Below are 56,597 nucleotides of genomic sequence, written 5' to 3' on the forward strand. Positions count from 1 at the left end.
ACAGGGCCAGCAGGTGCGTGTGCGACCACAACGGGGTGGTGTTGAGTTCTGGCTCGAAGATCGGCTGATCTTCGGCGTCCATGAAGGTCACCGAGACGGCGCCCACTTCAAGGAAAGCGTCTTCGTAGGTTTCGGCTTGTTCTGGGCTGATGGCGAGACGGACTTGCAGCCAAGGCATGGCGGGCACCTTTGAAAAATATTGATTGCAGCCTAGCGGGCTGCGAGAAGCGCGCAAGTTTACGCGAGCGCGGGGCTTTTGTGGGAGTGAGGTAGCTCCGAACGCAGCAGCGATGTTGCAACGCGCACCTGTAGCAGCTGGCGAAGCCTGCGTTCGGCTGCGAAGCAGTCGTCATTCCGGCAATGCGGTGTTTCAGAAACACGGTGCAATCAGGTTTTGCGACTGCTTCGCAGCCGAACGCAGGCTTCGCCAGCTGCTACAGGGCTGTTGCAATGCCCAGAAACAACAAAGCCGCCCGAAGGCGGCTTTGTTGATCGGGTCGAAGCTTAGTGCTTCTCGCCAGCCAGCTTGTGCTCGAGGTAGTGAATGTTCACGCCCCCTTTGCAGAAGCCTTCATCACGGACCAGGTCGCGGTGCAGCGGGATGTTGGTCTTGATCCCGTCGACAACGATTTCGTCCAGCGCATTGCGCATCCGCGCCATGGCTTCGTCACGGGTTGCGCCGTAGGTGATCAGCTTGCCGATCAACGAATCGTAGTTCGGCGGAACGGCATAACCACTGTACAGGTGCGAATCGACGCGAACGCCATTGCCGCCTGGTGCGTGGAAGTGCTTGACCGTGCCTGGGCTAGGCATGAACGTTTTCGGGTCTTCGGCGTTGATTCGGCATTCCAGGGCGTGACCGCGGATCACCACGTCGTCCTGGGTGTACGACAACTTGTTGCCAGCGGCGATGCTGAGCATCTCCTTGACGATGTCGATGCCGGTGACCATTTCCGAAACCGGGTGTTCTACCTGGACACGAGTGTTCATCTCGATGAAGTAGAAGTGGCCGTTCTCGTAAAGGAACTCGAAGGTGCCGGCGCCACGGTAGCCGATGTCGATGCAGGCCTTGACGCAGCGAGCGAGGACTTCCTGGCGTGCTTTCTCGTCGATGCCCGGTGCCGGCGCCTCTTCGAGAACCTTCTGGTGACGACGTTGCAGCGAGCAGTCGCGGTCGCCCAGATGGATGGCGTGGCCCTGGCCGTCGGAAAGCACCTGGACTTCCACGTGACGTGGGTTGGTCAGGAATTTTTCCAGATAGACCATCGGGTTGCCGAACGCCGCGCCAGCTTCGGTGCGGGTCAGTTTTGCGAAAGAAATCAGGTCTTCTTCTTTATGCACAACGCGCATGCCGCGACCACCACCGCCGCCAGCGGCCTTGATGATCACCGGGTAACCGACTTCGCGACCAATGCGCAGAGCAGTTTCTTCGTCTTCAGGCAGTGGGCCATCGGAACCCGGAACGGTTGGAACGCCCGCAGCGATCATGGCGTGCTTGGCCGATACCTTGTCGCCCATCAGGCGAATGGTGTCGGCTTTCGGGCCAATGAAGGCGAAGCCGGAGTTCTCGACCTGTTCAGCAAAATCAGCGTTTTCCGCAAGGAAACCGTAGCCCGGGTGAATGGCGGTAGCGCCAGTCACTTCGGCCGCGGCGATGATTGCCGGAATGTGCAGGTAAGAGTGCGCGGCAGAGGCCGGACCGATGCAGACGGATTCGTCTGCCAGGCCCAGGTGCATCAGTTCTTTGTCAGCCTTGGAGTAAACGGCGACAGTCTTGATGCCCATCTCTTTGCAGGCCCGCAGGATCCGCAGGGCAATCTCACCGCGGTTGGCGATCAGAACTTTTTCCAACTTCGCAGTCATCAAAGTTTCTCCGCGGTTCAAACGATGGTGAACAGCGGTTGGTCGTACTCAACCGGCTGGCCGTCTTCGACGAGGATGGATTCGATCACACCGCTGGTTTCAGCTTCGATGTGGTTCATCATCTTCATGGCTTCGACGATGCACAGGGTGTCGCCTTTCTTCACGGTCTGGCCAACTTCAACGAACGAAGGCGAGGATGGCGAAGATTTGCGATAGAAGGTGCCGACCATCGGCGAACGGGCAACGGTGCCGTTCAGGACGGGTGCGGCCGGTGCTGCCGGAGCAGCGGCTGCGGCAACCGGAGCCGCAGCGGCAGGCGCGGCAGCCGGAGCGTGCATTGGAGCAGGTGCGTAGTACTGCTGAGCCGGCGTCTTGCTGTGACGGCTGATACGTACGGACTCTTCGCCTTCCTTGATCTCGAGCTCGTCGATGCCGGACTCTTCCAGCAGTTCGATCAGTTTCTTAACTTTACGGATATCCATGAATCATCAACTCCCAAGGGTCGGTCAGGGGCGTTTAACGCTTGTAGTTCAAGTCGTTGCCTGTGTTTCAAGCTGTTCTAGTGCAGCCTCCAGGGCCAGTCGATAACCGCTGGCGCCAAGGCCGCAGATCACTCCCACCGCTACGTCGGAGAAGTAAGAGTGATGGCGGAAAGGTTCGCGTTTGTGCACGTTAGACAAATGCACTTCGATGAATGGGATGCTCACCGCCAGCAGCGCGTCACGTAATGCGACACTTGTATGCGTAAAAGCTGCTGGATTGATCAGAATGAAGTCCACACCTTCGCCGCGGGCAGCGTGGATGCGGTCGATCAATTCGTACTCGGCGTTGCTTTGCAGGTGCAGCAGATGATGGCCGGCTTCACGGGCGCGGCGTTCCAGGTCCTGGTTGATCTGCGCCAGTGTCGTAGCGCCGTAGGTGCCCGGTTCACGGGTGCCGAGCAAGTTCAGGTTGGGGCCGTGCAGCACCAATAGGGTCGCCATCTGCTGTTCCTTGTTATCTGTGTGCAAGTGTCAGAACCCGGCGACTATGCCGCAAAGCCTTTGTGACTGTCCAGTTCTATGCAATAGCCAGCACGATAGCCGATGTTTGCGCGAAATATGTGACCGGCTGATTAAATCCGGTCATTTGCCTTCGCAACACGTTCGGCGAAGTCCTTGGCATTGATCTCGCCGATCACTCGCACATCGGCACGTTCAACCCCGTCCTTGCCGAAAAACATCAAGGCCGGAGGGCCGAACAGTTTGTATCGGTCGAGCAGGGCGCGTTGTTCGGCATTGCTGGCGGTGATATCGAAACGAACCAGTCGATAACCTTGCAGGCGTTCCATGACGTTGGCGTCGTTGAGCACTTCGCGTTCGATGACTTTGCAGCTGATGCACCAGTCGGCATACCAGTCGAGCAGCAGGGGAGTGCCGGAGGATTTGGCGTCGGCGAGCGTGCGATCCAGTTCTGCGGGCGTACTGATTGTTTGCCAGCCATCGGTGAGCTGCGGTTGGCTGCTACTGGCCGCGACGGGCGTTCGAGCGAGGGGGTTCAACAGGTCGCCCTGGCCGCTGAAGGCGCCGTACCAGCAGGCCATGGCATAAAACAGCAGAAACAGGCCGAGCAGTTGTGCCAGGCGTTTTCGAGGGGGTTTGTAGACGAACTCCAGCGCGCCAAGAAACAGGCCGACCCCGGCCCACAGCAAGCCCACCAGGACCAGCGTCATCGGCCCGGGGATCACGCGGCTCAGCAGGCCAATGGCAGTACCCAGCAGCAGGACACCGATGATGTTTTTGACCATGACCATCCACGGGCCGCTTTTCGGCAGCAGGGCGGCGCCACCGGTCGCCACCAGGATCAGCGGCAGGCCCATGCCCAGGCCGAGTACAAACAGTTTCAGTGCGCCCCCCAGTGCATCGCCACTGGCGCTGATGTACAGCAAGGCACCGGCCAATGGCGCAGACACGCAAGGCGAAACGATCAGGCTCGATACCGTCCCGAGTACTGCCGCGCCCCACAGCGAACCGCCTTGAGTGCGGCCGGCAATGCGATGCAGGTGATTGTTGATGAACTGCGGCAGTTTCAGTTCGAAGATGCCGAACATCGCCAGCGCAAATATGGCAAAAAACGTTGCGAACGGCACCAGCACCCAGGCCGATTGCAGCCGTGCCTGGAGATTGAGCTGCGCACCGAACATGCCCATCAAGGCGCCGAGCAGGGCAAAGCAGACGGCCATTGGCAGCACATAGGCCAGCGACAGATTGAAACCCCGCAGCCCGCCGACCTGATCGCGCAACACCACGCCGGAAAGGATCGGCAACATCGGCAGCACGCACGGCGTGAAGGTCAAGCCCAGGCCGGCGAGGAAGAACAGGGCGAGTTCGCGCCAGCTCCAGTTTTGCACCGTTGCCTGCGTGCCAATGCCATCAATGCTCAATCGCTCGGTTTCTGGCGGATAGCACAGGCCTTTATCGGCGCACCCCTGATAAGTCACGGCCAGGGTGAAAGCGCGCGGATCGGTGCGCGGCAGCTCGACCTCGATAATTCCGTGATAGACCTCGACATCGCCGAAGAACTCGTCGTGCTTCTGCTCGCCCTTGGGCAGTTGTGCAGCGCCCAGGCTTATCTCGGCTGGATCAGCGTGAAACTGGAAACGATGGCGATAGAGGTAATACCCCTCGGTGGCGACGAGTCGCAGCTTGATCGATTGCGCTGTGCTGTCTACCAGGCTCAGCTGAAAGGCTTCGCGCACCGGCAGGAAGTCGGCGCTGTTGTTGATCGAGCCCAGGGTGGAACTGGGCCTTGTGTCCAGCAACCCGGCGGCGGTGGCCGGCAGGGCGAGCACTAAAAGCAGCAGGCAGAGCAAGCGGCGCATGACAATCTCGCGTATCGGAATTGGGGGCATGATAGCGGACGGCGAGCCAGCGTGCAGGGCGGGGCGTTCGGTGGTGGTTGTGCCGACGCCATCGCGAGCAAGCTCGCTCCCACAGGGGAATGCATATCCCTGTGGGAGCGAGCTTGCTCGCGATGGCGGTCTGTCAGACCCGGAAGGCCTGAACGGCCGTACGCAGCCGCCCGCCCAGCACCAACAGGTTCTCCCCTTGCTCGCGCCCTTCACCAATGCGCAGCAAGTTATCCCCGCCCAATTGGTGAATTCGCTCACTGTGGTTGCGAATCTCGCTGACGGCGCCGCTCTGCTGAGCGGTGACATCGGCGATGCGCTCGGCGGTGTCGGCAATGGTCTGGATGGCCCCGACGATTTTATCCAGTGCACCGTCGGCCGCTTGCGCCTGATTGGCCGTGGCTTCGGCGTGTTCGACCTGGGCGCGCATGCCTTCCACCGATTGGCGCGCGGCGGTTTGCAGGCCGGCAATCAGCGTTTGAATTTCGGCTGTGGCCCCGGCGGTGCGTTGCGCCAGCGAGCGAACCTCTTCAGCCACTACCGCAAACCCGCGACCCAATTCCCCGGCGCGGGCCGCTTCGATGGCGGCGTTCAGGGCCAGCAGGTTGGTCTGGTCGGCAATCGAGCGGATCACCGTCAACACACCGCCGATGGTCGCCGACTCTTCCGCCAGGTGCTCGATCATTTGCGCGTTGCCCTGCACTTCACCCACCAGCGCGTGCAGGCCCGTCAGGCTAAGCCCGATGACTTTTTGCCCATGCTCGACCGCCAGGCCGGCATTGCGACTGGCGTCGGCCGCTTGGCTGGCATCGCCGGCGACTTGTTGAATGGTCGCCTCCAGTTCGCCGAGGGAATCGCGGATCAGCGCCGTGTCGCCGGCCTGATGCTCGGCGCCGCTGTGCAGGTCGCTACTCAAATCGGCCAGGGTTCGGCTGCTGCCAGCGACCTGCTCGGCGTTGAGGCGAATGGTCCCGACCAGGTCCACCAGGTAGGCGCGCAAGCGATTGAGCGACGCTTGAATGTCATGCAGTTCGCGATTGGTATTGCCCAGTTCGATGTCGCGGCTGAAGTCGCCTTCTGCCCAGGTGGACAGCGCCGGCGCCAGGTTCGTCAGGGTTCGGGCCAGGCGTCGTTGCAGGGTGTCGATGAGCAAGGCGATCAACAGGATGAGTCCGATCATCACACCCTGCATCAACCTCACTTCGCTCTGGATCTGCCCGTGCTGGGCGCGGACCACCGGTTCGAGCCCGGCAATGGCTTGCTGCACGGCGGCGATTTTCAAGTGAGTGGCGGCACTGAGGTCAGTACGTTTCTGAATCTGGTCGCGCGTGCGCGCCAGCTCGGCCGGGTAGCGCGTCAGCAAGCTGTTGAGTTCACGCTTGAGGCCGACACCGGCATCTTCGGCGGCGGTTTTTTCGTTGTTTTCCAGGCCCATCATCGACGCGAAATCATCGGTGTTCGATTCGCTTTTGGCGGTGACGCCGAGCAGCGGCAGGGTGCCCAGCAGCTCCGCTTGCGCACGGATGTTGGCCACTTCGCGCTCGACGTCCGCAGCCAGTTCGCTGCGGCCACTGCTGACCAGTTTGTCCCGGGCCAGAGACAGTTTGCCCAAGTGTTGAGCGGCGGCGAGCAGCGGCGTCAGGTAGGCTGCGTCAGCGCTGGCGTATTGGCTGAGCTGGTCGAGGCTGGCGCCCAGTTCGCGTTCGGCTTGCAGCAACAATGCTTGCGGGTCACCCGCGAGTTTGCCGGCGGCCAACAGGTCGGTTTTGCTGAATTCATCCAGGCCCGACAAGCTCGGGCGCAAGGTGTCGGCCAGCGCCGGGGGCAGTTCACCGAGCTCCTTTTGCAAGGCATCAATGGCCTGGCTGGCGCTACTAAGGCGCAGGGCATCGCCACTGCCAAGGTAGTCCTCGATGTTGCGCGCAACTTCATTCTGAAATTGCTGGGACAGGCCGAGGTAACGCTCCATCAAAAGATAGGGGCGCTCCAGGGCCTTTTGCGACCACCACAGTGTGGCGCCAAGGGCCACGCACACGGCGACTAAAAGGAGGGTGTTGAGATTGGTCAGCAACTTCAGGCGCATAGCAGGTCTACCAGCGGCAGAATGGTAAGCGCCTGAATTTATTGCGTTTGTGTTACAGGGTTATGACCGAATCGGTAGATTCCGATGAAAAAGTGGCACTTTGCTGTGACGTTCGCGCCGCCTGGACACGGTTGCGTCCGGCGTCCTTGGCGCGGTACAGCGCCTCGTCTGCCTGGCTGGCCATCATCAGGCTGTCGGAGTGTTCGCACAGCTCCACCACGCCCGCGCTGAACGTGCACCACAGATCCTGTGGTTGGGCCGGGTAGTGGATTTCGGCAAAGCGCTGACGAATTTCATCCAACACTGTGTAAGCGGATTCGAGATCGGTGTCCGGCATGACGATCGCAAACTCTTCACCGCCGTAACGGCCGATGAAATCAGTCTTGCGCAACCGTTGCTTGAGGAACAGCGCCAGGCTTTTGATCACCCGGTCGCCCATGGGGTGGCCGTGGCTGTCGTTGACTCGCTTGAAGTGGTCGATGTCGAGCATCGCAAAGCTCAACGGCTTGCTCTCGCGGCGAGAGCGGAAGCTGCAGTCTTCGAGCAATTGCAAAATGTGCGTGTGGTTGTACAAGCCGGTCAGGCTGTCGCGGACCATTCGGGCTTTCAGATTGCGCGCCCGTGCTGCGCGGTTGCGTACAGTGGTGATCAGGTGGCGCGGCTTGATCGGTTTGGTCAGGAAGTCATCGCCGCCTTCGCTCATGGCATCGAGCTGCTTGTCCAGATCGTCTTCGGCCGACAGGTAAATGATCGGGACGCTGACGTAACGGTCGTTGTGTCGGATCACCTTGGCCAGCTCGGTACCGGTGCAGGTCGGCATGTACATGTCGAGGATGATCAGGTCAGGCTGGAAGTCCGACAGTTCGGCCATGGCCTGAATCGGATCAATCAGTGTGCGTGTGACGATCCCGGCGCTGTTCAACAGGCGTTCGGTGTGCAGGGCCTGGGCGCGCGAATCGTCGATGATCAGCACTTTATAAGGTTCGTACTGGGCGACGCAGGTCAGGACTTCGATTTTCTCCAGTAGGCTCGAAGCCTCCAGCGTGCCGGTGAGAAACTCCTGGCCACCGGCGCGCACGGCGGCGAGGCGGGTCGGGGTGTCGGTTTCGTGCAGGCTGAAGAACAACAGCGGCAGCCGATGATCGAGACCTTCCTGGGCTTCGGCCGCCAGTTTCAGGCCAATGCCGGGGCCACTGAAGTCCACGTCCATGACGATCGCCGCCGGCAAGCGCTCGACCATCGAGGAGCGAAACGCTGCAACGCTGTCCAGGGACTGGGCGCTGAGTCCGAAAAATTCCAGTTGCTTGGCCAGGCGCTCGGCGCGGTCGTGATCCTGCAGCATTACGTAGATGGGCTTGCGCAAGGGCGGCAGGAAGGTTTGTTCGAACTGATCGCCATGGCGCAGGCCGGTGCGCGACAGACGCTGCATCAAGCGATTGAGGTCGGTGATCAGACCGCTGCTCAGGCGTCCGCGATTGGCGTCGACAGCTTCCAGCGACTGGCCGATATGGCGCGCCAGTTGAGTGTGTTCCGGTTGTTCGAAGCGCTCGGCAAAGCGCAGCAGGCGAAGGTTGGCTTCGCTCAGTTCCGACAGGTCGGTAATGGACCACTCGCTGCGTTGCAGGCGCTGCCAGATCTCAAGAATTTGACGTGCCTGATGAATTACCCGCTGGGCAAAGTGGTGCTTGAGGCGCTCACGGCTGGGGTCTTCTGGCTCGGTCATATCCTGACTACTAGTTAGGGTAAATGCTGAGATCGACTGGTGGCTCTATGCTAGCACCTCTTTCCAATTGGATGAGTGTCGTACGTCAATAATCTGTATTGCGACGTCATTCAGTTTGTGACCGGTCAGTCGGATCGGCTCATGTAGCAGCCTGCGTTCGGCTGCGCAGCAGTCGTGAAATCAGTCGATGTGGTGTTTCAGAAAGACCTCGCACTCAAGGTTTACGACTGCTGCGCAGCCGAACGCAGGCTTCGCCAGCTGCTACAAGGTATGTGCTTCCTTTATAGTGGCGCCTCGACGATGCAATCCTGGCTCACCGCAGCGCGCCGATTAATACGCGGCAAAACGAGGCACGATGGCGTAGGGTTGTGGTCGAACCGATGAACTCAAGTGATTGAAAGGATATCGCCATGCTGGACTGGAAGAACCGCGCGGGCAGCGCGCCTGAACGTGCCGCTGAACCGAAGTCGGCCACCCGCAGTTATTTCGGCGGCCTGCTGTTCAGCCGGGCGCTGGCCACGCTGGTCGGTCTTTACCTGCTGGTTACCATTGCGCTGGGTTGGTATTGGAGCGAGGAGCCTGCACTGTTCCCGGTTCAGCAAACGGCCCAGGTTGCCGCCGAGAAAGAAGGCAAGCAGATGGTGGTCGGCTACACCACGGTGGAAACCCTCAAGACCGTCGCCGGTACGTTGCTGACCAAGCCGGGTGGCTATATTTCCAACGACCGTTTCCCGCCGGGCCTGTGGATGGACAACATGCCAAGCTGGGAATATGGCGTGCTGGTCCAGGTTCGCGACCTGAGCCGTGCACTGCGTAAAGACTTCGCCCGTTCCCAGTCGCAATCGGCCGAAGACGCCGACCTGGCCAAGGCCGAACCTCGTTTCAACTTCGACAACAAGAGCTGGGTGCTGCCTTCCAGTGAGTCCGAGTATCAGGAAGGCATCAATTCCCTGAGCCGCTATCAGGCGCGTTTGTCCGATCCTAACCAGAAAAGCGCACTGTTCTATGCCCGCGCCGACAACCTGAACAACTGGCTCGGTGACGTCGGTACCCGCCTGGGTTCGCTGTCGCAACGCCTGTCGGCCAGCGTTGGCCGGGTCAAACTCAACACTTCGTTGAAAACCGAAGTCCTCGCGCCAGGGCAAGTGCCACAGGTTGACGAAGAAATCGTCGAAACCCCGTGGATGCAGATCGACAACGTGTTCTACGAAGCTCGCGGCCAGGCCTGGGCGCTCTCGCACTTGTTGCGCGCCATCGAAGTCGACTTCGCCGACGTATTGGCCAAGAAAAACGCCACGGTCAGCGTGCGCCAGATCATTCGGGAGCTGGAGGCGTCGCAAGAGCCGGTCTGGAGCCCGATGATCCTCAATGGCAGCGGCTTCGGCGTGCTGGCCAACCACTCGCTGGTCATGGCCAATTACATCTCCCGGGCCAACGCCGCCGTGATCGATTTGCGTCAATTGCTCAATCAGGGCTGAGTCATGGTCGATAGTTCAAAAGAGGCCGCCCATCGCGCGGCCTCGGATGCCGAACAGATCGCCTGGGTCGACGAGCAGGACAACCTGCTCGGCGCCCTGGTCCGGTCAGACTTGCGCGAGCGCGGGCTGATCGGGCGCGGTACCTACATCATGCTGTTCAATTCGGCGGGTGAACTTTGCGTGCACCGCCGAACCTTGAGCAAAGCCATTTATCCGGGGTATTGGGATGTGGCGGCAGGGGGCATGGTGCTCGCCAGCGAAACCTACGCCGAGTCGGCCGCCCGCGAACTCGAAGAAGAACTGGGTGTCAGTGGCGTGGAGCTGACTGCCCACGATCACTTCTTCTTTGAGGACACCGGTAACCGCCTCTGGTGTTCGGCGTTTTCGGCGGTGTGGGACGGTCCGTTGATCCTGCAGCCGGAAGAGGTGCTTGAAGCGCGCTTTATCCCCATCGATCAGGTGATGCTGGAAATCGAGCAAAAGCCTTATTGCCCGGACTCTTTGGCGGCGTTGAAGCGCTATTTGAAGGCTCAGCAAAGCGACGTCGCAAACAAGGCATAAATTGGCGCTGATTGGCTCTTAGCAAGTCGGCTTTTTGCCGTTACACTGCGCGACCTTTTGTAAGAGCAGAGCTTGCTCGCGAAGGACGAGTGAGCGACACGTGCTGTCTGATGCCGCGCGTTATCGTTGACGTGCATCGCGAGCAAGCTCTGCTCCTATAAGTCTGTACCGTTTCAGTAGCGCTGCCCCTGCCTGAGTGGGGCTTCGCGGTCGATAGCACTTCCCAAGTGCTGCGACCAGTCTTTGTCCTCCCAAGAGGATTGCCGGTGGCCAAAAAAGCCGCATCCTTCGCCGCCCTTGGTGGCTTGGTATTTTCCACCGACGCAGGTCGTCATTGCCCGGAATGCAGTAAACCGGTGGACGCCTGCATCTGCAAACAGACCGTTATCCCGGCCGGCGACGGCATCGCTCGCGTGCGTCGCGAAAGCAAGGGCCGTGGCGGCAAGACGGTGACGACCATCACCGGCGTGCCGTTGGCCGAAGACGCGCTCAAGGAGCTGGCCACCACGTTGAAGAAACGTTGCGGGACCGGCGGGGCGTTGAAAGACGGGATCATCGAAATCCAGGGCGATCATGTCGAGCTACTCTTGGGCGAACTGATCAAACTCGGTTTCAAAGCGAAGAAGTCCGGCGGCTAGCAGCCTCTGTGAAAACCACCCTCGGCTTGATCCGGTCCTGACACCAGGCCTGGCGTCGTCTACATGGTTTTCACAGAGCCTGTTCTGACTGGTTTCTAAACTCAAACCTGAATGTGCGGTCTATCGCCCTTGCATGCAGGCTAATCGTCATTTTCATTCTTTAGACTGCGCCGGCCTGAACCCAGGCGACGCTCTATGACTTCTTTATAGGGGACTTCAATGTCCGTACGACGCACACGCAAAGACGATGGCAGCCAATGGACAGTTGCGGACAGCCGCAGTGTTTACGGGATTCGCCATTGGGGGGCCGGGTATTTCGCGATCAATGACGCCGGTCGCGTCGAAGTTCGTCCGAACGGTCCGACCAGTTCGCCTATTGATCTGTTCGAGCAAGTCGACCAACTGCGCCAAAGCGGTTTGTCCTTGCCATTGCTGGTGCGTTTCCCGGATATCCTGCAAGACCGCGTGCGTCAGCTGACTGGCGCCTTCGATGCGAATATCGAGCGTCTGGAATACCAGAGCAAGTACACCGCGCTGTACCCGATCAAGGTGAACCAGCAAGAAGCGGTCATCGAAAACATCATCGCCACCCAGGACGTCTCCATCGGTCTGGAAGCCGGCTCCAAGCCAGAGTTGCTGGCCGTGCTGGCGCTGGCGCCGAAGGGCGGCACCATCGTCTGCAATGGCTACAAGGACCGCGAGTTCATTCGTCTGGCGCTGATGGGCCAGAAACTGGGTCACAACGTCTTTATCGTGATCGAGAAAGAATCCGAAGTCGGCCTGGTGATCGAAGAAGCGGCATCGCTCAAGGTCAAGCCTCAGGTCGGCCTGCGCGTTCGCCTGTCGTCCCTGGCCTCGTCCAAGTGGGCTGACACCGGTGGCGAGAAATCCAAATTCGGTCTGTCGGCGGCGCAATTGCTGTCGGTGGTCGAGCGTTTCCGCGCGGCGGGCCTGGATCAGGGCATTCGCCTGCTGCACTTCCACATGGGCTCGCAGATCGCCAACCTGGCGGACTACCAGCACGGTTTCAAGGAAGCGATTCGTTACTACGGCGAACTGCGCAACCTTGGCCTGCCGGTGGATCACATCGACGTTGGCGGCGGCTTGGGCGTGGACTACGACGGTACGCACTCGCGTAACGCCAGTTCGATCAACTACGACATGGACGATTACGCCGGTGTCGTGGTCGGGATGCTCAAGGAATTCTGCGACGCGCAGAGCCTGCCGCACCCGAACATTTTCTCCGAAAGCGGCCGTTCCCTGACCGCGCACCACGCCATGCTGGTGGTGCAAGTGACCGACGTCGAGAAACACAACGATGACGTGCCGAAGATCGACAACAAGGAAGAACTGCCGGAAACCGTGCAGTGGCTGGTTGATCTGCTGGGTCCGACCGACATCGAGATGGTCACCGAAACCTACTGGCGCGCCACGCACTACATGAGCGACGTGGCCACCCAGTACGCCGATGGCAAGCTGACCCTGGCGCAAAAAGCCCTGGCCGAGCAGTGCTACTTCGCCGTGTGCCGTCGCCTGCACAACTCGTTGAAGGCGCGTCAGCGTTCGCACCGTCAGGTGCTCGACGAACTCAACGACAAACTGGCCGACAAGTACATCTGCAACTTCTCGGTGTTCCAGAGCCTGCCGGACACCTGGGCCATCGGCCAGGTCCTGCCGATCCTGCCGCTGCACCGTCTCGACGAAGAGCCGCTGCGCCGCGCCGTGCTGCAAGACCTGACCTGCGACTCCGACGGCAAGATCAAGCAATACGTCGACGAGCAGAGCATCGAAACCAGCCTGCCGGTGCATGCGCTGAACGACGGTGAAGACTACCTGCTGGGTATCTTCCTGGTCGGCGCTTACCAGGAAATCCTGGGTGACATGCACAACCTGTTCGGTGACACCGACTCGGTGAACATTTACCAGAACGCCGATGGCAGCGTGTACCACGCCGGTATCGAAACCCATGACACCATCGAAGACATGCTGCGTTACGTGCACTTGTCGCCGGAAGAGTTGATGACCCACTACCGCGACAAGTGCGCCAGTGCCCGCATCACCGCTGCCGAGCGCACCCAGTTCCTCGACGCTCTGCGCCTGGGCCTGACCCGTTCGTCTTACCTGTCTTCGTAAGGTAAGGCACTGCTCTCATCGGGTTGTCTGAAAATGTTCCGCATGCTGCGGAAATTTCAGATGACCTGGTGCGACGCTTCTTTTTTCTTAAGCGAAATGACTCACAACCACATCTATCCACGTGATGTGGTCTTCTTTTCGCGTAGGTCATTTCCTAAGTTGTACTTCGCCTCTCTACTCGGCCATGTCTCTCGGCGAGAATCCCCGGCCGCCCCTCCTGTAGAGAATCGCCGATGTTCGATCCAGTCAACGAGCCGCCATTTCGTCTGGATGTAGAGGGTCTGCCAGATCCCTTTGAGGTCTTGGCCTTTACCGGCAGTGAAGCGATCAGCGAGCCCTTTGAGTTCAATGTCGATCTGTTGGTCGATGATCCGGCTTTGGACTTGGCCAGCCTGATGTATCGCCCGGTTTTTTTGCATTTCGGACCTGCGGGGAACGGGATTCACGGGCAGTTGCATGAACTGGTCCAGGGTGGACATGACGCCACCGCCAGGCATTGTCGTGTGCGTCTGCGGCCGAAACTGGCCTGCCTGGCCCAGCGGTTCAGCCAGCGTATGTTCAGTAACCGTTCGGTACCACAGATCCTCGCTCAGGTGCTCAAGGAGCATGGCATTGCCGGCACGGATCGGCGTTTTGAGGTGAGTGGCGATTACCCCCCGCGTGATTTCTGTACGCAGTATCAGGAATCAGACCTGCAATTTTTCCAGCGGCTGTGCGCGCAGGAGCGCCTGCATTACCACTTCGAGCATCACAGGCGCGGTCACTGCCTGGTCATTAGAGACGGGGCAGGGCGCGTTCGGTGTGACGCAACGATGGCCTTTACGCCCGACACCGGACACTCGGGTGTGCATCAGTTCACCCTTCACGACCGAACACAGGCCAGCGATGGTCATTCGAACCTCGCGACGCTGCGCAGCGGCCAGCGTGTCCGGCTGTCCGGCCACCCGTATGCCGACGGGAGTCGTCTCTGGTGGCTGACCCATGTCGAGCATCACGCGGGACAAGCCCCTGCGTTGACGTATGGCAACCAAATCCGTGCGGTGGCCGCAGAGTTGTCTCCTATACCGCAGAGTTCGGCCGTTGGCCCCAGGATGCATGGCCTGCAACGGGCCTGGGTGGTCGAGGTCGATGAGCCGCAACCCGAAGCGTCCAGACCCGTTGCCGTGCAATTTGACTGGCTCTATCAGGGCGAAGGCGCGGCCCCCAGCCACTGCTGGTTGTCGATTTCACCTGAATTGAGCTATGCGCCCGTCAAGTCGTTGACTGAGGGCGTGGAAGTGCTCGTGAGCTTTATCGAAGGCGATCCGGATCAACCGTTGATTACCGGATTTCTCCCCGGTCCTTCCGCCGCCCCGGTCCCGGCCGAGCGACAACCCACTGCGGTGGTCGATGACGCCGTGTCGGCCGATGGATTGTTGCGTTTGTTGCGGTCCAGTGAACCGTTGGTGTTGCTGTGCCTGTTGCCCGGCGGGGGCAGTTTTCTTCATTGCACGCAAACCCTTTGCACGTGCCGGGCCGCGACACAGCTTGGCCGGAGCGGTGCGGCATGATTGCCGTCCAGGCTCCCGACGTCACCCCGCAATGGCTGTTGCTCGATGTGCCGGGCGAGCCCGGGGCCGCAGAGGCGCTGCGGGAGCAGTTTGCCCAGGTCCGGCAGTTCTGGCTGTTCAACCACTGCGAATGGCAGCCGTTGAGGGAGCACGGCCCGGTGTTGATCGACCTCAAGGGACACTCGGCACTGACCGAACGTTGTCAGCGTGAACCCCACCTCTGGAACGGGTTGTGGCTGGCCAGTGACGCGTCACCGTCGCAGTTGCTCGAACATTTGCAACGCATGCTCACCGTCACCGTTGGCCTGCATCACCGCGCCTTGCTGAGCTACTACAACCCCCAGACGGCCAGCTATTTTTTCGATGCGTGCGATGCCCGGGAGTTGAGTCGCTGGCTCGGTCCGATCAGCCGGTTACGCTGGTTCGGTGGAACCTGGGCTGATCGGGCAATTGGCTGTCAGGGCTGGCAGCAGTTGTTCAATCCGGGGCTTGCCGTCGAGCCGCTGGGCATAGAGGAAGCCCTCAGTGCACGTCAGCGTGACTCATTGCAAACCTGCCTGCTGGAACAGCACGCCTGGCGCTGGAGCCAATCCACCGGGAGCGATTACACCGACCTGTGGTCCCAACTGCTGGAGGGGTTGGCGCTGGGTTTCAGCGAGCGGCCGGTGCTCGATGGATGGTTATGGTTACGCTTGCAATACCCCGGCGCTGTACCTGAACTGCCGCTGCCGGGGATCACTCAGCAGGAACGTCTCGATAGACTGCGCAATCTGTGGCAGGGCGATCAACCCTGAAGCCCCGGCCCCTATCATCCGGTGAACCAGCCATCGTTCTTGCGCAAGTACCAGGCAAAAGTACCCAGGGTCAGGCTGCGTAATAACATGAACAGCAAAAAGGTGATCCACAGCCCATGGTTGCCCAAGCCTTGCAGGGCCCAGGCGAAGGGCAGCAGCAGGATCACGGTCAACAGCATGCCGTTGCGCATTTCCCGGGCGCGAGTGGCGCCAATGAACAGCCCGTCGAGCAAGTAACTCCACACCGCGATCAACGGCAGCGCGGCGAGGTAGGGCAGGTAGATGAAGGCGGTGTCACGCACACTCTGAATGTCGGTCTGCATCTGGATAAACAAATGCCCGGCGAATGCAAACAGCACGGCAAAGCCCAGGCTCGCCAGCAATGACCAACCGCAGGCGACCACCAATGAACGCCGCAATGCCTCTCGATCACGCGCCCCGATGGCGTGCCCGCACAGGGCTTCAACGGCATGCGCCAAACCGTCCAGTGCGTGCGCCGTCAGCAGCAAGCCGTTAAGCAGCAGCGCGTTTGCGGCAACGGTGGCATCGCCGAGGCGAGCACCCTGTACGGTGATCAGGAAAAACACCGATTGCAGCGCCAGGCTACGGATGAAAATGTCGCGATTGACCGCCAGCAATGGCCGCCAACTCTGCCACAGCGCCAGCGCGGCCCAAACGATGTGACCGGGGTAGGCACGCAAGGCTTTGCGCGTCAGCAGCAGGCCGATCAGCGCACCGGTCCATTCGGCAATCACCGAGGCCCGCGCCGCACCGACCACCCCCCATTCCAGACCGAGGACAAACCACAGGTTCAGTGCGATGTTCACCAGGTTGGTGCTCAGCAAAATCGCCAGCGGTGCCCGGGCATTCTGGGTGCCCAGGAACCAGCCCACCAAGGCATAACTGGCCAGTGCCGCCGGCAGGCCGAACAAACGTGTGTGGAAAAATTCGCGGGTCAGTTGATTCAGTTCTGCCGACGGCTGCATGAAGTGCAGCGCGACGCCGCTCAAAGGAACGCCCGCAGCACCCAGCACAATCGACAGGCCCAAGGCCAACAACAGGCCTTGCAGCAAAATCTGCCGCAAAGCCGCACCATCCCCGCGTCCGGCGGCCTGCGCCGCGAAGCCGGTTGAGCCCATGCGCAGAAAACCCATGGCCCAGGCCAGGAAGGTATACAAGCTGGACCCGACCGCGACGGCGCCCAGCTGATGAGCGTGGGGCAGGTGGCCGATGACCGTACTGTCGACCAATGCCACCAGCGGTACGGAAATATTCGACAGGATCATCGGCGCAGCCAGCGCCCAGACCCGACGATGGGTCGGGCGGTCGCGCCAGTCGGTAATCAGGTTGGACATGCAGGCTCCTTGGCGAAGCCGGCATTGTAGCGACAGTTGGTGATGATCGTTCCCTCGCTCTGCGTGGGAACGATCAGCAACAGGTGGGGTTAGTGAATGATCCAGCTCAACAACCAAAGCCCCAGCAGTAACCAGATAATCCCCATGATGACCGACGCATTCATAAACGCCCGAATCGCCGACCACAACAACATCAACCCCACAATCAGCGCCACGATGCTGATGATCGACGTATCCATCCCAAGCGTGCGGGACAAGCCCTCGACAAAGTTTGCGCCGGCGTGGCTCAACAGATTGAACAAGCCACTGAGGCCGTCAACGATAAAGCGGATGACCGAACCGAGCGCCTGGCCAAGCCAGTCGAAAAAACCTTCTACCTGCATGTCGTTAACGTCCTGATGAAAGTGGTTGAGCCTTGGGCCATTGATCGCGGTGGCGAGTTCCCTGCAAGCATAGTGGTTTTGCGGCGCTTGCCGCTTGCCTTCACGCAGCATCCCCCCGAAGCTATACGCCTTCAGGAGAGCCCGATGAACCTTGTTGAACTGACCGAACGCCTGCACGCCATCCGTGACCGCAACGACTGGCGGCCATTTCACAGCCCGAAAAACCTGGCCATGGCCGCCAGTGTGGAAATGTCCGAGCTGGTGGAGATTTTCCAGTGGTTGACCGAAGACCAGTCACGTCAGTTGCCGGCCGACAAACTCGCCCATGCCGGGCAGGAAGTCGGCGATATCGTGCTCTATCTATTGCTGCTGTGCAGCGAGTTGGGACTGGACATGAATGAAGTCGTGCGCAGCAAACTCGCAGACAGCGAAAAGAGGTTCAGCTGATGAGCGATCGTCATTTCGATCAACTGGCGACCCGCTTCGCCGAAAAAATCTACGGCGGGGCCAAAGGCGCGATCCGCCTGGCGGTGCTTCAGGCCGACCTGGCCGAAACCCTGCCGGACCGACCATTGCGCGTACTCGACATCGGCGCCGGTCTGGGCCACATGTCGTTGTGGCTGGCCGAGCGCGGCCATGACGTCACCCTGGCCGAGCCCGCCGAGCCGATGCTCGAAGGGGCGCGCCAGCGCTTTGCCGAGGCCGGGCAGAGCGCAACGTTCATTCAGGCGCCGTGGCAGGATCTGCTCGGTCAGCTCACCGAACCCTACGACCTGGTGCTGTGCCATGCCGTGCTCGAATGGCTGGCGGAGCCTCACGCGATTCTGCCGGTGCTGCATCAATTGACCAAGCCCGGTGGCTGGTTGTCCCTGGCCTTCTATAACCGCGATGCGCTGATTTACCGCAACCTGCTCAAGGGCCACTTTCGCAAGATGCGCAAGAACGACATGGCCGGCGAGAAGCAGAGCCTGACCCCGCAACAGCCCCTTGATCCACGCGAACTGGCGGCGCAACTTGAAGGCCTGTGGCAGGTCGAAACCCAGAGTGGAGTGCGGGTTTTTCACGACTATATGCCTGTGGAATTCCAGGCCCGCGCCGAGCTGGTGGACTTGCTCGAAATGGAACTGGCCCATCGACGTCACCCAAGCTTTGCCGGGCTTGGGCGCTATTTGCACTGGATCTGTCGACCGGTCTGATCGGAGCACGAAATGAAAAGTCGTTCAGGGTTGCTGGTGATCTGTCTCGGGCTGGCGGCCTGTCAGGGCAGCAATCCGTATGTGGCATCGTCCAACCCTATCCCGCCGGCGCCACCCGGCGCGGCCAACACCTTCGATCGCAGCGCCTACCCCGCGCCACCCCGTGACTACGGGCGTTATCGCAGCTGGGCCTGGCTCGATGGTCAACTGCCGCCGGGTACCACTTGGGCTGACTCGGCGCAGGTGGCCGAAGTGGTCAGCAATGCCCTGGATCAGCGCGGCCTGCGACCGTTGCACGATAACCGTCCAGCCGACCTGTTTGTCAGCGCCAACTTGCACCTGGAAACCCGCTTGCGTCAGGTTCAGGACGACTACGGTTATTACGGCGGCGGTTATGGCGGGTACAACCACTACGGTAACGGTTACGGGATGTACGGCAGCGTGCCGATCATCCGTACCTATCAGGAACAAGTCTTGGTGGTGCAGGTAGACATGTTCGATGCGGGCACCGGTCAACCGGTGTGGAGTGCCAGCGCCGAAACCGGCCATAACGGTAGCCAGAGCGAGCAAGCCGATGCCCTGCGAAAGGCTGTAGAAAAGGCAATGTCGGCGTATCCTCCTAGTTAGCTTCTGTAGATAAGAAGCATTTCGCAGAGTTATGCCTTCAACCGGAGAACCATCATGTTCCGCCGTCTCGTTGTACTGGCTATGGCCGCGCTGCTCAGTGCCTGCGCCGCCAACCAGGTCAATCATGACTTTGACGCCAGCCGTGATTTTGCCGCCTACCGCAGTTGGAGCTGGAAAGAACCCGCTCTGCAGTACCGTCCCGATGATCCGCGGATCAAGAGTGATCTGACCGAGCAACGCATCCGCCAATCCGTTGCCGATCAACTGGACCAGCGAGGCTTGCGTCCGGCCGCTGCCGGCACCAAGGGTGACTTGAGTGTGCAGACTTACTTGATCGTCGAAGAGCGCCAGCAACAAGTGACCACCAATTATGGCGGCGGTTATGGCAACCCCTGGAACGGTTACTGGGGCGCGCCGATGTACAACGAAACCCGCAACGTCAGCTACAAAGTGGCGACCATCCAGATCGATCTGCTCGACGGCAAGGACGGCAAACTGGTGTGGCGTGGCAGTGACGAGCAACTGCTCAGCGGCTCGCCGAACCCGACCGATCGCAGCAATGCGATTCATGAAACCGTCGTACGCATCCTGGCCAACTACCCACCCAAATTGACCCACTGACACTGCATGGGATGTCTGATGTTAACTGGCGAGTTGCCAGTCAATAAAAAACCGCTGACGTGAACGCATCAGCGGTTTTTTTTCGACTCCGGTTTTTGCGTTGCCAAACCATCAGGCCACCGGCCGCCAATGCCCGACCATGTGCTCAAGATCCCCGGCACCGACCAGCTGAAAATCACCACTGCTCCCCGCCACGCTCGCCAGCAATGTCACTTCACTGGGCAAGCGCACCGGTTTGCGAAACTGCACGGCAATCTCGATATTCGCCGTCGGCAGGTGATCGGCCAGCGCCGCCAAGGTACATGCCTTGTTCCACAACCCGTGGGCGATCGCCGCGGGAAAACCAAACATCCTGGCGCTGACGGCACTCAGGTGAATCGGGTTGTAATCGCCGGACACCTTGGCGTACTGGCGACCAATGTCGGCGGGCGCTTGCCAGCGGCTCACTTCGATCATCTCCAGGCGTGTGGCCAAAACGTCTTCGATCGGCTCACCGTCAAGTGTGACGCCCCGGCACAGCATCTGGCTCTGCGCTTCCCAGAGCGGCCCCAATTGATCGTCCAGCGAGGTCACCAGGTCGAACGTCGCACCCTTGGCATGCGGTTGCAGATTCTGCACCTGCACGCTGACGCGTACACGACTCACCCCGCCCAAGGGACGCAAGACGCGAATGCGGTTGCTCAGGTGAATCAACCCCAACAGGGGGAACGGGAATTCCCTGGCGGTGAGCAATTGCATCTGCAAGGCAAACGCGAGGATGTGCGGATAGGTCGGCGGCAGCAACCCGTTGTCGGCAAACCCGCAGACCTTGCGATAAGCCGCCAGGCGTTTGTGGTCGACCTCGACCCAACAGTGCAAGCCCGTGGGGGGCAACGTGGTGCCGGTAATCTTGCGTCGCGTCGCCGCTCGCACGTACAACGCTGGCAGGCTCGGTTCACGGTTGAGCGTGTGCCAATCGGTCATCATCACTAGGCCCCCAAAACACTTTGTCCACAGACCCGCAGTGCTTGCCCGGTAAACGCCCCCGTCCCCGGTTGCGCCAACCATGCCACGGCTTCGGCGACGTCCTGCGGCAAGCCGCCCTGGCCGAGTGAACTCATGCGTCGGCCGGCTTCGCGCAAGCCGAATGGAATGTGCGCGGTCATTTGCGTTTCAATAAATCCTGGCGCCACGGCATTGATGCTGATGCCGCGTTGACCCAGCAACGGCGCCCAGGCTTGAGCCAGGCCGATCAGCCCGGCTTTGCTGGCAGCGTAATTGGTTTGCCCGCGATTGCCGGCGATGCCACTGATGGAGGCTAGCAAAATCACGCGACCGTTGTCGTGCAGGGTGGCGCTGTCGAGCAGGGCCTTGGTCAGCACCTGCGGCGCATTGAGGTTGACGGCCAACACCGCGTCCCAGAATTCCGGCGTCATGTTGGCCAGGGTTTTGTCCCGGGTGATACCGGCGTTGTGCACCACGATGTCGACCCCGTCGGGCAAGTGTTCGATCAACTGCGCGGCAGCGTCTTCGGCGCAAATATCCAGGGTGATGCTGCGCCCGGCAAGCCGTGCGGCGAGCGCCTCGAGATCGGTTTTGGCCGGTGGTACGTCCAGCAGAATCACCTCGGCGCCATCACGGGCCAGGGTTTCGGCGATGGACGCGCCGATGCCGCGCGCCGCGCCGGTCACCAACGCCTTGCGCCCTGCCAGCGGCCGCGTCCAGTCCTGAACGGGCGTGTCGCAGGCTTTCAACCGAATCACTTGCCCGGACACAAACGCGCTTTTGGGCGAAAGGAAAAACCGCAACGGACCTTCCAGTTGTTCCTCGGCGCCTTCACCGACATAGATCAACTGCAACGTGCCACCGCTGCGCAGTTCCTTGGCCAGAGAACGGCTGAACCCTTCCAGGGCACGCTGGGCGCTGGCGGCAAACGGGTCGCTCAAGGTCTCTGGCGCGCGCCCCAGAATGACCAGGTGCGCGCTGTGGTCGAGGTTTTTCATCAAGGGCTGGAAGAACTCGCGCAACTGTTTGAGTTGATCGGTCTGCACCAGATGACTGGCGTCGAAGACCACCGCTTTGAGTTTCGGGCCGTGACCGGGAATCCACGCGGTGGCCAGCGAGGGCTCGGTGCCGTAGCTGTAAATCGCGTCGGTCAGGCGATTGGCGAGCGCGCCGACTTTCTCCGCCAGCGGACCACCGCCGATCAACAACGCCCCTTCGACCGGCCGCAATCGGCCGGCCTGCCAGCGCTCCAGGCGTACCGGCGACGGCAGACCCAAGGCCCCGACCAGGCGATGGCCGATGGACGAATTGGCGAAGTCGATATAACGGTCAGACATGGAACGTGCTCCGGCGGCTGGGGTTCAAAGTGTGGACCACGATTGGCAATCAGTCGTTCGATCCACGAGATAAGGCCTACGCTTGAACATTGCAGAGTAGTTGAACCTGGGTTCTGCAGGACTTGCGGGGGAATGCAGAGCCTGTGGGTTCAGGTTTGATGTTCGAATATTTCACAAGGAGCTTTTCATGACTCAGCTGCGCCGCGTCGCGATTATCGGCGGTAACCGAATTCCTTTCGCTCGCTCCAACGGGGCGTATGCCACTGCCAGTAACCAGGCGATGCTCACCGCAGCGCTCGAAGGCTTGATCGAACGCTTCAACCTGCACGGCCTGCGCTTGGGCGAAGTGGTCGCGGGGGCCGTGCTCAAACTGTCGCGGGATATGAACCTGACCCGCGAGTGCGTGCTCGGTTCGCGGCTGTCGCCGGAAACGCCGGCCTACGACATCCAGCAAGCGTGCGGCACCGGGCTGGAAGCGGCGTTGCTGGTGGCGAACAAGATCGCCCTGGGGCAGATCGATTGCGGCATTGCCGGCGGCGTCGATACCACCTCGGATGCGCCAATCAGTGTCAGTGAAGGCCTGCGCCGGATCCTGCTGCAAGCCAATCGCGCCAAGACCACCGCCGACAAACTGAAAACATTCCTGCAATTACGGCCCCGGCATCTCATTCCCGAGTTCCCGCGCAATGGCGAACCCCGCACCGGTTTGTCCATGGGGCAACATTGCGAGCTGATGGCGCAGACCTGGAACATCCCCCGCGAAGAACAGGATCAACTGGCGCTGCAAAGCCACCGCAACCTGACCGCCGCCTACGCCGAGGGCTGGCACAACGACCTGATGACGCCGTTCCTCGGTCTGACCCGCGACAACAACTTGCGTCTGGACCTGACCCTGGAACAACTCGCCAAGCTGAAACCGGCCTTCGAGAAAAGCGCCAAGGGCACGATGACCGCCGGCAACTCGACGCCACTCACCGACGGTGCCTCGCTGGTGCTGTTGGGCAGTGAAGAATGGGCCAGGGCGCGTGGCTTGCCGATCCTTGCTTATCTGCGTGATGGGGAAGCAGCGGCGGTGGATTTCGTCAACGGTGCCGAAGGCCTGTTGATGGCGCCGTTGTACGCGGTGCCACGTTTGCTGGCGCGCAATGGCCTGACCTTGCAAGACTTCGATTACTACGAAATCCACGAAGCCTTCGCCGCACAGGTGCTCTGCACGCTGAAGGCCTGGGAAGATCCGCAATATTGCAAAACCCGCTTGGGGCTTGATGCGCCGTTGGGCTCCATCGACCGCAGCCGCCTCAACGTCAAAGGCAGTTCACTGGCGGCCGGGCATCCGTTTGCAGCCACCGGCGGGCGTATCGTCGCCAATCTGGCGAAGTTGCTGGACGCGGCCGGTAAGGGCCGAGGCCTGATCTCGATCTGTGCGGCTGGCGGTCAAGGCGTCACCGCGATTATCGAGCGCTGAAGAACTCCTACAGGGAATCTCGGCATCAAATAGATTTGTAGGGATCTGCTACTTGGCCTAACGTCGGCTCCATCAGCCCTCTTGCGATATAAGGCTAGTTGATGCCGACTAACGGACAAATTTCCCTCGAACGGACGATACCGACGCTGACGGCTCTGCCCCGTCCGCTGTTTGCCCGGGTAGAAAGCCTGAATGCCGGTTCATGGACGCCGCCGCATCGTCACGATTGGGTGCAGTTTTCCTACGCGATCAGTGGCGTGCTCGGGGTGCATACCGCCGAGGGCAGTTTTTTTGCGCCGCCGCAGTGGGGCATCTGGATTCCGGCGGACCTTGAGCATCAAGTCGTTACCTCGATGCGCGCTGAAATGCGCAGTTTGTATGTGCGCCGCAAGGATTGTGCGTGGGCGGATGGACGTTGCCGGGTGCTGGAAGTCACGCCGCTGGCGCGGGAACTGATCAAGAGTTTTTGCCTGCTGGCGGTGGAGTATCCACAGGGCGACAGCCAGGAAGCGCGGCTGGTGAGCGTGTTGCTCGATCAGTTGGCGAGTTTGCCCGAGGTGGGGTTTTCCCTGCCGTTGCCCCGGCATGAACGGTTGCTGGGATTGTGCAACGAACTGATTGAAAGCCCTGAGCAAAACGTGACATTGCAGGCCTGGGCGGAGCGCTTGGGCCTGTCGGAAAAAACCCTGATGCGCCTGTTTCAGCGCGAGACCGGGTTGAGCTTTCGCGGCTGGCGACAGCGGATGCGACTGCTGTCGTCATTGAGTCTGCTGGAGGAGGGCGACAGCGTGACCAACACCGCGCTGGCATGTGGGTATGACTCGACTTCGGCGTTCATTGCCGCCTTCAAAAGCCTGTTCGGGTTTACCCCCGGCGAACTCTTCAAGCGGTAACACCACATGACCCTGTGGGAGCGGGCTTGCCCGCGATGAGGCCATGTCAGTCAACATTGATGTTGAATGTCAGTCAGCTATCGCGAGCAGGCTCACTCCTAGTGATGTGCGGTGTTTCGGGGATCAGGTTCTGAACCGTCGAACCAACCCGTCCAGCTCATTCGAAAGCCCGGCCAGGCTCTGCGAATCCAGGCGCGCGGAGTTCGCCAGTTCCGCGACCAATTGCGCATCCCCATGAATCTGGCTGATGTGGCGGTTGATGTCTTCGGCCACGTGATGCTGTTCTTCGGCCGCCGTCGCAATCTGCGTGTTCATGTCACGGATCACGTCCACCGACTCGCGAATCTGCCCGAAGCTGTTACGCGCTTCGCCGATTCGGCTCACCGACTGTTGCGACACTTCCAGGCTGGCGTGCATCTGTTGGGTCACCTGGCTGGTGCGCTTGGCGAGGTTGCCGAGCAGCCCGTCGATTTCCGCCGTGGAGTCCGCCGTGCGTTTGGCCAGCGCCCGTACTTCGTCAGCCACGACCGCGAACCCGCGACCTTGCTCGCCGGCCCGTGCCGCTTCGATGGCCGCGTTCAGCGCCAGCAGGTTGGTCTGCTCGGCGATCGAGCGAATGGTCCCCAGGATCGACTGGATATCGTTGCTGTCGCGTTCCAGCTGTTGCATCGATTGCGCCGACTGTTCGATTTCCTGGCTCAAGCGATCAACGCTGCTCACCGCCGCATCAATCTGCTGCTGACCTTCACGGGCCTGACGCTGGCCACTGTCGGCCGACTCCGCCGCCTGGCTGCAGGAGCGCGCGACTTCGTTGGCGGTGGCGACCATTTCGTGGAACGCCGTGGACACCATGTCTACGGCTTCACGCTGGCGTCCGGCGGCTTCGGCCATGTCGCTGGAAACTTGGGTCGAGCTTTTGGAGGTGGCGAGAATTTTCGTCGCCGCGCCGCCGATGCTTTGAATCAGGTTGCGGATCGCCGTCAAAAACTGGTTGAACCAACTGGCCAGTTGCGCGGTTTCGTCGCTGCCACGGATTTCCAGGTTTTTGGTCAGGTCGCCTTCGCCTTGGGCGATGCCTTCCAGACCGCTGGCCACGCTGCGGATCGGGCGCACGATAACGCTGGCGAAGCTGGCACCGAGGATGGCGAAGAACACGGCCAGCACGGCGGCGATGATTGCGATCAGCCAGGTCAGTTGGGTGGCCGAGCTCATCACGTCGTTTTGCTTGATCAGGCCGATGAAGGTCCAGCCCAGTTGCTCCGACGGCCAGACGTTGGCCATGTAGCGTTCGCCGTTCAGCTCGACTTCCACCAGGCCTTTGCCGGCCTTGGCCAGTTGCGCGTAACCCTCGCCGAGGCTGCTCAGTGGCTTGAAGTTGTGTTCTGGTTGTTTCGGGTCCACCAGGACCATGCCGGTGTTTTCCAGCAGCATCAGGTAGCCGGTTTCACCCAGCTTGATCTGCTTGACGATTTCGGTGAGCTGCTTGAGCGTCACGTCGATGCTGACCACGCCGCCGTTAGTGCCCAACTTGTTGTCGATGGTACGCACGGTACTGACGTAAGTCGCGTCGTCCTGTGCCCAGTAATAGGCCTCGGTGCGAAACGGCTTGCCCGGTTTGGCCTGGGCCGCTTTGTACCACGGACGCTGGCGTGGATCGTAGTTGTTCAACTTCGCATCGTCCGGCCAGGACACATAACCGCCGGCCGCAGTGCCGAGAATGGCATAGGCGTAGGACGGATGGCTGTTGCCCAGGTCCTGGAGGAGGCTGAAGACTTTTTTGTCTGCTTCACCCTGGGGAATGCTCTCGGCGTTGGCGCTCATGTAGGTCTTGAGGCTGTCGTCGGAGTCCTTGATCAGGGGCTGTTTGGCTAGGTAGTCGACGTTCTGGCTGATGCCGTCGAAAAACAATTGCATGGCGTTGCTGACCTGACGAATCTCACGGCCACTGCCATCGACAAAACTGTCCTTGGCATCACTGCGCAAGTTCATCACAACCAGGGTGGCGACCAGCACCACGGGCACGCAGGCGATGATTGCAAACGCCCAGGTCAACTTCTGTTTGATGTTCATCCGCGCTCCAGATTTTCTTGTAGGCCCACGCAGTGCAGATGACTCGCGGAATATTGGTAGCCGAAAACGTTGTTGGTGTACTTCGGTCCCTGAAGCGTCGTCGTTTTTCTATCAGAACGATTGTCGGACAAATTCCTTTGTCCTGAGGACTTCGGCTGCTGATGGGAGAAATTGAGTCCATATTGGAAAAATCCTACGCAGGGGTTTGCGCAAGATGTCAGCTTCTGTCGCAAATGCCTTCAAATCCCTTCGCCAACAAAGTTCGCTGGCTCAGCTATGATCTCGGCCGGTCATTGACGACCGGCGATGGATGAGCGATTAATCCGGCACATTGTGTGCTTCACGACGTTCATAGGTCGGCAACCCCTCCCCCGAACGGGTGGATTGCCGTATAACGAATGACTTTCGCGTGTTTGGTAATAAAGGACCCACAATAAAAGCTGATGAAGACTCCAAAACGCATTGAACCCCTGATCGAGGACGGTCTGGTCGACGAGGTGCTGCGCCCACTCATGAGTGGTAAAGAAGCAGCTGTTTATGTGGTGCGCTGCGGCAACGAGTTACGTTGCGCGAAGGTCTACAAGGAGGCGAATAAACGCAGTTTCCGTCAGGCGGCCGAGTACCAGGAAGGCCGCAAGGTGCGCAACAGCCGTCAGGCTCGGGCGATGGCCAAGGGCTCCAAGTTCGGCAAGAAAGAAACCGAAGATGCCTGGCAGAACGCCGAAGTGGCGGCCCTGTTCCGACTGGCCGGTGCCGGTGTACGGGTGCCCAAGCCGTATGACTTCCTCGAAGGCGTACTGCTCATGGAACTGGTGGCCGATGAATACGGTGATGCCGCGCCGCGTCTGAACGATGTGGTGCTGGAGCCGGACCAGGCCCGTGAATATCACGCGTTCCTGATTTCGCAGATCGTGCTGATGCTGTGTACCGGTCTGGTGCACGGTGACCTGTCGGAGTTCAATGTGCTGTTGACCCCGGACGGCCCGGTCATCATCGACCTGCCTCAGGCGGTGGACGCTGCGGGTAACAACCATGCGTTCAACATGCTGGAGCGGGATGTTGGCAACATGGCGTCCTACTTCGGACGTTTTGCGCCGGAGTTGAAAAAGACCAAGTACGCCAAGGAAATGTGGGCGTTGTACGAAGCTGGCACCTTGCACCCGGCCAGTGTCCTGACCGGCGAGTTCGACGAGCCGGAAGAACTGGCCGACGTGGGCGGGATCATGCGCGAAATCGAGGCCGCACGGCTGGACGAAGAGCGCAAGCAAGCGATCCGTGCTGCTGACGATGCGCCACCGAGTAAAGCCGAAGAACCGCCTCCGCCCTGGATGCAGTGATGCGCTAAACAAAAACCCGGCTTCGGCCGGGTTTTTTGTGGGTGCCATTTGTTGTAACCGCGTCGCCTCAATCGCGGGCAAGCCACGCTCCCACAAGTTTAGTGTCGGTCCCGAACGCCATGGTCGACACAAAACCTGTGGGAGCGTGGCTTGCCCGCGATGGCGTCAGACCAGACAATCCACAACAGCCATACTCCCCACACTCAAGGACTGAATGTGAACACATCCACCCGCAACGCCCGACTGATCATTGCCGCCCGTCTGATTTCGGATTTCGGCGCCTTTCTCAACATGGTCGCCCTGGCCACCTACGTTTACCTGCTCAGCAACAGCGCCATGAGTGTCGGCATCTTCCTCGCCAGCCGTGTGGGCGGGGGGATTTTCGCCAGCCTCATCGGCACCGCGTTTTATCGCCGCTGGGTCGGGCGCATGCCGCTGATCGCCTTCGACCTGCTGCGTGCAGGATTGCTCGGGTTGCTGCTGGTGCTGCCGGTCCCGCAACAAGCTTTGCTGTTGCCGTTAATCGCGTTCGGCCTTGGAGTCGGCAACTCGATGTTCGCCATCGGCCTGAACAGTCAGTTGCCGCACTTGATCGATGGCGAGCACCTGCTCAAGACCAACGCCTGGCTCACGTCTGCATCGTCGGCTGCGATGGTCGGCGGCAGTCTGGTGGCGGGGCTTTTGGTCGCGGCGTTTGGTTTTGAAACGGTGTTTGCACTGAACGTGGTGACGTATCTGCTGGCCGCGTTGTTCATCCTGCCGCTGCGCTTTTCCACGCCTGCGGCCTGTGACGAACCCGTCCACCCACGGGGCGAATGGTCGGCGCTGCGCCAAGGGCTGCGCAATGCGCCGGTGGTGGCCGCGATGCTCGCCGTCACCATGGCCGACACCTTGGGCAGCGCCGCGCACAACGTGGGTTTGCCAATAATTTCCAAACTGCTGACCCCAGAATCGGCCAGCACCACGCTGGGCCTGATGCTGGCGGTATGGGCCTTTGGGAAATTCATCGGTGCGCGCATTGCCAGTCGCCTGAAAGGCTCGGACAACGCCCACCTGGAGCGGCGATTTTTTCTCGGGGTGTTGCTGATGTCCTGCGGCTTCATCCTGATGTTTCAGCAGCAGACCCTGTACGGCTTGCTCCTGTTTTCCCTGCCCGCGGGGTTGGGCGACGGTTTCTCTGAGGTGGGGCTGATGTCGCGCCTGCAGCGTGAACCGGACAGCCTGCGTCTGCCGATTTTCAGCTTACTGACCCTGCTGCAAATGACCGGGTTCGGCGTCGGCATGCTGATCGCCGCGCCGTTTTACTCATGGTGGACGCCGGGGGCCGTGGTGCTGCTGTTCCACGGCATTCCGCTCACCACGTTGTTGGTGGTGAAGGGGCTGGCGATCAGGGACGAACTGGTTCGGCGCAGCAGCCCGACGCGAGATTCTTGAGGATCGGGCAGTCGGGACGATGGTCGCCCTGGCAGTGCTCGACCAGGTCTTGCAGGGTGTCGCGCAACTGACCGAGTTCGCGGATCTTCTGGTTCAGTTCGTCGATGTGCTGACGGGCCAGGGCCTTCACATCGGCGCTGGCTCTTTGGCGGTCCTGCCAGAGGGTCAGTAACTTGCCAACCTCTTCCAGCGAAAACCCCAGGTCCCGGGAACGCTTGATGAAGGCCAGGGTATGCAGGTCGTCGTCACCGTAAACGCGGTAGCCGCTCTCGGTACGATGGGCGGCCTTGAGCAGGCCGATGGACTCGTAGTAACGAATCATCTTCGCGCTCAGGCCGCTTTGGCGGGCTGCTTGACCGATGTTCATCGATTGTCCTCCAGGTCCTTGGGTTTCCAGGTTTTCAACAGTAACGCATTGCTCACCACGCTGACGCTCGACAATGCCATGGCCGCACCGGCCAGCACCGGGTTGAGGAAGCCGAACGCCGCCAGCGGAATGCCGATCAGGTTATAGACGAAGGCCCAGAACAGGTTCTGCCGGATCTTCGCGTAGGTCTTGCGGCTGATCTCCAGCGCCGCCGGCACCAGCCGAGGGTCACCGCGCATCAAGGTAATCCCGGCCGCGTGCATGGCCACGTCAGTGCCGCCGCCCATGGCGATGCCGATGTCCGCGGCCGCCAGGGCCGGGGCGTCGTTGATGCCATCGCCGACCATCGCGACCACGCCGGTTTGTTTCAGGGTGGCGACGGTGGCCGCTTTGTCGGCGGGCAGCACTTCGGCGTGGACGTCATTGATGCCCAGCGCCTGGGCGACAACGTTGGCACTGCCGCGATTGTCACCGGTGAGCAGGTGGCTGCTGATGTTCCTTGCGCTGAGTTGTTGCACCGCCTGCAGGGCGCCGGGTTTGAGCGTGTCGCCAAAGGCGAAGAGGCCGAGCACTTTCGATTCGGGGCTTTGTTCGATCAGCCAGGACAGCGTCCGGCCTTCGGTTTCCCAGGCGGTTGCCGAGTCAGCCAATGATCCTGCGTTTAAACCACTTTCTTCCAATAGACGACGATTGCCCAATGCCAGTCGACGACCCTCCAGCGTGCCGGCGATGCCTCGCCCCGTCAGTGATTGACTGTCACTGATATCGGCGACGATCAGTCCGCGTTCGCTGCACGCATCCAGCACAGCCTTGGCCAGCGGATGTTCGCTGCCCCGTTGCAGGGCGCCTGCCATTTGCAGCAGGGCGGCCTCGTCACCGTCGACAGCGGTCAGATGAGCAATACGCGGGGCTCCCGAGGTCAGCGTACCGGTCTTGTCGAACACCACGGCGCTGACTTCATGTGCGCGTTCCAGCGCTTCGGCATCCTTGATCAGAATCCCGTAGCGCGCCGCCACGCCGGTTCCGGCCATGATGGCGGTCGGTGTGGCCAACCCCAGCGCACATGGGCAGGCGATCACCAATACCGCGACGGCATTAATCACGGCGGTTTCAATCGGCGCGCCATACAGCCACCAACCGATGAAGGTGGCCAACGCGATCAACAGCACCGTGGGCACAAACACCTGGCTGACTTTATCCACCAGTTTCTGGATCGGAGCCTTGGCGGCCTGGGCGTCTTCGACCAGGCGAATGATTCGCGCCAGCACGGTTTCCGCCCCCAAGGCCTGGGTGCGAACCAGCAATCGACCTTCACCATTGATTGCGCCACCGGTGACCTTGTCGCCCGGTTGCTTGGGCACCGGCAGGCTTTCGCCGCTGATCAGTGCTTCGTCGGCGTGGCTCTGGCCGTCGACCACTTCGCCGTCCACCGGGAAGCGTTCACCGGGTTTGACCATGACCAGGTCGTTGAGACGCAAGGCACTGATGGCGACCTCCTGTTCGCGGCCATCGATGACCTGAATCGCCCGTTCCGGGCGCAAGGCTTCGAGGGCACGAATGGCGCTGGCGGTCTGGCGTTTGGCGCGGCTTTCCAGGTATTTGCCCAGCAGTACGAGGGCGATGACGACCGCTGAGGCTTCGAAATACAGGTGTGGCATGCGCCCGGCAGCGGTGGCCCATTCGTAGACACTCAAGCCGTATCCGGCGCTGGTGCCCAGTGCGACCAGCAAATCCATGTTGCCGGCCCCGGCGCGCACGGCTTTCCAGGCCGCGACATAAAAGCGCGCACCGAAGATGAATTGCACAGGCGTTGCCAACGCGAATTGCACCCAGGCCGGCAGCATCCAGTGCACGCCGAACGGCTGCAGCAGCATCGGCAACACCAGCGGCAAGGCGAGGACGATGGCCATGATCAACGCCCAACGCTCACGGTGCAGGCGCTGTTGTTGAGTGTCGGTTTGCGGGTGTTCGACTTCCCAGACGCTGGCGGAGTAACCCGCTTTGGTCACCGCCGCGATCAGGGTTTGCGGATCGACGTGGCCGAGCAGTTCGAGGTGGGCGCGCTCGTTGGCCAGGTTGACGCTGACGCTCTTCACGCCCGGCACCTTGGCCAGCGCACGTTCGACCCGGCCGACGCACGAGGCGCAGGTCATGCCGTCGATGCTCAGTTCCAGAGTGTGCCGGGGCACGCTGTAACCGGCCTGTTCAACCGCCGCCATCAACGCCGGCAAGCTGTCGCTGGGCGCCTGGACTCGGGCCTGTTCAGTGGCCAGGTTGACGCTGACGGCGGAGGCGCCGATGACTTTGCTCAAGGCTCGCTCGACACGCCCAGCGCAACTGGCGCACGTCATGCCGGCAATCGGCAAATCGAAAGTGGTGGATTCGGACATCGGTCACGCTCCCTGTAGTAGAGACCTACAGGATCAACCTTGCCATGTTGGCAAGGTCAAGCACCAATCTGCAAATCGCCGCAGACCAATGTGGGAGCGAGCTTGCTCGCGATGGCGGCGTATCAGTCAATATCTATGTAACTGACACACCGCCATCGCGAGCAAGCTCGCTCCCACAGGGGGGGCACGTTGGATTTGCTCAGTATTCGAGAGCAGCAGGTTTGAGGTACATCCCTTCTTGCGTCATCGCAATCCGGAATTTCAATACATCGCCGGCCTTAAGATTGATGATCTGCGAACCCGGCGCGAGCATGCCCGGGTTGCAACCCGGCGCCTGGCCCGGCAGCAGCTTGAGGCGCAAGGACACATTGCCCGGCGGCAGGTTGAACGAGGTGCTTTGTTCCTGGAACAGTCGTGCGGACAGTTGATCCAGGATGTACACACCGATTTCGCAGGAGGTGGCGACTTCCAGGCGCTCGCGGGAAATGATCAGTACGCCATAGTCCTCCCCGGCGGCTTGAACCGAAGGTGTCGCGGCAAAGAGGCTGAGGAAGCCAAACAGGCTGAGAGCTGACCAGCGCATGGCTGAATCTCCTGAAGTCGAGTCATTGATGCACGCAGCTTGGCCGAGCGCGACGCCGATTGCCAGCCCGGCAGTTTGTTCAAGAACTTGACCTTGCCATGGTGGCAAGCTCGAGACTGCACGCAATCTCAACAAAGGAGCCACACCATGCAAGTGTTCAACGTTCAAGGCATGTCTTGCGGTCACTGTGTCAAAGCCATCACTCAGGCACTGCAAGCCATGGATCCGGCGGCCAGCGTGCGGGTCGATCTGGCGGCCAAGGAAGTCGGCGTTGAAAGCGCGTTGACGGTCGAGCAAGTGATCGCCGCGATCAGCGAAGAAGGCTACGAGGTCAAAGTCGCCTGACACAAGGCATTCAGTGTTTTTTAATAGTTAGCGAGCTATCGGAATGTTCAAGGCGTTCATGCAAGGCTAGACTGTCGGCCTGCTGACTCATGCCCAACTGGATGCCTGATGAACTTTCGTACCATTTTGATTCTTGGCGCCCTCAGCGCTTTCGGTCCGCTGGCGATCGACTTCTATCTGCCGGCCTTCCCGGCGATGGCACTCGCCTTCGGCACCGATGAACAACACGTTCAACTGACACTGGCGGCGTATTTCCTCGGCTTGTCGATTGGCCAACTGGCTTACGGCCCGGTGGCCGATCGTTTCGGTCGGCGCATTCCATTGCTGGCCGGGGTTGGTTTGTTCACCCTTGCGTCGCTGGCCTGTGCCTATGCACCGAGCCTGGAATGGCTGATCGGCGCACGATTTGTCCAGGCGTTGGGCGGTTGTGCGGGCATGGTGATATCCCGTGCGGTGGTCAGCGATAAATGCGATGCGGTGGGTTCGGCGAAAGTCTATTCGCAACTCATGCTGGTCATGGGCCTGGCGCCGATCCTCGCGCCGATGCTCGGCGGCTTGCTGGTCAACACCACGGGCTGGCAGTCGATTTTCCTGGCGTTGACCGGTTTCAGTGCCTTGGCTGCGCTGGCCGTGGCGCTCGGGTTGCCGGAAAGCCTGCCCGCACACATGCCGCGTCAGCCGTTGTCCGGGGCTTTTCGGCAGTACGGTCGCCTGTTGTCGGATCGGATCTTTCTCGGTCATGCCTTGACGGGCGGCATCGCCATCGCCGGCATGTTTGCCTACATCGCCGGTTCGCCGTTCGTTTTCATCAAGCTCTATGGCGTACCGGCCGAGCATTTCGGCTGGCTGTTTGGCACCAACGCGGCGGGGTTCATTCTGGTGGCGCAAGTCAACGCGCGATTGCTGGCCAAGCGGGGGCCGGCATTCTTGCTGGCGCGTGCGGTGTGGGTTTACCTGGCCGCCGGTTTGACGCTGCTCGCCGTCAGCGCCTTGCACCCCACGCAGTTGTGGCCTCTGCTGATTCCACTGTTTATTTGCATCTCCAGCCTCGGCTGCATTTTGCCCAACGCTTCGGCGTGTGCGATGAACGGGCAGGGCGCCCGCGCCGGCAGTGCGTCGGCGATGCTTGGGTGTCTGCAATTCAGCGTCGCGGCGGGTGCCGCGGCGCTGGTCGGTGTTTTACACGATGGCAGTGCCGTACCGATGGCGATGGTCATCAGCCTGTGTGGTGTTCTGGTGGTGAGCGCGGCGATGTTCACCCGGCGTTTGCAAAAGGTTCGGGCGTTGGCGCAAGCGCAGGCCTGAAGACGGGGTCAGCCAGCGGCTCGTTGCTGGCGACCGGGAATTTGATGGGGGGCGTAAAGGCGTGCTTCGAGGGTTCGGGTAAAGGCCAGAGCTTCGGCTTCGCTGCGAAATGTCACGGCATGCTGGTCCAGGCGGACCTGCCATTGAGATTTAGCCAATTCTTTTATCAGGATCTTCATTGCTGACCTCTCCTCTCGTAATAACTGCCACGTAAAGATTGTGCCGCAGAGGTTTCGATTGTAGTCCTGAATACGATCGCTATTGTGACAGGCGTCAACTCTCAGACTGACGGTGTCGTTCCTTCAGGAACGACACTGTTTCATCATGTTTCAGAACCCTTCCAGCACAATCTTGCCTTTGGCTTTGCCGCTCTCCAGCAGCGCATGGGCACGGCGCAGGTTGGCCGCGTTGATGCTGCCGAAGTGCTCGCCGACCGTGGTTTTCAACGTCCCGGCGTCGATCAGCGCGGCGATGCGGTTCAGCAACTTGTGTTGCTCGATCATGTCTGCGGTTTCGAACAGCGAGCGGGTGTACATGAACTCCCAGTGCAGTGACAGGCTCTTGCGTTTGAGCTTGGTCACGTCCAGTGACTTGGGATCATCGATCAGCGCCAGTTTGCCTTGCGGCGCCAGCGCCTCGACCAATTGATCCAGGTGCTGATCGGTCTGGGTCAGGCTGGCGACATGGGTCACGTATTCCACCCCGGCACGCTTGAGCGCTTCGCTCAACGGTTGGCTGTGATCGATCACCAGGTCCGCGCCCAACTCACGAACCCAACTCTGGGTTTGCGCTCGGGAAGCGGTGCCGATGACCTTGAGCCCGGTCAGTTGACTGGCCAGCTGTGTGAGGATCGAACCCACCCCACCCGCCGCGCCGACGATCAGCAGGCGCTGGCCTTCGTCGGTTTGGCCTTCACGCACTTGCAGGCGTTCAAAGAGCAATTCCCAGGCGGTAATCGCGGTCAGTGGCAGCGCGGCGGCTTCAGCGAAACCCAGGGTTTTCGGCATGTGGCCGACGATCCGCTCATCCACCACATGCCGTTCGCTGTTGCCGCCGGCACGGGCGATGGAGCCTGCGTAAAAGACCTTGTCGCCGGCCTTGAACAAGGTCACGTCTTTACCGACAGCCTTGACCACCCCGGCCACGTCCCAACCCAGCACCTTGGCCGCGCCGTCTTCAGGCTGGACGTTTTGGCGGACTTTGGTGTCCACCGGGTTGACCGAGATGGCTTTGACGTCCACCAACAGGTCGCGCGGGCCGGCAACCGGTTCCGGCAACTCGATGTCTTGCAGGGATTGTTCGTCGCTGATCGGCAACGAGGTGTAATAGGCGATGGCTTTCATACAGGGGTTTCCGAAAGGTAATAAAAGAAAGGGGACAGCCTGATACCGATCATTTAAGCCGAGGCGCACTCCGTAGCAGCTGGCGAAGCCTGCGTTCGGCTGCGGAGCAGTGGTAAATCCTGTACGCGCGGATTTCCTGAAACACCGCATCGTCTGATTTCACGACTGCTCCGCAGCCGAACGCAGGCTGCGCCAGCTGCTACAAAAGTGCGGATCGGCACTAGGGATCAGGCCACGGTGCGCAGGCGCTTGAGATCAAAGTGTTCGAGAAAATCGCCGGCCTTGGCCCGGAAGTTCTGGATGTGGGCGCTGGCGTCATGCGCCGCCAGGGCTTCGTCGCTGCTCCACTGCTCGATCATGTAAAAGGCATGCGGATTGGCGAGGTCCTGATGCAGATCGTATTGGCCGCAACCGGCCTCAGCGCGGGTTGGTTCCAGCAGTGCACGCAGGTGCCGTTCAAGGGCGTCTTGCTGGCCGGCTTTGGCGATGAGCGTGGCAATGGCGGTAAATGGCTGGGACATGGACGACTCCGGGAGCGTAATGAATTCGATGGCACAGATGATTGGCTATTTCACAGCAAGATAAAACCCGCTAAAAGAGCAGTCTCTTTCAATATTTTTTTGATAATCGAGGCTGAAAATGCTGCGTTTCGATGACTTGCAGTTGTTCGTCCGGGCTGCCGACCTGGGGAGCCTGTCGGCGGCGGCGCGGGTGATGGACATGTCGGCGGCCGTGGCCAGCGCGGCGTTGAAGCGCATCGAACAGCAACTGGGCGCGCGGTTGCTCGCGCGTTCAACCCGCAGCCTGCGCCTGACCGCCGAAGGCGAGGGGTTCCTGGAATATGCCCGCGCCGCCCTGAGCAATCTGGACGAAGGACGCCGCTTGCTGGCCAGTGGTCAGGACCAGGTCAGCGGGATTTTGCAACTGTCCGCACCGTCGGACTTCGGTCGCAATCTGTTGTTGCCCTGGCTGGACGAGTTTCAGCGTGAGCACCCGAAACTGACCGTGCGGCTATTGCTGGGAGACCGCATTGCCGACCTGTTCCGCCAACCGGTGGACATTGCCCTGCGCTACGGCGAGCCGGAAGACTCTAGTCTGGTGGCATTGCCCATCGCCCCGCAGAACCGGCGTGTGTTGTGTGCGGCGCCCGCTTACCTGGCCAGACATGGGGAGCCCCGGCAGCTCGAGCAACTGGCTCAGCACAATTGTTTGTTGTTCATGCTCGGCAGCCGGGTCCACGATCACTGGAGTTTTCATGACGGCAAGCGCGAGGTCGGCCTGACCGTCAGTGGTGACCGTTTCAGTGACGATGCCGATGTCGTCCGGTTATGGGCCGTTGCCGGCGCGGGGATCGCCTACAAGTCCTGGCTCGATGTCGCCGCCGATGTACTCGCCGGGCGACTGAAGGTGCTGATGCCGGAGTTGCTCTGTGAGCGCGCACCTCTGAATTTGCTGTGCGCCCATCGCGCACAATTGAGTAAGCCGGTGAACCTGTTGCGGGAAATGCTTGCCAGCCGATGCGCTCAATTAGGCAGTCAATTTCCGACGATAGCGGGGATCGATCATTAGTCGCAGGCAAATAGCGAAATTTCTCTCAGCAACTATCACCACCCACGGTTTCCCACGGGCAGGAACCGGCGGTTAACGCGCTTATACTAGCGCCGCCTCATGTACGCACCGTCGATCTCGCGATGGCGAGTCCGCGTTCCAGTCGGCGCGGTACCCCGCTCAATCACCCGGCCTTCGCCCTGGCTGCGAAGCAATGGCACAGGGGAGTGGGTGAGCTTCGCCCGGCTTATGGCGGTTTCCGCGTCTTGGCCGACCACACATTACTGGTCAAGATGTCTCTGAGCAGCAGACGAAACGATTCAACAGGGAGTGAATACATGGAACATGCACCTTGCATCAGCCAGATCGCCACATTGCTGGCTGACCCAAAGCGCAGCGCAATGATGTGGGCCTTGATGGACGGCACGGCGCGGCAAACCGAAGAGCTGGCGTTGTTGGCCGGCCTGTCACCCTCTTCGGCCAGCGCACACTTGGGGCGATTGTCCGCAGGCGGTCTGTTGAGGGTTGAAATCCGTGGCCGAAAGCGATTTTTCCGCCTGGCGGCCCCCGAAGTCGGTGCAGCCATCGAGGCGTTGGCCAGCGCGACCCTGGCCAGCACGCCACAAGAAGTCCCGGATGTTTTCAAGCGCCCGAACCCCATCGCCAAACCTCAGGCCGCGCCTTCGTCACTGCTGCGGGCCAGACTGTGCGATGACCATTTGGGAGGCACCCTGGCCGCCGACCTTTACCAGCGACTGCTGGATGCAGGCTGGATCGAACAGATCGATCAGCGGGTCATGATTACTCACAAGGGCTCAACTCAACTGGCGACACGAGGTGTGTTCATCCAGGCACTGGCCCATCGCAACAGCAGGGTTGCCTGTGCCTGTCCCGACTGGAGCGAAAGACGCCCGCACATGGGCGGTTCACTGGGCGCGGCACTGTTGCAATTGTTCATGCAGTCGGGCTGGTTGAGCCTGCCCAACGACTCCCGCGCCCTGCAGGTGACCGCCGCAGGGCAGCGAGAAATCCATCGCTTCGCCAAAGAGACCGAGCTCGAAATGGCGCTGTAGAGATGCAGCAACCTCCGGTTTATGCGGTGTGGCTTATGGCTTGACCAATCTGGCGTCCAGGCTGTTTTGCGCCAGGCGCTTGGCCTGATCCTGGGTCATGCCCAAGTCGGTGTACAGCGCATGGAAGTTCTCGGTCACGTAGCCGCCGAAGTACGCCGGGTCATCGGAGTTCACGGTCACTTTCACGCCACGCTCGAGCATGTCGAGAATGTTGTGCTGGGACATGTGATCGAACACGCAGAGTTTGGTGTTCGACAACGGGCACACGGTCAGCGGGATCTGCTCGTCGATGATCCGTTGCATCAAACGCTCGTCTTCGATGGCACGCACGCCATGGTCGATGCGCTGGATTTTCAGCAGGTCGAGGGCTTCCCAGATGTACTCGGGCGGGCCTTCTTCACCGGCGTGGGCCACGGTCAGGAAGCCTTCGTGACGGGCACGGTCAAACACACGCTGGAACTTGCTGGGCGGGTGGCCCATTTCCGAACTGTCCAGGCCCACGGCCACAAACGCATCACGGAACGGCAGCGCCTGGTCGAGGGTTTTCTCGGCTGCTTCTTCGCTCAAGTGGCGCAGGAAGCTCAGGATCAAACCGCTGGTAATGCCCAGTTGTTGCTCGCCATCCTTGAGGGCCGCAGCGATGCCGTTGAGGACCACTTCGAAGGGCACGCCACGGTCGGTATGGGTTTGTGGATCGAAGAACGGTTCGGTGTGAATCACGTTCTGCGCCTTGCAGCGCAACAGGTATGCCCAGGTCAGGTCGTAGAAATCCTGAGAGGTGCGCAACACGTCGGCGCCCTGGTAATACAGGTCCAGAAACTCTTGCAGGTTGTTGAAGGCGTACGCCTTGCGCAGGGTTTCGACGTCGCTCCATGGCAGGGCGATCTTGTTGCGTTCGGCCAGGGCGAACAGCAGCTCAGGCTCCAGCGAACCCTCGAGGTGCAAGTGCAATTCTGCCTTGGGCAGGGCGTTTAGCCAGTCGTACATAATCTTTTCTCATCAGGTGCAGATGGCGAGCATTCTACAGATGCCCGTGGAAACAATTAGCAAAACCTGACCAGCCGGTTGATTACACCGCTTCCTGTTCCCGTCGATAGGCGTAGGTATCGGCAAAACGCGAAAGCAGGAATTGCGCGCAGGTAGTGGCCGGGTATTTCGCCAGGTGCTGCTCATCCTGGCAACCCGGCAGGCATTCGATGGCGGTGTCGGGGTGCGGTTCGGCAAAGAACGGCATCGAATAACGGTCCACACCGAACGGGCTGATCACCCGGTGCGGCGTCGACAGATACCGGTCGTTGCTCCAGCGCGCCATCATGTCGCCGAGGTTGACCACAAAAGTCCCTTCGATCGGCGGCGCATCGATCCACTCGCCCTTTACGTTTCGCACTTGCAGCCCGCCGGCAGTGTCCTGATACAGCAGGGTGATGCAGCCGTAATCGGTGTGGGCGCCCGCGCCTTGTTGTTCATCGGAGCTGGCGGTGTGGCGTGGCGGGTAGTGGATCATGCGCAGCACGCTGACCGGCTCGTTGAAACGGCTATCGAAAAAATCCCGCTCGATGCCCAGCGCCAGCGTCATCGCCCGCAACAGGGTTTGCGCCAGGGATTGCATGTCGACGTAGTGCTGCTCCATCAGTGATTGCCAGCCGGGCAGCGCGGGATGTCGATTGGGGCCGCGCAGCGGTTTCTCCGCCAGCACGTCGGGATGATCGGCGGGCAGGTGCAGGCCCATGTCGAACGTTTCCTTGAGGTCGCTGGGCTTGCTCGGGTCGAGTTGTTCGGTGGCGATGGCACCGTAACCGCGGTGGTGGCGGGTTTGGGTGATGTCGATTTTCAGCTTTTCGGCGGTGGGTTGGGCGAAGAAGCGTTGAGCGTGGTCGAGTACGGCGGCGATGCGCGATGGGGAGATTGGGTGACCCTTGATGTAGAAGAAACCCCATTCACGGCAGGCGTGGTCGATCTCGGCAGCGACGGCTGTCCAAGCATTTTGGTCATCGCTGTAGAGCGGGGAGATATCGATGATCGGAAGACTGTTCATACAATTGTCCTGAGGAATACGCAGTCTGAAAAACACCGGAGTACCCCTGTGGGAGCGAGCTTGCTCGCGATGAGGCCAGGTCAGTCACATCACTGCTGAATGACAGACCGCTATCGCGAGCAAGCTCGCTCCCACAAGTACAGTGTTGGGTTGGGGGAGCTACTTCGGAATATCGGCCTTCATGCCTTCGACGTAGTAGTTCATCGACGCCAGTTGCGCAGTGGTCGCACTGACGCCTGCCGGGATTTTCTCCGTGCCGGCCTGGTCCTTGATCGGCCCGGTAAACGGCTGCAACGCGCCACTCTTGATGTCGGCAATGATCTGCTCGGCTTCGGTTTTCACCGCCGCAGGCACCAGGTCGCTGATCGGCAGTTCAACCGTGCCTTCCTTCAAGCCGCCCCAGTAATCCTGCGATTTCCAGTCGTGGTCGAGCACGCTTTGGGTCGCTTGAACGTAGTGCGGGCCCCAGTCGTTGACGATGGAGGTCAGCACGGCTTTCGGGCCGAAGTGCGCCATGTCCGAAGCGTAGCCGACGGCGTACACACCACGACGTTCGGCCGCCTGGATCGGTGCCGGGCTGTCGGTGTGCTGGAACACCACGTCCACGCCCTGGTCGATCAGCGCGTTGGCGGCGTCGGCTTCCTTGCCTGGATCGAACCACGAATTGACCCACACCACTTTGATCTCGGTGCCGGGGTTGTACTTGTTCAGGGCCAGTTGAATGGCGTTGATGTCGCGGATCACTTCCGGGATCGGGAACGAGGCTACATAGCCGATCTTCTTGGTCTTGGTCATCTTCGCCGCGAGGAAACCGCCGACGTAGCGGCCCTCGTAAGTGCGCGCCAGGTAGGTGCCGAGGTTCTTGTCCTGCTTGTAGCCGGTGGCGTGTTCGAAGGTCACCTTGGGAAACTGCCTGGCGACTTTCAGGGTCGGGTTCATGTAGCCGAAAGACGTGGTGAAGATCAGGTCGTAGTTGTCCTTGGCCATGTTGCGGATTACCCGCTCGGCGTCAGCGCCTTCGGCGACGTTCTCCACGTAGTTGGTGGTGATCTGGTCGCCGAATTTTTCGGCGAGCACTTTGCGTCCCTGTTCATGCTGATACGTCCAGCCGTGGTCACCGATTGGACCGATGTAGACGAAACCGACTTTCAGCGGGACGGCGGCACTGGCGATCAGGCTGGCGCTCAGACCGATGGCGGCGGCGACGGCGCAAAGCAGCTTCTTCAGCGGACGGTTATGCATGAATTCGAACTCCATGTTGTTGTGAGGTTGGCAGGGGCAATGCAAATTGCTGACCAACAGGACAACAAACATCACGAGATCGCGTAACGGCCATCGCGGGCAAGCCCGGCTCCTACATGACCTGCGCAAATCCTGTGGGAGCGGGCTTGCCCGCGATGAGGTCGGTGCGGCCAATAAAAGTGCATGGCCAGACAGGGTTGCCATCCACTGGTGCGCTAAGGTCTAACGAAACGTTAGCGCCGCACCGCAGTCAGTAGCTCACCGCACTGATTTCGCGCCACTGCGCAAAAAGGTATCGCGATGCTCAGACTTCTCAGGCAAGAAACCTTTCTGCTGCTGGCCGTCCTCGCTGCCGTTGTTGCGTACCCGCTCGAGCACTGGATGCTCCACAGTGGCCAACCCGCTGCGCTGGCCGCTGGACTGGTGTTGATTGCGTTCATCGTCGCCGCCTCCATGCGCGTCGCCCGTCACGCTGAGTTGCTGGCGGAAAAAGTCGGCGATCCCTACGGCACGATGATCCTGACGCTGGCGGCGGTGCTGGTGGAAGTGGTGATCCTGGCGATCATGATGAGCAACGAAGCCTCAAAGACGTTGGTGCGCGACACGATTTACTCGGCCGTGATGCTCGACATCAACGGCATCCTCGGCCTGGCGGCGTTGATGGGCGGTCTCAAGCATGGCGAGCAGTCCTACAACGATGACTCGGCACGCAGCTACAGCGTGATGATTCTGACCGCCATGGGCGTATCGATGGTGGTGCCGGAGTTCATTCCCGAGGCCAACTGGAAACTCTATTCGGCCTTCACCATCGGCGCGATGGTTGTGCTCTACGCATTGTTCCTGCGGATGCAGGTTGGTCCGCACAGCTACTTTTTCAGCTACAGCTACCCGGAAAAACGCCGCCGGAAAGTCCCGGAAGAAGAACCGGAACCGGTCAATCTGGCGCTGAGTATCGGCACGTTGGTGTTTGGCGTGGTGGTGATCGGTGCGTTGGCCGAAGTGATGTCCAAAACCCTGGATCTGGGCTTGCAAGGAACGGGGGCGCCGCCGGTGATAACTGCGATTCTGGTGGCGGCCATTTCGGCTGCGCCGGAGATTCTGACGGCATTGCGCGCGGCATTGGCCAATCGCATGCAGTCGGTGGTCAACATCGCGATGGGCGCGTCCTTGTCGACGGTCATCCTGACGGTGCCGGTGATGGAAGCGATGGCGCTTTACACTGGCCAACCGTTCCAGATGGCGATGACGCCGGTGCAGACGGTGATGATTTTCATCACCCTGATCGTCAGCGCGATCAACCTTAACGATGGCGAAACCAACGCCATCGAAGGCATGACCCACTTTGTGCTGTTTGCGACGTTCATCATGTTGTCGTTGTTGGGCCTTTAAAAGCATCGCGGGCAAGCCATGCTCCTACAGGTACAGCGTCGCTCTCAAGAACGATGCAAATCCTGTAGGAGCAAGGCTTGCCCGCGATGGCGTCCTATCAGACGCCGGCGATCAACTGCCGGGCAGCCTGACTGTGATCGGCAATCAGGCCCTTCAGGTCCAGGCCTTCGACCTGCCCGTCAATCACACGCCACTTGCCGCCCACCATTACCCGGTCCGCGCGATCCGCGCCACACAGCAGCAACGCCGACACCGGATCATGGCTGCCGGAGAAGCGCAGTTCGTCGAGTTTGAACAGCGCCAGGTCCGCCTGCTTGCCGACCGCCAGTTCGCCGATATCGGTGCGTCCCAGCAAACTCGCCGAACCCTTGGTAGCCCAACCGAGCACCAACTCCGGCGTGATCTTCTCGGCGCCATAACGCAGACGCTGGATGTACAGCGCCTGGCGGGTTTCGAGCATCATGTTCGACGCATCGTTGGACGCCGAACCGTCTACCCCCAGACCGAGCAACGCGCCGGCGGCCGTGAGATCCAGCGTCGGGCAGATGCCGGAAGCGAGGCGCATGTTCGAACTAGGGCAATGGCAAATACCAGTGCCGGCGGTGCCGAGGCGGGCGATCTCGTCCGGGTTGAAGTGGATACCGTGCGCCAGCCACGTACGCGGGCCGAGCCAGCCGACGCTGTCCAGATAATCCACGGTGCGCAGGCCGAAGCGTTGCAGGCAGAAGTCTTCTTCGTCGAGGGTTTCGGCCAGGTGCGTGTGCAGGCGCACGTCGAGCTTGTTCGCCAGCTCGGCGCTGGCCGACATGATCTCCGGTGTCACCGAAAACGGCGAGCATGGTGCCAACGCGATCTGGATTTGCGCACCGTCGCCGCGTTCATGGTATTCGGCGATCAAGCGCTGGCTGTCGGCGAGAATCACTTCGCCTTCCTGCACGGTTTGCTGTGGGGGCAGGCCGCCGTCCTTTTCGCCGAGGCTCATGGAACCGCGTGTGAGCATGGCGCGCATGCCCAGTTCACGGACGCTTTCGACTTGCACGTCGATCGCGTTTTCCAGGCCTTCGGGAAACAGGTAATGGTGATCGGCAGCAGTGGTGCAGCCCGACAGCAGCAACTCGGCCAGCGCGACTTTGGTGGCGAGGGCGAGTTTTTCCGGGGTAAGACGGGCCCAGACCGGGTACAGGGTTTTCAGCCACGGGAACAACGGCTGGTTGACCACCGGCGCCCAGGCACGGGTCAGGGTTTGATAGAAATGGTGATGGGTGTTGATCAGCCCCGGAAGGATCACATGCTCGCGGGCATCGAAGACTTCATGGCAAGGCGTGGAGGGTTGCTGTCCCAGGCCGAGCACTTCGACGATCAAACCGTCTTGCACTACCAGGCCACCACGGGCATCGAGGCCATTGGCAGTAAAAATGGAGAGGGGGTTTTTTAACCAGGTACGGGTCGCAGGCATGTTGGCCGGCTCCTCTGAAAGTGGGGTTCAGGTTAGCCAGCTCAGTGATTACCCTGTCTGCTGATCCAGGGTCGCCGCGGGGGCGAGGGGCGCAGTTTCGGACAAAATGCTGTTCCGGGCAAGCCCGGCCCGACCAGACAACACAAATCCCTGTAGGCGCCGGGCTTGCCCGCGATGCAGGCGCCGCGGTCTGTCAGCGAAACCTGGTTGATGCGATCGCGGGCAAGCCCGGCTCCTACAGTCGGCGGAGTTGTTTACCAGGGAATGGTTTCACCCCGGTAATTCACAAAATGATGCCCGCCCTTGCCGGTATGGGCATTGACCTGATCAACCAGACCACGGGTGCTGGTGTCGACATCGATGTCCGCGCCTTCACCGCCCATGTCGGTTTTCACCCAGCCTGGGTGCAGCGACAGCACGGTGAGTTTTTGCTCGCCCAGTTGCGTCACAAAGCTGTTGGTCATGGAGTTCAACGCTGCTTTGCTGGCCTTGTACAACGCCAGTTCAGGCGCGTCGGGCATGGTCACGCTGCCCAGTACCGAACTCATGAACGCCAGCACGCCGCTGTCTGGACGAATCTGTCCGACGAAACGCTGGGCCAGATTGATCGGTGCCACGGCGTTGGTAAAAAACAACTGGCCGACTTCGGCCAACGTGGCACCACCGGGTGTTTGCACGTCCGGGCCCTTGACCCCGGCATTTACAAACAACAGATCGAACACCTCGCCTTTGAGTTGTTCGCTGAGGGCGATCACCGCGGGCTGATCGTCCATGTCGAGTTTCTCGATGCGCACGTCGCCCAACGCCTGCAACGCTTCAGCATTCTGTGGATTACGCACGGTGGCGGTCACTTGCCAGCCGTCGGCCAGCAGGGTTTTCACCAGACCGAGGCCCAGGCCCCGGGAGGCGCCGATGATAAGGGCGGTTTTTGCCTTGGACATGAGTGGCTTCCTTGAAAAATGAGGATCATGGATTCAGTGGACAGCGTTGCCCGAGCCGTTGTTGCAACTCGTGACGCAACGCGCCGAGTTCATCCATCCGGGCTTCGATCAGTTTGAGTTTGTCTTGCAGCAATTGCGTGACGGCACTGTCTGGATCAGGTGATTGCCAGATGGCCGCGACGCTGTTGCCGATTTCGCCGAGGGTAAACCCCAGTCGCTGAGCGGTTTTGATGTACTGCACCAGTTGCACCATGTCCGCCGGGTAGTCGCGATAACCATTGGCGCTGCGTTGCGCCGCGATCAGTCCGCGCTGCTCGTAGAAGCGCAGCGTGTCGCGGCTGACGGCGCTGGCCTGGGCTAATTCACCGATGCGCATGTTGGCGTCTCGAGAGGGCTTGACCCTGGAGCATACTCCAGGCTTTAGCCTTGTTGCTCCCCGAATTCAAGGAGCAATGCCGATGTGGACTTCAACGCAATATCGCCGGGTAGTGCAAGGCAGTGCCTGGTATGACTTGATCGTGACGGCGGCGTTTGCCACGCCGTGGAGTTTTGCGACGTTGCACGGGGTGTTGACGAGTGTGAGCCAGGCGTTGGATTTGCCCGGCGAGCTGCCTGCGTTTGAACCGATGCACATGTTGATGGCGAATCTGTTGGGGTCGATTGTGTGCGTGTGGGCGGTGCTGCGGATTCGTGATCCGCAGCAGGTGTTTGGGCGGTATGACGCGGTCGGAAGATTCCTGTTTTCGGCTTGGCAGCTCTATGCCTTGCTGCATGGGGCCAGTTCTTTGCTGGTGGTTTTCCTGATCTTTGAGTTGGCCTGGGGCGTTGTTCAGGTGTTGCCTGTTCGGCAGCCATCGCTGGCAAGCCATGCTCCTACAGGCCCAGCGCCAAACCTGTAGGAGCCGAGCTTGCTCGCGATGGGGCTCGCCCGGCTAGCCGCTAATGCCCGGCCTGCCACGGCTGGCCTAACGAAACCGGCGCATACAATCGCGTACGCACCGCATCTCGCGAGAGCAGCACCAACACCACAATCGTCGCGACATACGGCAGCATCGCCAGCAGGCTCGAGGGTATCGCCAGCCCCAATCCCTGCGCCACCAGGTGCAGGATGCTGGCGAGGCCGAACAGATACGCCCCCAGCAGCAAGCGCCACACCCGCCAACTGGCGAACACCACCAGCGCCAATGCAATCCAGCCGCGTCCGGCGCTCATGTTCTCCGCCCACATCGGCGTGTATGCCAGGGACAGATACGCCCCGGCCAATCCGGCCATCGCGCCGCCAAACAACACCGCCAGCGTGCGCACCGCCAACACCGGCAAGCCCAGGGCACTCGCTGCATCCGGGCTTTCCCCGACCGCCTGAATGATCAGCCCGACGCGGCTTTTCAAAATCACCCAGGCCACCAACGCAAACAGCGCGAACGACAAATACACCAGCAGATCCTGTGCAAACAGCATTCGCCCGATCAGCGGGATTTCACTCAGATAGGGAATCGCCACCGGTTCAAAACCGCTCAACGGTTTACCGACCCACGCCGCGCCGACAAACGTCGACAGGCCCACGCCGAAAATCGTCAGCGCCAGGCCAGTGGCTACCTGATTGGCGTTGAACACCAGCGCGACTAACGCAAACAACGACGACAGCAGCATCCCTGCGAACATCGCCAACAGCACACCAAGCCAGAGGTTGCCGCTGTTCAGCGCAACGATAAAACCGATCACCGCGCCAAACAGCATCATGCCTTCCTGGCCGAGGTTGAGGACGCCGCTTTTCTCGCAAATCAATTCACCCAGCGCCACCAACAGCAACGGTGTGCCACAACGGACCATGGCGTAGAAAATATTGCTCAGCAGATCGATATCCATCACAGCGCTCCTGCGTGTACGGCGGTGGCGGGTGCGCGGCGGGCCCAGCGCAGGTTCAAACGTGGCCGATAGAGAATCAGCACATCGCTGGCCAGCAGGAAAAACAGCATCATTCCCTGGAACAGTTGGGTGATGGCTTGTGGCAGGTTCATGCTCATTTGCGCGCTCTCGCCACCGATGTACAGCAACGCCATCAACAGGCTCGAAAACACAATGCCGACAGGATTCAGCCGCCCGAGAAACGCTACGGTAATCGCCGCATAGCCATAGCCGGGCGAGACCTGCGGCACCAATTGACCGATCGGCCCGGTCACCTCACACACGCCGGCCAACCCCGCCAAACCGCCGCTGATCAGCAGCACCAGCCAGATCAGCCGTTTCTCGCGAAACCCGACGAACCCCGCCGCGCGCTTGTCCAGCCCCAACACTTTGATCTGAAAACCGACAAAGCTTTTCTGCAACAACACCCAGACCGCGACCAACGCCAGCAAGGCGAAATACACCCCGGCGTGAACCCGGCCGTCTTCGGTCAGCAAGGGCAAACGGCTGAAGTCCCCGAACATCGCTGACTGCGGAAAATTGAACCCCTCCGGGTCTTTCAACGGCCCATGCACACAAAACAGCAGCAGGTTCAGGGCGATGTAATTGAGCATGATGCTGGTGAGGATTTCGTTGGCGTTGAAGCGCGTGCGCAACCAGGCGGTCAGCCCGGCCCAGGCTGCACCGGCCACGGTGCCGACGAGCAAAATCAGCACCAGTGCCCAGCGACTTTGCAGGTCAATGATGTTCACCGCCAAGGCACTGCCGGCCAATGCGCCGAGCAGTAATTGACCTTCCGCGCCGATGTTCCAGATGCGTGCCTGATACGCCACGGCCAAGCCCAATGCGCACAGCAGAATCGGCAGCGCTTTGACCAGCAGCTCGGATACGCCGTCCCCATCGCTGATCGGCGCAATCAACAGCGTGTGCAAGGTGAGCAGCGGATCGTGGCCCAGCGCGACAAACAGTAATGAGCCACAGCCCAGCGTCAGCACCGCCGCCAACAACGGTGAGCACCAAAGCATCAGGCGCGATTGCTGGCCACGGGGTTCGAGAGAAAGCAGCATGGAAAGCTCCGATAAACAGTTAAGCCGTTAAACCGTTGCGGGTTCAGGTGATTGATTGGCATCGAACTGGCCGGCCATCCAGGCGCCGACGTCAATCAGGCGCGTGTCGACAGTGGCTTTGAGCGGCGACAGCCGCCCGCTGCACAACGCGCCGAGGCGGTCGCTGATCTGGAACAATTCGTCGAGGTCTTCGGAGATCACCAGAATCGCTGCGCCGGCATCGCGCAAGGCAATCAGCGCGCGGTGAATGGTCGCGGCGGCGCCGACGTCCACGCCCCAGGTCGGGTGTGCGGCGATCAGCAGTTTGGGTTGCTGGAGGATCTCCCGGCCGAGGATGAATTTCTGCAAGTTGCCACCGGAGAGGCTGCGGGCTGGCGTTTGGGTATCGGGGGTTTTTACGCCAAAGCGCTTGATGATTTCTTCGGCCAATGCTTCAACCTTTGCGCGCTGAATCAATCCGTGACTGACCAGCCCTTGTTGAAACGCTGTGAGCAGCGCGTTGTCCGCCAGGCTCAAATCCGGTACCGCGCCGTGACCCAGGCGTTCAGCCGGAACGAAGGCGAGGCCGAGCTTGCGCCGTGCATCAGGCCGCAGGTGGGCGACGGGTTGCCCGCCGAAACTGATCGTCGATCCGTCGTTGTGGCTCAGTCGTTCTTCGCCGCTGAGCAGGGCCAGCAATTCATCCTGACCATTACCCGCGACACCGGCGATGCCGACGATTTCACCGCTGCGCACCTCAAGATCAACGCCTTTGAGCGAGCAGCCGAACGGGTCGGGGTTGGGCCAGGACACGCCGTTAATAGCCAGGAACGCATTGCTGGCCACGACCTTCGGATAGTCCGTTATCAACTCTGCCGCTTCACCCACCATCAGCCGCGCCAATTGTTGGTCCGAGCATTCGGCCGGCACGCAATGCCCGGCCACTCGACCGCCGCGCAACACGGTCGCGCTGTGGCACAGCGCCCGGACTTCACCGAGCTTGTGGCTGATAAACAGAATGCTGCAGCCTTCGGCGGCGAGTCGGCGCAAGGTGACGAACAATTCCTCGGCCTCTTGCGGGGTCAGCACCGAGGTTGGTTCATCGAGGATCAGCAAGCGGATGTCTTGCATCAGGCAGCGAATGATTTCTACCCGTTGCCGCTCGCCAATGGACAGGCTGTGGACAAGTCGCTCCGGCTCCAGCGCCATGCCATAACGTCGGGACACTTCACGAATTTTCGGTTCAAGCTGTTTCGGTGTGCCACCCGCCCGGCCCATCGCCAGTGCGATGTTTTGCGCCACGCTCAGTGTTTCGAACAGCGAGAAATGCTGGAACACCATGCCGATCCCAAGGCCTCGGGCCTGGGCGGGGTTGCGCATGGTCACGCGTTGCCCTTGCCAGATCATCTCTCCCGAATCGGCTTGGGTGACGCCGTAGATGATCTTCATCAGCGTACTTTTACCGGCGCCGTTTTCCCCGAGCAGGGCATGGATTTCGCCAGGCGCAATGGTCAGGTCGATAGCGTCGTTGGCCAGGCAGCCGGGGTAGCGTTTGCTGATGCTGCGCAAGTGCAGGCGCGGCGTTTGATCGGGGATCGGCACGGGGTTGGGCATGACTGACTCGGGTCGACAGGAGTGATGCCTGTGGATAAAGCAATTTCCTGGCCATTGAGTCAGGAAAGCCGGCAGTCCCTGCAAGCACGGCTCTCAAGGACGAGGCATTGCTATCTCTCGAGGCTAAGTCAGGCACTACTTCAGGGCAAACCGATTGATCAGGCCCCGGTTTTGCTCGTCGGCAGTTGGTTAAAAAACGAACAACTGCTCGCAAGCCATGCCAGATATGGGGCGGCGACAGCCATGAACGGGTTATCCACAGATTGCTCCACAGTATTTGTGCGCAAGCTCAAAGGACGGGCATAAGCACTGTACGGCTATCTTCTAAAGGTGATAAACCGCGCTAACTATTTGTTTTTACGCGAATTTACGGTGAGTGATGGCGAATTGGACGAAAAGTGAACAAAGCCCGCAAACCCGCATGACAGAAGGGTTACAGGCACCTGTGCTCAGGTTATCCACAGGCGGGTGCACAGTAGATGTGGGCAAATCTCTAACGTCGACGGAATAAGGATGAACGTTGTTGGTGCGTTCAGTGCTGCAACACAATGCGCCCGCGACTCAAGTCCGCCAGCTGCGATTGCAGAGCACTGATGTGCGCTTTCCCCACTGCCAATTGCAGTTCGACGCCGTTGGCGGTGAACGTTTCTTCCACGACCAGCCCGCCCAGTTCCGCCACACGAAGTTTCACCAGCGCCAGTTCGCCGAAGGCGCAGGCACAACTGACGGGTACGCGACTGATCAGCTCAATCTTCGGCGCGGCTTGCAGGCACTTGTTGGCGCCGCCGCCATAGGCACGGGCGAGGCCGCCGGTGCCCAGTTGAATACCGCCATACCAGCGAATCACCAGCACCGCGACCTGGTCGCAGTCCTGTGCTTCGATGGCGGCCAGAATCGGCCGGCCAGCGGTGCATCCGGGCTCGCCATCGTCGTTGCTGCGGTACTGATCGCCGAGCTTCCACGCCCAGCAATTGTGCGACGCATTCAGATCGCTGTGTTGCTCGATGAAGGCCTGGGCGTCAGCAGGGCTGGCAATCGGTGCGGCGAAGGTGATGAAGCGGCTTTTGCGAATCTCTTCGCGGTATTCGCAAAAGTCGCTGAGGGTAAAAGGCATAGGTGTCTTAAATGGCAGGGGTCAGGCCGCAGCCCTTGAGGATGATGCGGATCAGATTGTTGCCGGCTTCTTCCATGTCTTGTTTGGTCAGTTTGGTACGCCCGCTGACCCGGCAGATCTGTGTGGCGAAGTCGGCGTAATGCTGAGTGCTTCCCCACAACAGGAAGATCAGGTTGACCGGATCAACCGGGTCCATTTTGCCGGCGTCGATCCACGCCTGGAACACCGCCGCCCGGCCCTGGAACCAGGCCCGATAATCCTGGTTGAAATACTCGGTCAGGCATTCGCCGCCGCTGATCACTTCCATGGCGAAGACCCGCGACGCTTGTGGCTGGCGACGGGAAAACTCCATCTTGGCGCGGATATAACGCGTCAGCGCTTCGGCCGGATCATCCTCGGCGGTCAGGGTGTTGAAGGTGCTGTCCCACAACTCGATGATGTTGCTCAGCACCGCCACGTACAAACCGAGTTTGTTGGTGAAGTAATAATGCAGGTTCGCCTTGGGCAACCCGGCATTCAGGGCGATGGTGTTCATGCTGGTGCCTTTGAACCCGTGCCGGGCGAACTCGTCTTCGGCGGCTTTGATGATGGTCTCTTCGTTCTTCTGACGAATGCGGCTGGCAGGTTTGCCGCCGTGAGCTGGGACTTCAAAGGTCATAGGCACTTCCAGACAAATAGGTGGGTGCAACCAGTGCGTTGATAGCGCACCCACAGGATTCAGACAAGAGCCTGCGCGATAAAACCCTTTGTACTTGTAGGAGCCGAGCTTGCTCGCGATGGCGTCCGGTCTGTCACCATGCATGCTGAATGTTAAGCCGCCATCGCGAGCAAGCTCGGCTCCTACCGTTCAGCGCGTTGCGGCGAGACTTTCCAGGAAACTTTCCAGGACCAAATGCGGACGGCGGCCCTTGCGCGTGACCGATGCAAGGCTCAGGTCATAGAAACGTGCCTTCGGTTTCAAGGCGCGTAAACGACCTTGCTGCACCCAGAGGCTGGCGTAATGGTCCGGCAGGTAACCAATGTACCGGCCGGTCAGGATCAGGAACGCCATGCCTTCACGGTCCGAAGCGCTGGCGGTGCAATTGAGCGCCTGGTAATGGGCCTGGATCTCCGCCGGCAAGCGGAAGGTCGGGGCAATCGCGTCCTGGCTATTGAGACGCTCGTCATCGAGTTGTTTGTCGTCGACATAAAACAGCGGATGTCCGACCGCGCAGTACAGCAGCGAGCGTTCGCTGTAGAGCGGCTGATACTCCAGCCCTGACAGCGCGCTGGCCTGCGGGACTACGCCGACATGCAAACGGCCATCGAGCACGCCTTGTTCAACTTCATTGGGCGCGATCATGCGGATCTGGATTTGCACGTCCGGGCCGCGTTCCTTCAATTGCGCCAAGGCGTGGGTGATGCGCATGTGGGGGAGGGTGACCAGGTTATCGGTCAGGCCGATGGTCAATTCGCCACGCAAGTGTTGGTGCAGGCCGTTGACCTCGGTGCGGAAACTTTCCAGCGCACTTAATAGCTGCAAGGCCGATTGGTACACCTCGCGACCTTCTTCGGTCAGGGAAAATCCGGCGCGACCGCGTTGGCACAATCGCAAGCCCAGGCGCTGTTCCAGATCACTCATTTGCTGGCTGATGGCCGAACGACCGATCCCCAGCACGCTTTCCGCCGCCGAGAAGCCGCCGCACTCGACCACGCTGCGAAAGATCCGCAATAAACGGATATCAAAGTCGCTGACTTGCGCGAGTGGATCAGGGCGACGGGTGCTCATAGTTTAGTAGTAGCCTGACTGAACGTTAGAAAAGTTGGATTTCACAGACTTTATCCCCGTGGCAATTTAGCTGCAAGAACGCTTTTGATCTCTACGCCGCTTATTGCCCTGCGAGGTTTTGCCCATGAACTTGCCTGAAAACGCCCCGACTTCCCTGGCCAGCCAGCTCAAGCTTGATGCTCACTGGATGCCCTACACCGCCAACCGTAACTTCCAGCGCGACCCGCGCCTGATTGTCGGCGCTGAAGGCAGCTGGTTGATCGACGACAAGGGCCGCAAGGTTTATGACTCGCTGTCCGGTCTGTGGACCTGCGGCGCCGGGCACACTCGCAAGGAAATCCAGGAAGCGGTCGCCAAGCAATTGGGCACGCTCGATTACTCGCCAGGCTTCCAGTACGGCCATCCGCTGTCGTTCCAGCTGGCTGAGAAAATCACCGACCTGACCCCGGGCAATCTGAATCACGTGTTCTTCACCGACTCAGGTTCCGAGTGCGCTGACACGGCGGTGAAGATGGTTCGCGCTTACTGGCGTCTGAAAGGCCAGGCCACCAAGACCAAAATGATCGGCCGTGCCCGTGGTTACCACGGTGTGAACATCGCCGGCACCAGCCTTGGCGGTGTGAACGGCAATCGCAAGATTTTCGGTCAGGCGATGATGGACGTTGATCATCTGCCGCACACACTGCTGGCGAGCAATGCCTACTCCCGTGGTATGCCTGAGCTGGGCGGCATCGCGCTGGCCGACGAGCTGTTGAAGTTGATCGAACTGCACGACGCTTCGAACATCGCCGCCGTATTCGTCGAGCCACTGGCCGGCTCCGCTGGCGTGCTGGTTCCGCCTCAGGGCTACCTCAAGCGTCTGCGCGAGATCTGCGATCAGCACAACATCCTGCTGGTGTTCGACGAAGTGATCACCGGTTTCGGCCGTACCGGCAAAATGTTCGGTGCCGATACTTTTGGCGTCACCCCGGATCTGATGTGCATCGCCAAGCAAGTCACCAACGGCGCGATCCCGATGGGCGCGGTGATTGCCAGCTCCGAGATCTACCAGACCTTCATGAACCAGGCGACGCCTGAGTACGCCGTGGAATTCCCGCACGGCTATACCTATTCCGCGCACCCGGTGGCCTGCGCCGCTGGCCTGGCAGCACTCGACTTGCTGCAAAAGGAAAACCTCGTACAGAGCGTCGCCGATGTTGCACCGCATTTCGAAAACGCGCTGCACGGCCTGAAGGGCACGAAAAACATTATCGACATTCGTAACTACGGCCTGGCCGGTGCCATCCAGATCGCACCGCGTGATGGCGACGCGATCGTGCGTCCGTTCGAAGCGGGCATGGCGTTGTGGAAAGCCGGGTTCTACGTGCGCTTCGGCGGCGACACCCTGCAGTTCGGCCCAACCTTCAACAGCAAGCCGCAAGACCTTGATCGTCTGTTCGACGCGGTCGGCGAAGTGCTGAACAAGATCGACTGATTTCAACAAGACCTGTAGGAGCCGAGCTTGCTCGCGATGGCGTATTCACAGGCGCCATCACGGCTTGGTTTATACCCAGAGCTATCTATATAGAAGGCGCGTCTGATTGGGCGCGCCTGTGGACAACTTTTCAGGAGCGCTACATGAGCCTTATCCCGCATTTGATCAATGGCGAACTGGTGACCGAAGACGGTCGCACGGTTGACGTGTTCAACCCGTCCACTGGCCAGGCCATTCGCAAGCTGCCATTGGCCAGTCGCGAAACCATTCAGAAGGCAATCGACGCCGGCAAGGCTGCATTCCCGGCCTGGCGTAACACGCCGCCGGCCAAACGTGCACAAGTGATGTTCCGCTTCAAGCAACTGCTGGAACAGAACGAAGCCCGCATTGCTCAGTTGATCAGCGAAGAGCACGGCAAGACCCTGGAAGATGCGGCGGGTGAGTTGAAGCGCGGKATCGAGAACGTCGAATTTGCGTGCGCAGCGCCGGAAATCCTCAAGGGCGAATACAGCCGCAACGTCGGCCCGAACATCGATGCCTGGTCGGACTTCCAGCCGTTGGGTGTAGTGGCTGGTATTACTCCGTTCAACTTCCCGGCGATGGTGCCGCTGTGGATGTATCCGCTGGCGATCGTCTGCGGCAACTGCTTTATCCTCAAGCCTTCGGAGCGCGATCCAAGCTCCACGCTGCTGATCGCTCAACTGCTGCTGGAAGCCGGCCTGCCTAAAGGTGTACTGAACGTCGTCCACGGTGACAAGGCAGCGGTGGATGCGCTGATCGAAGCACCGGAAGTCAAAGCGCTGAGTTTCGTGGGTTCGACGCCGATTGCCGAATACATCTACGCCGAAGGCACCAAGCGCGGCAAGCGCGTCCAGGCACTGGGCGGTGCGAAGAACCACGCGGTGCTGATGCCGGATGCAGACCTGGATAACGCTGTCAGCGCACTGATGGGCGCGGCGTATGGTTCTTGCGGCGAACGCTGCATGGCGATCTCCGTGGCCGTGTGCGTAGGTGATCAGGTGGCGGATGCGTTGGTGGCCAAACTGGTGCCGCAGATCAAGGTGCTGAAAATCGGTGCGGGTACCAACTGTGGTCTGGACATGGGGCCTCTGGTGACTGGTCAGGCACGTGACAAGGTCAGCGGGTATGTAGAAGACGGCGTTTCTTCCGGCGCGACGCTGGTGGTGGACGGCCGTGGTCTGACCGTGGCGGGTCACGAGGAAGGTTTCTTCCTGGGTGGCTGCCTGTTTGATAACGTCACGCCAGAGATGCGCATCTATAAAGAAGAGATCTTCGGGCCGGTGTTGTGCGTCGTTCGGGTCAACAGCCTGGAAGAGGCGATGCAGCTGATCAACGATCACGAATATGGCAACGGCACCTGCATCTTCACCCGTGACGGTGAAGCGGCGCGGTTGTTCTGCGATGAAATCGAAGTGGGCATGGTCGGCGTTAACGTACCGCTGCCGGTGCCGGTGGCTTACCACAGCTTTGGTGGCTGGAAGCGTTCACTGTTCGGCGACTTGCATGCCTATGGCCCGGACGGCGTGCGTTTCTACACGCGCCGTAAAGCCATCACTCAGCGCTGGCCGCAGCGCGCGAGCCATGAAGCTTCGCAATTCGCATTCCCTAGCTTGTAAGTAGAAGGGAAGAAGGCCGGCCCCTTGGGGCCGGCCTTTGTGTTTCCGGGGTTTTTTGACCCATATGACAGAATTGTGAAATTAAGTGTTGACGGCAGATTCAGGATGTCTATAATTCGCCCCACTTCCGGCGCAGTCGAAACGGAAAACTCCTTGGTAAACAAAGAGTTACGCAGTTTTCGGCAGTGAGTGGCTTCAGTTCATCGAAGTCCGAAAGGAGTTGAAAAAGAGGTGTTGACAGCAGCGTGTAACGCTGTAGAATTCGCCTCCCGCTACCGAGTGATCGGAAGCGCAAGTGGTTGAAGTTACAAAGGAAACTTTGAAAACTTCTGAAAATAACCGCTTGACAGCAACAGAGGCTGCTGTAGAATGCGCGCCTCGGTTGAGACGAAAGATCTTAACCAACCGCTCTTTAACAACTGAATCAAGCAATTCGTGTGGGTGCTTGTGGAGTCAGACTGATAGTCAACAAGATTATCAGCATCACAAGTTACTCCGCGAGAAATCAAAGATGTAACCAACGATTGCTGAGCCAAGTTTAGGGTTTCTTAAAAACCCAAAGATGTTTGAACTGAAGAGTTTGATCATGGCTCAGATTGAACGCTGGCGG

General features: G+C 60.3%; 52 protein-coding genes and 1 pseudogene (1 of these 53 running past the window's edge). 22 read left to right on the plus strand and 31 right to left on the minus strand.

From position 1 onward, the window contains the following. The 7 genes from prmA to BMS17_RS29235 all read right to left on the minus strand — a co-directional run. Nucleotides 1-178: the start of a 50S ribosomal protein L11 methyltransferase gene (gene prmA, locus BMS17_RS29205; RefSeq protein ID WP_046032994.1), read on the minus strand. 701 nt of this gene lie to the left of the window's left edge; the window shows 178 of its 879 coding nt (coding positions 1-178); it begins with the start codon at nt 176-178; its stop codon lies off the left edge, out of view. Nucleotides 179-504: 326 nt separating this feature from the next. Continuing rightward, entirely contained in the window at nt 505-1,863 is a 1,359-nt protein-coding gene (gene accC, locus BMS17_RS29210; protein WP_027921899.1) for an acetyl-CoA carboxylase biotin carboxylase subunit, read from the minus strand. A 17-nt stretch (nt 1,864-1,880) separates the two neighbouring features. After that, nucleotides 1,881-2,345: an acetyl-CoA carboxylase biotin carboxyl carrier protein gene (gene accB / locus BMS17_RS29215; protein WP_046032993.1), complete on the minus strand. Its 465-nt coding sequence runs from the start codon at nt 2,343-2,345 to the stop codon at nt 1,881-1,883. 48 nt (nt 2,346-2,393) lie between these two features. Continuing rightward, nucleotides 2,394-2,846, minus strand: a complete 453-nt coding sequence (gene aroQ / locus BMS17_RS29220; RefSeq protein ID WP_046032992.1) for a type II 3-dehydroquinate dehydratase — start codon at nt 2,844-2,846, stop codon at nt 2,394-2,396. Between the two features lie 131 nt (nt 2,847-2,977). Then, nucleotides 2,978-4,723: a protein-disulfide reductase DsbD gene (locus tag BMS17_RS29225; RefSeq protein WP_046032991.1), complete on the minus strand. Its 1,746-nt coding sequence runs from the start codon at nt 4,721-4,723 to the stop codon at nt 2,978-2,980. A 163-nt stretch (nt 4,724-4,886) separates the two neighbouring features. Then, entirely contained in the window at nt 4,887-6,833 is a 1,947-nt protein-coding gene (locus BMS17_RS29230; RefSeq protein WP_046032990.1) for a methyl-accepting chemotaxis protein, read from the minus strand. Nucleotides 6,834-6,885: 52 nt separating this feature from the next. Next, on the minus strand, nt 6,886-8,556 hold the full coding sequence (locus tag BMS17_RS29235) for a PleD family two-component system response regulator (RefSeq protein WP_046032989.1): 1,671 nt from the start codon (nt 8,554-8,556) through the stop codon (nt 6,886-6,888). 410 nt (nt 8,557-8,966) lie between these two features. On the opposite strand from BMS17_RS29235, the gene BMS17_RS29240 reads away from it, so the two are divergent. The 6 genes from BMS17_RS29240 to BMS17_RS29265 all read left to right on the plus strand — a co-directional run bounded on the left by BMS17_RS29240 (nt 8,967) and on the right by BMS17_RS29265 (nt 15,710). Further along, nucleotides 8,967-10,034: a DUF2333 family protein gene (locus BMS17_RS29240; RefSeq protein ID WP_077432417.1), complete on the plus strand. Its 1,068-nt coding sequence runs from the start codon at nt 8,967-8,969 to the stop codon at nt 10,032-10,034. Between the two features lie 3 nt (nt 10,035-10,037). Further along, nucleotides 10,038-10,595 carry an NUDIX hydrolase gene (locus BMS17_RS29245; RefSeq protein WP_077432418.1) on the plus strand — a complete coding sequence of 186 codons (558 nt, stop codon included), beginning with the start codon at nt 10,038-10,040 and terminating at the stop codon, nt 10,593-10,595. Nucleotides 10,596-10,861: 266 nt separating this feature from the next. Then, entirely contained in the window at nt 10,862-11,233 is a 372-nt protein-coding gene (locus BMS17_RS29250) for a translation initiation factor Sui1 (RefSeq protein ID WP_046032986.1), read from the plus strand. A gap of 219 nt (nt 11,234-11,452) precedes the next feature. Further along, the gene (gene speA / locus BMS17_RS29255; RefSeq protein ID WP_077432419.1) at nt 11,453-13,366 is read left to right on the plus strand and encodes an arginine decarboxylase; all 1,914 of its coding nucleotides are present in this window, start codon (nt 11,453-11,455) and stop codon (nt 13,364-13,366) included. A gap of 233 nt (nt 13,367-13,599) precedes the next feature. Beyond that, a complete protein-coding gene (locus tag BMS17_RS29260; RefSeq protein ID WP_077432420.1) occupies nt 13,600-14,916 on the plus strand; it encodes a type VI secretion system Vgr family protein in 1,317 nt (438 codons plus the stop codon). Then, nucleotides 14,913-15,710, plus strand: coding sequence for a DUF4123 domain-containing protein (locus BMS17_RS29265; RefSeq protein ID WP_077432421.1), 798 nt, complete (start codon nt 14,913-14,915; stop codon nt 15,708-15,710). The genes BMS17_RS29260 and BMS17_RS29265 overlap by 4 nt, the downstream gene beginning before the upstream one ends. Nucleotides 15,711-15,724: 14 nt before the next feature. Here BMS17_RS29265 and BMS17_RS29270 read toward each other — a convergent pair whose 3' ends face one another. Continuing rightward, nucleotides 15,725-17,065 (minus strand): MATE family efflux transporter, encoded by a 1,341-nt coding sequence (locus BMS17_RS29270; protein ID WP_077432422.1) that lies wholly within the window; start codon nt 17,063-17,065, stop codon nt 15,725-15,727. Nucleotides 17,066-17,154: 89 nt separating this feature from the next. Beyond that, the gene (locus BMS17_RS29275) at nt 17,155-17,448 is read right to left on the minus strand and encodes a hypothetical protein (RefSeq protein ID WP_077432444.1); all 294 of its coding nucleotides are present in this window, start codon (nt 17,446-17,448) and stop codon (nt 17,155-17,157) included. A gap of 144 nt (nt 17,449-17,592) precedes the next feature. On the opposite strand from BMS17_RS29275, the gene BMS17_RS29280 reads away from it, so the two are divergent. Genes BMS17_RS29280 through BMS17_RS29295 form a run of 4 tightly spaced genes read left to right on the plus strand, consistent with a single transcriptional unit; the run spans nt 17,593 to nt 19,892 of the window. Continuing rightward, nucleotides 17,593-17,895 carry a MazG-like family protein gene (locus BMS17_RS29280; protein ID WP_046032981.1) on the plus strand — a complete coding sequence of 101 codons (303 nt, stop codon included), beginning with the start codon at nt 17,593-17,595 and terminating at the stop codon, nt 17,893-17,895. Beyond that, complete coding sequence (locus BMS17_RS29285) at nt 17,895-18,644, plus strand: methyltransferase domain-containing protein (protein ID WP_046032980.1); 750 nt, start codon at nt 17,895-17,897, stop codon at nt 18,642-18,644. Before BMS17_RS29280 ends, BMS17_RS29285 begins: the two co-directional genes overlap by 1 nt. Before the next feature lie 12 nt (nt 18,645-18,656). Then, nucleotides 18,657-19,271 carry a DUF4136 domain-containing protein gene (locus BMS17_RS29290; protein ID WP_046032979.1) on the plus strand — a complete coding sequence of 205 codons (615 nt, stop codon included), beginning with the start codon at nt 18,657-18,659 and terminating at the stop codon, nt 19,269-19,271. A 54-nt stretch (nt 19,272-19,325) separates the two neighbouring features. Next, the gene (locus BMS17_RS29295) at nt 19,326-19,892 is read left to right on the plus strand and encodes a DUF4136 domain-containing protein (RefSeq protein ID WP_046032978.1); all 567 of its coding nucleotides are present in this window, start codon (nt 19,326-19,328) and stop codon (nt 19,890-19,892) included. 111 nt (nt 19,893-20,003) lie between these two features. Here BMS17_RS29295 and BMS17_RS29300 read toward each other — a convergent pair whose 3' ends face one another. Then, the gene (locus BMS17_RS29300; RefSeq protein WP_077432423.1) at nt 20,004-20,858 is read right to left on the minus strand and encodes a MaoC/PaaZ C-terminal domain-containing protein; all 855 of its coding nucleotides are present in this window, start codon (nt 20,856-20,858) and stop codon (nt 20,004-20,006) included. A gap of 2 nt (nt 20,859-20,860) precedes the next feature. Beyond that, nucleotides 20,861-22,213 carry a 3-oxoacyl-ACP reductase gene (locus BMS17_RS29305; protein WP_077432424.1) on the minus strand — a complete coding sequence of 451 codons (1,353 nt, stop codon included), beginning with the start codon at nt 22,211-22,213 and terminating at the stop codon, nt 20,861-20,863. Between the two features lie 187 nt (nt 22,214-22,400). On the opposite strand from BMS17_RS29305, the gene BMS17_RS29310 reads away from it, so the two are divergent. Continuing rightward, complete coding sequence (locus BMS17_RS29310; protein ID WP_077432425.1) at nt 22,401-23,678, plus strand: acetyl-CoA C-acetyltransferase; 1,278 nt, start codon at nt 22,401-22,403, stop codon at nt 23,676-23,678. Between the two features lie 101 nt (nt 23,679-23,779). Further along, nucleotides 23,780-24,571, plus strand: coding sequence for a helix-turn-helix transcriptional regulator (locus BMS17_RS29315; RefSeq protein WP_077432426.1), 792 nt, complete (start codon nt 23,780-23,782; stop codon nt 24,569-24,571). Between the two features lie 123 nt (nt 24,572-24,694). Here the strand turns inward: BMS17_RS29315 and BMS17_RS31170 are convergent, their stop codons facing one another. Next, on the minus strand, nt 24,695-25,462 hold the full coding sequence (locus tag BMS17_RS31170) for a methyl-accepting chemotaxis protein (RefSeq protein WP_371916749.1): 768 nt from the start codon (nt 25,460-25,462) through the stop codon (nt 24,695-24,697). A gap of 90 nt (nt 25,463-25,552) precedes the next feature. Next, a pseudogene (locus BMS17_RS31175) lies at nt 25,553-26,641 on the minus strand (cache domain-containing protein); the annotation flags it as partial. Nucleotides 26,642-27,084: 443 nt separating this feature from the next. Here BMS17_RS31175 and BMS17_RS29325 point away from each other — a divergent pair. Together BMS17_RS29325 and BMS17_RS29330 are read left to right on the plus strand one after the other, a co-directional pair. Beyond that, entirely contained in the window at nt 27,085-27,978 is an 894-nt protein-coding gene (locus BMS17_RS29325) for a PA4780 family RIO1-like protein kinase (protein WP_046032972.1), read from the plus strand. Between the two features lie 216 nt (nt 27,979-28,194). After that, a complete protein-coding gene (locus tag BMS17_RS29330; protein WP_077432427.1) occupies nt 28,195-29,412 on the plus strand; it encodes an MFS transporter in 1,218 nt (405 codons plus the stop codon). Here the strand turns inward: BMS17_RS29330 and cueR are convergent. The 3 genes from cueR to BMS17_RS29345 form a co-directional block, all read right to left on the minus strand. After that, nucleotides 29,366-29,779 carry a Cu(I)-responsive transcriptional regulator gene (gene cueR / locus BMS17_RS29335; RefSeq protein WP_046032970.1) on the minus strand — a complete coding sequence of 138 codons (414 nt, stop codon included), beginning with the start codon at nt 29,777-29,779 and terminating at the stop codon, nt 29,366-29,368. The two genes, BMS17_RS29330 and cueR, sit on opposite strands and share 47 nt — an antisense overlap. Further along, nucleotides 29,776-32,169 (minus strand): heavy metal translocating P-type ATPase, encoded by a 2,394-nt coding sequence (locus BMS17_RS29340; protein ID WP_077432428.1) that lies wholly within the window; start codon nt 32,167-32,169, stop codon nt 29,776-29,778. Before BMS17_RS29340 ends, cueR begins: the two co-directional genes overlap by 4 nt. A gap of 199 nt (nt 32,170-32,368) precedes the next feature. Then, entirely contained in the window at nt 32,369-32,752 is a 384-nt protein-coding gene (locus BMS17_RS29345; protein WP_046032968.1) for a hypothetical protein, read from the minus strand. A gap of 147 nt (nt 32,753-32,899) precedes the next feature. Here BMS17_RS29345 and BMS17_RS29350 point away from each other — a divergent pair, with 147 nt between their 5' ends. Further along, nucleotides 32,900-33,097, plus strand: coding sequence for a cation transporter (locus BMS17_RS29350; protein WP_046032967.1), 198 nt, complete (start codon nt 32,900-32,902; stop codon nt 33,095-33,097). Nucleotides 33,098-33,205: 108 nt separating this feature from the next. Further along, the gene (locus BMS17_RS29355; protein WP_077432429.1) at nt 33,206-34,402 is read left to right on the plus strand and encodes a multidrug effflux MFS transporter; all 1,197 of its coding nucleotides are present in this window, start codon (nt 33,206-33,208) and stop codon (nt 34,400-34,402) included. Between the two features lie 8 nt (nt 34,403-34,410). On the opposite strand, the gene BMS17_RS30450 is transcribed toward BMS17_RS29355, so the two are convergent. The 3 genes from BMS17_RS30450 to BMS17_RS29365 all read right to left on the minus strand — a co-directional run bounded on the left by BMS17_RS30450 (nt 34,411) and on the right by BMS17_RS29365 (nt 36,266). Beyond that, the gene (locus tag BMS17_RS30450; RefSeq protein WP_175649049.1) at nt 34,411-34,581 is read right to left on the minus strand and encodes a hypothetical protein; all 171 of its coding nucleotides are present in this window, start codon (nt 34,579-34,581) and stop codon (nt 34,411-34,413) included. 150 nt (nt 34,582-34,731) lie between these two features. Continuing rightward, nucleotides 34,732-35,745 (minus strand): zinc-binding alcohol dehydrogenase family protein, encoded by a 1,014-nt coding sequence (locus BMS17_RS29360; protein WP_046032965.1) that lies wholly within the window; start codon nt 35,743-35,745, stop codon nt 34,732-34,734. Between the two features lie 227 nt (nt 35,746-35,972). Further along, nucleotides 35,973-36,266 carry a putative quinol monooxygenase gene (locus tag BMS17_RS29365; RefSeq protein ID WP_046032964.1) on the minus strand — a complete coding sequence of 98 codons (294 nt, stop codon included), beginning with the start codon at nt 36,264-36,266 and terminating at the stop codon, nt 35,973-35,975. 118 nt (nt 36,267-36,384) lie between these two features. Between BMS17_RS29365 and BMS17_RS29370 the strand changes: the two genes are divergently transcribed. Both BMS17_RS29370 and BMS17_RS29375 read left to right on the plus strand, forming a co-directional pair. Next, entirely contained in the window at nt 36,385-37,314 is a 930-nt protein-coding gene (locus tag BMS17_RS29370) for a LysR family transcriptional regulator (RefSeq protein WP_046032963.1), read from the plus strand. Between the two features lie 317 nt (nt 37,315-37,631). Further along, on the plus strand, nt 37,632-38,366 hold the full coding sequence (locus tag BMS17_RS29375) for a helix-turn-helix transcriptional regulator (protein ID WP_046032962.1): 735 nt from the start codon (nt 37,632-37,634) through the stop codon (nt 38,364-38,366). Nucleotides 38,367-38,399: 33 nt separating this feature from the next. Here BMS17_RS29375 and BMS17_RS29380 read toward each other — a convergent pair whose 3' ends face one another. The 3 genes from BMS17_RS29380 to BMS17_RS29390 all read right to left on the minus strand — a co-directional run bounded on the left by BMS17_RS29380 (nt 38,400) and on the right by BMS17_RS29390 (nt 41,643). Continuing rightward, nucleotides 38,400-39,353 carry an adenosine deaminase gene (locus BMS17_RS29380; protein WP_046032961.1) on the minus strand — a complete coding sequence of 318 codons (954 nt, stop codon included), beginning with the start codon at nt 39,351-39,353 and terminating at the stop codon, nt 38,400-38,402. Nucleotides 39,354-39,435: 82 nt separating this feature from the next. Further along, on the minus strand, nt 39,436-40,401 hold the full coding sequence (locus tag BMS17_RS29385; protein ID WP_077432430.1) for a 2-oxoglutarate and iron-dependent oxygenase domain-containing protein: 966 nt from the start codon (nt 40,399-40,401) through the stop codon (nt 39,436-39,438). Between the two features lie 159 nt (nt 40,402-40,560). Beyond that, nucleotides 40,561-41,643: a BMP family ABC transporter substrate-binding protein gene (locus BMS17_RS29390; protein WP_077432445.1), complete on the minus strand. Its 1,083-nt coding sequence runs from the start codon at nt 41,641-41,643 to the stop codon at nt 40,561-40,563. Between the two features lie 300 nt (nt 41,644-41,943). Here BMS17_RS29390 and BMS17_RS29395 point away from each other — a divergent pair, with 300 nt between their 5' ends. Next, entirely contained in the window at nt 41,944-43,032 is a 1,089-nt protein-coding gene (locus tag BMS17_RS29395; RefSeq protein WP_077432431.1) for a calcium:proton antiporter, read from the plus strand. Nucleotides 43,033-43,129: 97 nt separating this feature from the next. Here the strand turns inward: BMS17_RS29395 and BMS17_RS29400 are convergent, their stop codons facing one another. From BMS17_RS29400 to BMS17_RS29410, 3 genes are all read right to left on the minus strand, one after another. After that, the gene (locus BMS17_RS29400; RefSeq protein ID WP_077432432.1) at nt 43,130-44,488 is read right to left on the minus strand and encodes an 8-oxoguanine deaminase; all 1,359 of its coding nucleotides are present in this window, start codon (nt 44,486-44,488) and stop codon (nt 43,130-43,132) included. Between the two features lie 254 nt (nt 44,489-44,742). After that, nucleotides 44,743-45,429: an SDR family oxidoreductase gene (locus BMS17_RS29405; RefSeq protein WP_046032957.1), complete on the minus strand. Its 687-nt coding sequence runs from the start codon at nt 45,427-45,429 to the stop codon at nt 44,743-44,745. Nucleotides 45,430-45,454: 25 nt separating this feature from the next. Beyond that, nucleotides 45,455-45,805, minus strand: coding sequence for a MerR family transcriptional regulator (locus BMS17_RS29410; protein ID WP_077432433.1), 351 nt, complete (start codon nt 45,803-45,805; stop codon nt 45,455-45,457). 82 nt (nt 45,806-45,887) lie between these two features. On the opposite strand from BMS17_RS29410, the gene BMS17_RS29415 reads away from it, so the two are divergent. Beyond that, nucleotides 45,888-46,328, plus strand: coding sequence for a hypothetical protein (locus tag BMS17_RS29415; RefSeq protein ID WP_077432434.1), 441 nt, complete (start codon nt 45,888-45,890; stop codon nt 46,326-46,328). A gap of 40 nt (nt 46,329-46,368) precedes the next feature. Here the strand turns inward: BMS17_RS29415 and BMS17_RS29420 are convergent, their stop codons facing one another. The 6 genes from BMS17_RS29420 to BMS17_RS29445 all read right to left on the minus strand — a co-directional run bounded on the left by BMS17_RS29420 (nt 46,369) and on the right by BMS17_RS29445 (nt 52,876). After that, nucleotides 46,369-47,295 carry an ABC transporter permease gene (locus tag BMS17_RS29420; protein WP_077432435.1) on the minus strand — a complete coding sequence of 309 codons (927 nt, stop codon included), beginning with the start codon at nt 47,293-47,295 and terminating at the stop codon, nt 46,369-46,371. Next, nucleotides 47,295-48,401 carry an ABC transporter permease gene (locus tag BMS17_RS29425; RefSeq protein WP_077432436.1) on the minus strand — a complete coding sequence of 369 codons (1,107 nt, stop codon included), beginning with the start codon at nt 48,399-48,401 and terminating at the stop codon, nt 47,295-47,297. The genes BMS17_RS29420 and BMS17_RS29425 overlap by 1 nt, the downstream gene beginning before the upstream one ends. Before the next feature lie 27 nt (nt 48,402-48,428). Then, nucleotides 48,429-49,994: an ABC transporter ATP-binding protein gene (locus BMS17_RS29430; protein WP_077432437.1), complete on the minus strand. Its 1,566-nt coding sequence runs from the start codon at nt 49,992-49,994 to the stop codon at nt 48,429-48,431. Between the two features lie 532 nt (nt 49,995-50,526). Continuing rightward, nucleotides 50,527-51,108 (minus strand): YigZ family protein, encoded by a 582-nt coding sequence (locus BMS17_RS29435; protein WP_077432438.1) that lies wholly within the window; start codon nt 51,106-51,108, stop codon nt 50,527-50,529. A gap of 7 nt (nt 51,109-51,115) precedes the next feature. Further along, entirely contained in the window at nt 51,116-51,766 is a 651-nt protein-coding gene (locus tag BMS17_RS29440) for a TetR/AcrR family transcriptional regulator (protein WP_046032950.1), read from the minus strand. Between the two features lie 189 nt (nt 51,767-51,955). After that, nucleotides 51,956-52,876 carry a LysR family transcriptional regulator gene (locus BMS17_RS29445; RefSeq protein ID WP_007940170.1) on the minus strand — a complete coding sequence of 307 codons (921 nt, stop codon included), beginning with the start codon at nt 52,874-52,876 and terminating at the stop codon, nt 51,956-51,958. Between the two features lie 124 nt (nt 52,877-53,000). Here BMS17_RS29445 and BMS17_RS29450 point away from each other — a divergent pair, with 124 nt between their 5' ends. Further along, nucleotides 53,001-54,350, plus strand: coding sequence for an aspartate aminotransferase family protein (locus BMS17_RS29450; protein ID WP_046032949.1), 1,350 nt, complete (start codon nt 53,001-53,003; stop codon nt 54,348-54,350). A gap of 143 nt (nt 54,351-54,493) precedes the next feature. Then, nucleotides 54,494-55,987 carry a CoA-acylating methylmalonate-semialdehyde dehydrogenase gene (locus BMS17_RS29455; RefSeq protein ID WP_077432439.1) on the plus strand — a complete coding sequence of 498 codons (1,494 nt, stop codon included), beginning with the start codon at nt 54,494-54,496 and terminating at the stop codon, nt 55,985-55,987. Nucleotides 55,988-56,597: the final 610 nt, after the last annotated feature.

It is taken from the genome of Pseudomonas sp. C9 (assembly GCF_002000165.1).
Taxonomy (GTDB): Bacteria; Pseudomonadota; Gammaproteobacteria; order Pseudomonadales; family Pseudomonadaceae; genus Aquipseudomonas.

Coding starts and splice junctions, on each gene's coding strand:
- accC (WP_027921899.1), bottom strand. CDS start 1,863: ATGACTGCGAAGTTGGAAAAAGTTCTGATCGCCAACCGCGGTGAGATT.
- accB (WP_046032993.1), bottom strand. CDS start 2,345: ATGGATATCCGTAAAGTTAAGAAACTGATCGAACTGCTGGAAGAGTCC.
- aroQ (WP_046032992.1), bottom strand. CDS start 2,846: ATGGCGACCCTATTGGTGCTGCACGGCCCCAACCTGAACTTGCTCGGC.
- BMS17_RS29225 (WP_046032991.1), bottom strand. CDS start 4,723: ATGCGCCGCTTGCTCTGCCTGCTGCTTTTAGTGCTCGCCCTGCCGGCC.
- BMS17_RS29230 (WP_046032990.1), bottom strand. CDS start 6,833: ATGCGCCTGAAGTTGCTGACCAATCTCAACACCCTCCTTTTAGTCGCC.
- BMS17_RS29235 (WP_046032989.1), bottom strand. CDS start 8,556: ATGACCGAGCCAGAAGACCCCAGCCGTGAGCGCCTCAAGCACCACTTT.
- BMS17_RS29240 (WP_077432417.1), top strand. CDS start 8,967: ATGCTGGACTGGAAGAACCGCGCGGGCAGCGCGCCTGAACGTGCCGCT.
- BMS17_RS29245 (WP_077432418.1), top strand. CDS start 10,038: ATGGTCGATAGTTCAAAAGAGGCCGCCCATCGCGCGGCCTCGGATGCC.
- speA (WP_077432419.1), top strand. CDS start 11,453: ATGTCCGTACGACGCACACGCAAAGACGATGGCAGCCAATGGACAGTT.
- BMS17_RS29260 (WP_077432420.1), top strand. CDS start 13,600: ATGTTCGATCCAGTCAACGAGCCGCCATTTCGTCTGGATGTAGAGGGT.
- BMS17_RS29265 (WP_077432421.1), top strand. CDS start 14,913: ATGATTGCCGTCCAGGCTCCCGACGTCACCCCGCAATGGCTGTTGCTC.
- BMS17_RS29270 (WP_077432422.1), bottom strand. CDS start 17,065: ATGTCCAACCTGATTACCGACTGGCGCGACCGCCCGACCCATCGTCGG.
- BMS17_RS29275 (WP_077432444.1), bottom strand. CDS start 17,448: ATGCAGGTAGAAGGTTTTTTCGACTGGCTTGGCCAGGCGCTCGGTTCG.
- BMS17_RS29280 (WP_046032981.1), top strand. CDS start 17,593: ATGAACCTTGTTGAACTGACCGAACGCCTGCACGCCATCCGTGACCGC.
- BMS17_RS29285 (WP_046032980.1), top strand. CDS start 17,895: ATGAGCGATCGTCATTTCGATCAACTGGCGACCCGCTTCGCCGAAAAA.
- BMS17_RS29290 (WP_046032979.1), top strand. CDS start 18,657: ATGAAAAGTCGTTCAGGGTTGCTGGTGATCTGTCTCGGGCTGGCGGCC.
- BMS17_RS29295 (WP_046032978.1), top strand. CDS start 19,326: ATGTTCCGCCGTCTCGTTGTACTGGCTATGGCCGCGCTGCTCAGTGCC.
- BMS17_RS29300 (WP_077432423.1), bottom strand. CDS start 20,858: ATGATGACCGATTGGCACACGCTCAACCGTGAACCGAGCCTGCCAGCG.
- BMS17_RS29305 (WP_077432424.1), bottom strand. CDS start 22,213: ATGTCTGACCGTTATATCGACTTCGCCAATTCGTCCATCGGCCATCGC.
- BMS17_RS29310 (WP_077432425.1), top strand. CDS start 22,401: ATGACTCAGCTGCGCCGCGTCGCGATTATCGGCGGTAACCGAATTCCT.
- BMS17_RS29315 (WP_077432426.1), top strand. CDS start 23,780: ATGCCGACTAACGGACAAATTTCCCTCGAACGGACGATACCGACGCTG.
- BMS17_RS31170 (WP_371916749.1), bottom strand. CDS start 25,462: ATGGCCGAAGCCGCCGGACGCCAGCGTGAAGCCGTAGACATGGTGTCC.
- BMS17_RS29325 (WP_046032972.1), top strand. CDS start 27,085: ATGAAGACTCCAAAACGCATTGAACCCCTGATCGAGGACGGTCTGGTC.
- cueR (WP_046032970.1), bottom strand. CDS start 29,779: ATGAACATCGGTCAAGCAGCCCGCCAAAGCGGCCTGAGCGCGAAGATG.
- BMS17_RS29340 (WP_077432428.1), bottom strand. CDS start 32,169: ATGTCCGAATCCACCACTTTCGATTTGCCGATTGCCGGCATGACGTGC.
- BMS17_RS29345 (WP_046032968.1), bottom strand. CDS start 32,752: ATGCGCTGGTCAGCTCTCAGCCTGTTTGGCTTCCTCAGCCTCTTTGCC.
- BMS17_RS29350 (WP_046032967.1), top strand. CDS start 32,900: ATGCAAGTGTTCAACGTTCAAGGCATGTCTTGCGGTCACTGTGTCAAA.
- BMS17_RS29355 (WP_077432429.1), top strand. CDS start 33,206: ATGAACTTTCGTACCATTTTGATTCTTGGCGCCCTCAGCGCTTTCGGT.
- BMS17_RS30450 (WP_175649049.1), bottom strand. CDS start 34,581: ATGAAGATCCTGATAAAAGAATTGGCTAAATCTCAATGGCAGGTCCGC.
- BMS17_RS29360 (WP_046032965.1), bottom strand. CDS start 35,745: ATGAAAGCCATCGCCTATTACACCTCGTTGCCGATCAGCGACGAACAA.
- BMS17_RS29365 (WP_046032964.1), bottom strand. CDS start 36,266: ATGTCCCAGCCATTTACCGCCATTGCCACGCTCATCGCCAAAGCCGGC.
- BMS17_RS29370 (WP_046032963.1), top strand. CDS start 36,385: ATGCTGCGTTTCGATGACTTGCAGTTGTTCGTCCGGGCTGCCGACCTG.
- BMS17_RS29375 (WP_046032962.1), top strand. CDS start 37,632: ATGGAACATGCACCTTGCATCAGCCAGATCGCCACATTGCTGGCTGAC.
- BMS17_RS29380 (WP_046032961.1), bottom strand. CDS start 39,353: ATGTACGACTGGCTAAACGCCCTGCCCAAGGCAGAATTGCACTTGCAC.
- BMS17_RS29385 (WP_077432430.1), bottom strand. CDS start 40,401: ATGAACAGTCTTCCGATCATCGATATCTCCCCGCTCTACAGCGATGAC.
- BMS17_RS29390 (WP_077432445.1), bottom strand. CDS start 41,643: ATGCATAACCGTCCGCTGAAGAAGCTGCTTTGCGCCGTCGCCGCCGCC.
- BMS17_RS29395 (WP_077432431.1), top strand. CDS start 41,944: ATGCTCAGACTTCTCAGGCAAGAAACCTTTCTGCTGCTGGCCGTCCTC.
- BMS17_RS29400 (WP_077432432.1), bottom strand. CDS start 44,488: ATGCCTGCGACCCGTACCTGGTTAAAAAACCCCCTCTCCATTTTTACT.
- BMS17_RS29405 (WP_046032957.1), bottom strand. CDS start 45,429: ATGTCCAAGGCAAAAACCGCCCTTATCATCGGCGCCTCCCGGGGCCTG.
- BMS17_RS29410 (WP_077432433.1), bottom strand. CDS start 45,805: ATGCGCATCGGTGAATTAGCCCAGGCCAGCGCCGTCAGCCGCGACACG.
- BMS17_RS29415 (WP_077432434.1), top strand. CDS start 45,888: ATGTGGACTTCAACGCAATATCGCCGGGTAGTGCAAGGCAGTGCCTGG.
- BMS17_RS29420 (WP_077432435.1), bottom strand. CDS start 47,295: ATGGATATCGATCTGCTGAGCAATATTTTCTACGCCATGGTCCGTTGT.
- BMS17_RS29425 (WP_077432436.1), bottom strand. CDS start 48,401: ATGCTGCTTTCTCTCGAACCCCGTGGCCAGCAATCGCGCCTGATGCTT.
- BMS17_RS29430 (WP_077432437.1), bottom strand. CDS start 49,994: ATGCCCAACCCCGTGCCGATCCCCGATCAAACGCCGCGCCTGCACTTG.
- BMS17_RS29435 (WP_077432438.1), bottom strand. CDS start 51,108: ATGCCTTTTACCCTCAGCGACTTTTGCGAATACCGCGAAGAGATTCGC.
- BMS17_RS29440 (WP_046032950.1), bottom strand. CDS start 51,766: ATGACCTTTGAAGTCCCAGCTCACGGCGGCAAACCTGCCAGCCGCATT.
- BMS17_RS29445 (WP_007940170.1), bottom strand. CDS start 52,876: ATGAGCACCCGTCGCCCTGATCCACTCGCGCAAGTCAGCGACTTTGAT.
- BMS17_RS29450 (WP_046032949.1), top strand. CDS start 53,001: ATGAACTTGCCTGAAAACGCCCCGACTTCCCTGGCCAGCCAGCTCAAG.